Source organism: Lysinibacillus sp. UBA6686, assembly GCF_002455205.1.
Taxonomy (GTDB): domain Bacteria; phylum Bacillota; class Bacilli; order Bacillales_A; family Planococcaceae; genus Lysinibacillus; species Lysinibacillus pakistanensis.
The window spans coordinates 1-57,671 of record NZ_DKJS01000007.1; the positions used below are offsets into that span (position 1 = coordinate 1).

54 protein-coding genes, 1 riboswitch and 1 other annotated feature (1 of these 56 running past the window's edge) are annotated in these 57,671 nt (G+C 37.0%); of the genes, 37 read left to right on the forward strand and 17 right to left on the reverse strand.

The window, feature by feature from the left end:
* Window positions 1–50 precede the first annotated feature (50 nt).
* Window positions 51–1,619, reverse strand: a complete 1,569-nt coding sequence (locus B2R82_RS01795; RefSeq protein ID WP_286923238.1) for a PucR family transcriptional regulator — start codon at window positions 1,617–1,619, stop codon at window positions 51–53.
* A gap of 193 nt (window positions 1,620–1,812) precedes the next feature.
* Between B2R82_RS01795 and B2R82_RS01800 the strand changes: the two genes are divergently transcribed.
* Genes B2R82_RS01800 through B2R82_RS01810 form a run of 3 tightly spaced genes read left to right on the forward strand, consistent with a single transcriptional unit; the run spans window position 1,813 to window position 6,152 of the window.
* Window positions 1,813–3,222: an amino acid permease gene (locus B2R82_RS01800; RefSeq protein ID WP_286923239.1), complete on the forward strand. Its 1,410-nt coding sequence runs from the start codon at window positions 1,813–1,815 to the stop codon at window positions 3,220–3,222.
* Window positions 3,223–3,239: 17 nt separating this feature from the next.
* Window positions 3,240–4,769 carry a CoA-acylating methylmalonate-semialdehyde dehydrogenase gene (locus B2R82_RS01805; protein ID WP_286923240.1) on the forward strand — a complete coding sequence of 510 codons (1,530 nt, stop codon included), beginning with the start codon at window positions 3,240–3,242 and terminating at the stop codon, window positions 4,767–4,769.
* 30 nt (window positions 4,770–4,799) lie between these two features.
* A complete protein-coding gene (locus B2R82_RS01810) occupies window positions 4,800–6,152 on the forward strand; it encodes an aspartate aminotransferase family protein (RefSeq protein WP_286923241.1) in 1,353 nt (450 codons plus the stop codon).
* 217 nt (window positions 6,153–6,369) lie between these two features.
* On the opposite strand, the gene B2R82_RS01815 is transcribed toward B2R82_RS01810, so the two are convergent.
* Entirely contained in the window at window positions 6,370–7,536 is a 1,167-nt protein-coding gene (locus B2R82_RS01815) for an FtsW/RodA/SpoVE family cell cycle protein (protein ID WP_286923242.1), read from the reverse strand.
* A 240-nt stretch (window positions 7,537–7,776) separates the two neighbouring features.
* Here B2R82_RS01815 and B2R82_RS01820 point away from each other — a divergent pair, with 240 nt between their 5' ends.
* The 3 genes from B2R82_RS01820 to B2R82_RS01830 all read left to right on the forward strand — a co-directional run bounded on the left by B2R82_RS01820 (window position 7,777) and on the right by B2R82_RS01830 (window position 12,588).
* On the forward strand, window positions 7,777–9,447 hold the full coding sequence (locus tag B2R82_RS01820) for a HAMP domain-containing methyl-accepting chemotaxis protein (RefSeq protein WP_286923243.1): 1,671 nt from the start codon (window positions 7,777–7,779) through the stop codon (window positions 9,445–9,447).
* A 325-nt stretch (window positions 9,448–9,772) separates the two neighbouring features.
* A complete protein-coding gene (locus B2R82_RS01825) occupies window positions 9,773–10,726 on the forward strand; it encodes an L-threonine 3-dehydrogenase (RefSeq protein WP_286923244.1) in 954 nt (317 codons plus the stop codon).
* Window positions 10,727–10,962: 236 nt separating this feature from the next.
* The gene (locus tag B2R82_RS01830) at window positions 10,963–12,588 is read left to right on the forward strand and encodes a long-chain fatty acid--CoA ligase (RefSeq protein ID WP_286923286.1); all 1,626 of its coding nucleotides are present in this window, start codon (window positions 10,963–10,965) and stop codon (window positions 12,586–12,588) included.
* A gap of 44 nt (window positions 12,589–12,632) precedes the next feature.
* Here B2R82_RS01830 and trpB read toward each other — a convergent pair whose 3' ends face one another.
* Complete coding sequence (trpB, locus tag B2R82_RS01835; RefSeq protein WP_286923245.1) at window positions 12,633–13,796, reverse strand: tryptophan synthase subunit beta; 1,164 nt, start codon at window positions 13,794–13,796, stop codon at window positions 12,633–12,635.
* A 57-nt stretch (window positions 13,797–13,853) separates the two neighbouring features.
* Window positions 13,854–14,055, reverse strand: a binding site (T-box leader).
* 77 nt (window positions 14,056–14,132) lie between these two features.
* Window positions 14,133–14,615: a QueT transporter family protein gene (locus B2R82_RS01840; protein WP_286923246.1), complete on the reverse strand. Its 483-nt coding sequence runs from the start codon at window positions 14,613–14,615 to the stop codon at window positions 14,133–14,135.
* 6 nt (window positions 14,616–14,621) lie between these two features.
* Window positions 14,622–14,666, reverse strand: a riboswitch (PreQ1 riboswitch).
* 147 nt (window positions 14,667–14,813) lie between these two features.
* On the opposite strand from B2R82_RS01840, the gene B2R82_RS01845 reads away from it, so the two are divergent.
* The 8 genes from B2R82_RS01845 (at window position 14,814) to B2R82_RS01880 (ending at window position 22,631) form a co-directional block, all read left to right on the forward strand.
* Window positions 14,814–15,506 (forward strand): ABC transporter ATP-binding protein, encoded by a 693-nt coding sequence (locus B2R82_RS01845; protein WP_286923247.1) that lies wholly within the window; start codon window positions 14,814–14,816, stop codon window positions 15,504–15,506.
* Between the two features lie 16 nt (window positions 15,507–15,522).
* Window positions 15,523–17,727: an ABC transporter permease gene (locus tag B2R82_RS01850; protein ID WP_286923248.1), complete on the forward strand. Its 2,205-nt coding sequence runs from the start codon at window positions 15,523–15,525 to the stop codon at window positions 17,725–17,727.
* Entirely contained in the window at window positions 17,724–18,302 is a 579-nt protein-coding gene (locus tag B2R82_RS01855) for a TetR/AcrR family transcriptional regulator (RefSeq protein ID WP_286923249.1), read from the forward strand. Before B2R82_RS01850 ends, B2R82_RS01855 begins: the two co-directional genes overlap by 4 nt.
* 362 nt (window positions 18,303–18,664) lie before the next feature.
* Window positions 18,665–19,687: an ABC transporter substrate-binding protein gene (locus tag B2R82_RS01860; protein WP_286923250.1), complete on the forward strand. Its 1,023-nt coding sequence runs from the start codon at window positions 18,665–18,667 to the stop codon at window positions 19,685–19,687.
* A 93-nt stretch (window positions 19,688–19,780) separates the two neighbouring features.
* Window positions 19,781–20,809, forward strand: a complete 1,029-nt coding sequence (locus B2R82_RS01865) for an ABC transporter permease (RefSeq protein WP_286923251.1) — start codon at window positions 19,781–19,783, stop codon at window positions 20,807–20,809.
* Window positions 20,802–21,596: an ABC transporter ATP-binding protein gene (locus B2R82_RS01870; protein ID WP_283870668.1), complete on the forward strand. Its 795-nt coding sequence runs from the start codon at window positions 20,802–20,804 to the stop codon at window positions 21,594–21,596. Before B2R82_RS01865 ends, B2R82_RS01870 begins: the two co-directional genes overlap by 8 nt.
* A 92-nt stretch (window positions 21,597–21,688) precedes the next feature.
* A complete protein-coding gene (locus B2R82_RS01875) occupies window positions 21,689–21,919 on the forward strand; it encodes a hypothetical protein (protein WP_286923252.1) in 231 nt (76 codons plus the stop codon).
* Window positions 21,885–22,631: a nuclease-related domain-containing protein gene (locus B2R82_RS01880; RefSeq protein WP_286923253.1), complete on the forward strand. Its 747-nt coding sequence runs from the start codon at window positions 21,885–21,887 to the stop codon at window positions 22,629–22,631. The genes B2R82_RS01875 and B2R82_RS01880 overlap by 35 nt, the downstream gene beginning before the upstream one ends.
* Before the next feature lie 198 nt (window positions 22,632–22,829).
* Here B2R82_RS01880 and ilvA read toward each other — a convergent pair whose 3' ends face one another.
* Entirely contained in the window at window positions 22,830–24,092 is a 1,263-nt protein-coding gene (gene ilvA / locus B2R82_RS01885) for a threonine ammonia-lyase IlvA (protein ID WP_286923254.1), read from the reverse strand.
* Between the two features lie 253 nt (window positions 24,093–24,345).
* Between ilvA and B2R82_RS01890 the strand changes: the two genes are divergently transcribed.
* Window positions 24,346–25,089: a TerC family protein gene (locus B2R82_RS01890; protein WP_286923255.1), complete on the forward strand. Its 744-nt coding sequence runs from the start codon at window positions 24,346–24,348 to the stop codon at window positions 25,087–25,089.
* A 44-nt stretch (window positions 25,090–25,133) separates the two neighbouring features.
* Here B2R82_RS01890 and bshB2 read toward each other — a convergent pair whose 3' ends face one another.
* The 3 genes from bshB2 to B2R82_RS01905 form a co-directional block, all read right to left on the reverse strand.
* Window positions 25,134–25,823 carry a bacillithiol biosynthesis deacetylase BshB2 gene (bshB2, locus tag B2R82_RS01895; RefSeq protein ID WP_286923256.1) on the reverse strand — a complete coding sequence of 230 codons (690 nt, stop codon included), beginning with the start codon at window positions 25,821–25,823 and terminating at the stop codon, window positions 25,134–25,136.
* A 13-nt stretch (window positions 25,824–25,836) separates the two neighbouring features.
* Entirely contained in the window at window positions 25,837–26,187 is a 351-nt protein-coding gene (locus B2R82_RS01900) for a YojF family protein (RefSeq protein ID WP_283870673.1), read from the reverse strand.
* Window positions 26,188–26,685: 498 nt separating this feature from the next.
* Window positions 26,686–26,967, reverse strand: coding sequence for a hypothetical protein (locus tag B2R82_RS01905; protein ID WP_286923257.1), 282 nt, complete (start codon window positions 26,965–26,967; stop codon window positions 26,686–26,688).
* A gap of 186 nt (window positions 26,968–27,153) precedes the next feature.
* Here B2R82_RS01905 and B2R82_RS01910 point away from each other — a divergent pair, with 186 nt between their 5' ends.
* On the forward strand, window positions 27,154–27,705 hold the full coding sequence (locus B2R82_RS01910; protein ID WP_054770280.1) for an acyl-CoA thioesterase: 552 nt from the start codon (window positions 27,154–27,156) through the stop codon (window positions 27,703–27,705).
* A 45-nt stretch (window positions 27,706–27,750) separates the two neighbouring features.
* On the opposite strand, the gene thiD is transcribed toward B2R82_RS01910, so the two are convergent.
* Entirely contained in the window at window positions 27,751–28,581 is an 831-nt protein-coding gene (gene thiD, locus B2R82_RS01915) for a bifunctional hydroxymethylpyrimidine kinase/phosphomethylpyrimidine kinase (protein WP_286923258.1), read from the reverse strand.
* Between the two features lie 173 nt (window positions 28,582–28,754).
* Here thiD and B2R82_RS01920 point away from each other — a divergent pair, with 173 nt between their 5' ends.
* From B2R82_RS01920 to B2R82_RS01940, 5 genes are all read left to right on the forward strand, one after another.
* Window positions 28,755–29,432, forward strand: a complete 678-nt coding sequence (locus B2R82_RS01920; protein ID WP_286923259.1) for a uracil-DNA glycosylase — start codon at window positions 28,755–28,757, stop codon at window positions 29,430–29,432.
* Window positions 29,433–29,499: 67 nt separating this feature from the next.
* Window positions 29,500–29,679, forward strand: coding sequence for a uracil-DNA glycosylase (locus B2R82_RS01925; RefSeq protein WP_286923260.1), 180 nt, complete (start codon window positions 29,500–29,502; stop codon window positions 29,677–29,679).
* Complete coding sequence (locus B2R82_RS01930; protein ID WP_286923261.1) at window positions 29,676–29,942, forward strand: YwdI family protein; 267 nt, start codon at window positions 29,676–29,678, stop codon at window positions 29,940–29,942. Before B2R82_RS01925 ends, B2R82_RS01930 begins: the two co-directional genes overlap by 4 nt.
* A 26-nt stretch (window positions 29,943–29,968) precedes the next feature.
* Window positions 29,969–30,349: a DUF423 domain-containing protein gene (locus tag B2R82_RS01935; RefSeq protein ID WP_283870678.1), complete on the forward strand. Its 381-nt coding sequence runs from the start codon at window positions 29,969–29,971 to the stop codon at window positions 30,347–30,349.
* A gap of 220 nt (window positions 30,350–30,569) precedes the next feature.
* Window positions 30,570–31,748, forward strand: a complete 1,179-nt coding sequence (locus B2R82_RS01940; protein WP_286923262.1) for an amidohydrolase — start codon at window positions 30,570–30,572, stop codon at window positions 31,746–31,748.
* A 92-nt stretch (window positions 31,749–31,840) separates the two neighbouring features.
* On the opposite strand, the gene gerQ is transcribed toward B2R82_RS01940, so the two are convergent.
* Window positions 31,841–32,173 (reverse strand): spore coat protein GerQ, encoded by a 333-nt coding sequence (gene gerQ / locus B2R82_RS01945; protein ID WP_054770276.1) that lies wholly within the window; start codon window positions 32,171–32,173, stop codon window positions 31,841–31,843.
* 21 nt (window positions 32,174–32,194) lie between these two features.
* Entirely contained in the window at window positions 32,195–32,578 is a 384-nt protein-coding gene (locus B2R82_RS01950) for a cell wall hydrolase (protein WP_376781208.1), read from the reverse strand.
* Between the two features lie 413 nt (window positions 32,579–32,991).
* Here B2R82_RS01950 and B2R82_RS01955 point away from each other — a divergent pair, with 413 nt between their 5' ends.
* A complete protein-coding gene (locus B2R82_RS01955) occupies window positions 32,992–33,162 on the forward strand; it encodes a hypothetical protein (RefSeq protein ID WP_286923263.1) in 171 nt (56 codons plus the stop codon).
* Window positions 33,163–33,331: 169 nt separating this feature from the next.
* On the forward strand, window positions 33,332–33,514 hold the full coding sequence (locus tag B2R82_RS01960; protein WP_286923264.1) for a hypothetical protein: 183 nt from the start codon (window positions 33,332–33,334) through the stop codon (window positions 33,512–33,514).
* Window positions 33,515–33,555: 41 nt separating this feature from the next.
* Here the strand turns inward: B2R82_RS01960 and hemQ are convergent, their stop codons facing one another.
* Window positions 33,556–34,305, reverse strand: a complete 750-nt coding sequence (gene hemQ / locus B2R82_RS01965) for a hydrogen peroxide-dependent heme synthase (RefSeq protein WP_283870682.1) — start codon at window positions 34,303–34,305, stop codon at window positions 33,556–33,558.
* 157 nt (window positions 34,306–34,462) lie between these two features.
* On the opposite strand from hemQ, the gene B2R82_RS01970 reads away from it, so the two are divergent.
* Window positions 34,463–35,296 carry a lipoate--protein ligase family protein gene (locus B2R82_RS01970; RefSeq protein ID WP_286923265.1) on the forward strand — a complete coding sequence of 278 codons (834 nt, stop codon included), beginning with the start codon at window positions 34,463–34,465 and terminating at the stop codon, window positions 35,294–35,296.
* A gap of 28 nt (window positions 35,297–35,324) precedes the next feature.
* Here the strand turns inward: B2R82_RS01970 and B2R82_RS01975 are convergent, their stop codons facing one another.
* Complete coding sequence (locus B2R82_RS01975) at window positions 35,325–35,975, reverse strand: RsfA family transcriptional regulator (protein ID WP_286923266.1); 651 nt, start codon at window positions 35,973–35,975, stop codon at window positions 35,325–35,327.
* Between the two features lie 238 nt (window positions 35,976–36,213).
* On the opposite strand from B2R82_RS01975, the gene B2R82_RS01980 reads away from it, so the two are divergent.
* The 3 genes from B2R82_RS01980 (at window position 36,214) to B2R82_RS01990 (ending at window position 44,037) form a co-directional block, all read left to right on the forward strand.
* On the forward strand, window positions 36,214–36,438 hold the full coding sequence (locus B2R82_RS01980; protein ID WP_049667962.1) for a DUF1450 domain-containing protein: 225 nt from the start codon (window positions 36,214–36,216) through the stop codon (window positions 36,436–36,438).
* 229 nt (window positions 36,439–36,667) lie between these two features.
* Window positions 36,668–37,981 (forward strand): HD domain-containing protein, encoded by a 1,314-nt coding sequence (locus B2R82_RS01985; protein ID WP_286923267.1) that lies wholly within the window; start codon window positions 36,668–36,670, stop codon window positions 37,979–37,981.
* Between the two features lie 485 nt (window positions 37,982–38,466).
* Window positions 38,467–44,037 carry a collagen binding domain-containing protein gene (locus B2R82_RS01990; RefSeq protein WP_286923268.1) on the forward strand — a complete coding sequence of 1,857 codons (5,571 nt, stop codon included), beginning with the start codon at window positions 38,467–38,469 and terminating at the stop codon, window positions 44,035–44,037.
* Between the two features lie 50 nt (window positions 44,038–44,087).
* On the opposite strand, the gene B2R82_RS01995 is transcribed toward B2R82_RS01990, so the two are convergent.
* Window positions 44,088–44,756 carry a class A sortase gene (locus tag B2R82_RS01995; protein ID WP_286923269.1) on the reverse strand — a complete coding sequence of 223 codons (669 nt, stop codon included), beginning with the start codon at window positions 44,754–44,756 and terminating at the stop codon, window positions 44,088–44,090.
* A 98-nt stretch (window positions 44,757–44,854) separates the two neighbouring features.
* Window positions 44,855–45,040: a 2-hydroxymuconate tautomerase gene (locus B2R82_RS02000; protein WP_004231516.1), complete on the reverse strand. Its 186-nt coding sequence runs from the start codon at window positions 45,038–45,040 to the stop codon at window positions 44,855–44,857.
* Between the two features lie 463 nt (window positions 45,041–45,503).
* Here B2R82_RS02000 and B2R82_RS02005 point away from each other — a divergent pair, with 463 nt between their 5' ends.
* On the forward strand, window positions 45,504–46,019 hold the full coding sequence (locus B2R82_RS02005; RefSeq protein ID WP_286923271.1) for a YwhD family protein: 516 nt from the start codon (window positions 45,504–45,506) through the stop codon (window positions 46,017–46,019).
* Window positions 46,020–46,374: 355 nt separating this feature from the next.
* Here B2R82_RS02005 and B2R82_RS02010 read toward each other — a convergent pair whose 3' ends face one another.
* Complete coding sequence (locus B2R82_RS02010) at window positions 46,375–48,429, reverse strand: transglycosylase domain-containing protein (RefSeq protein WP_286923272.1); 2,055 nt, start codon at window positions 48,427–48,429, stop codon at window positions 46,375–46,377.
* A 481-nt stretch (window positions 48,430–48,910) separates the two neighbouring features.
* Here B2R82_RS02010 and speB point away from each other — a divergent pair, with 481 nt between their 5' ends.
* The 3 genes from speB to B2R82_RS02025 all read left to right on the forward strand — a co-directional run bounded on the left by speB (window position 48,911) and on the right by B2R82_RS02025 (window position 51,498).
* Entirely contained in the window at window positions 48,911–49,783 is an 873-nt protein-coding gene (gene speB / locus B2R82_RS02015; protein WP_286923273.1) for an agmatinase, read from the forward strand.
* Window positions 49,784–50,129: 346 nt separating this feature from the next.
* The gene (locus B2R82_RS02020) at window positions 50,130–50,279 is read left to right on the forward strand and encodes a hypothetical protein (RefSeq protein WP_286923275.1); all 150 of its coding nucleotides are present in this window, start codon (window positions 50,130–50,132) and stop codon (window positions 50,277–50,279) included.
* A 637-nt stretch (window positions 50,280–50,916) separates the two neighbouring features.
* A complete protein-coding gene (locus tag B2R82_RS02025; protein ID WP_286923276.1) occupies window positions 50,917–51,498 on the forward strand; it encodes a DUF4879 domain-containing protein in 582 nt (193 codons plus the stop codon).
* Window positions 51,499–51,858: 360 nt separating this feature from the next.
* Here B2R82_RS02025 and B2R82_RS02030 read toward each other — a convergent pair whose 3' ends face one another.
* Complete coding sequence (locus B2R82_RS02030) at window positions 51,859–52,575, reverse strand: 3-ketoacyl-ACP reductase (protein WP_286923277.1); 717 nt, start codon at window positions 52,573–52,575, stop codon at window positions 51,859–51,861.
* Window positions 52,576–52,740: 165 nt separating this feature from the next.
* Here B2R82_RS02030 and B2R82_RS02035 point away from each other — a divergent pair, with 165 nt between their 5' ends.
* The 6 genes from B2R82_RS02035 to argS form a co-directional block, all read left to right on the forward strand.
* A complete protein-coding gene (locus tag B2R82_RS02035; RefSeq protein ID WP_286923278.1) occupies window positions 52,741–53,124 on the forward strand; it encodes a winged helix-turn-helix transcriptional regulator in 384 nt (127 codons plus the stop codon).
* A 591-nt stretch (window positions 53,125–53,715) separates the two neighbouring features.
* On the forward strand, window positions 53,716–54,285 hold the full coding sequence (locus B2R82_RS02040; protein WP_286923279.1) for a TetR/AcrR family transcriptional regulator: 570 nt from the start codon (window positions 53,716–53,718) through the stop codon (window positions 54,283–54,285).
* Between the two features lie 43 nt (window positions 54,286–54,328).
* A complete protein-coding gene (locus B2R82_RS02045; protein ID WP_283870692.1) occupies window positions 54,329–54,811 on the forward strand; it encodes a CcdC family protein in 483 nt (160 codons plus the stop codon).
* Between the two features lie 202 nt (window positions 54,812–55,013).
* Window positions 55,014–55,430 (forward strand): hypothetical protein, encoded by a 417-nt coding sequence (locus tag B2R82_RS02050; protein WP_286923280.1) that lies wholly within the window; start codon window positions 55,014–55,016, stop codon window positions 55,428–55,430.
* Window positions 55,431–55,811: 381 nt separating this feature from the next.
* On the forward strand, window positions 55,812–56,243 hold the full coding sequence (locus tag B2R82_RS02055; protein WP_286923281.1) for a DUF1934 domain-containing protein: 432 nt from the start codon (window positions 55,812–55,814) through the stop codon (window positions 56,241–56,243).
* Window positions 56,243–57,671 carry the 5' portion of an arginine--tRNA ligase gene (gene argS, locus B2R82_RS02060; protein WP_286923282.1) on the forward strand. 239 nt of this gene lie beyond the right edge of the window, so only the first 1,429 of its 1,668 coding nucleotides appear in the window; it begins with the start codon at window positions 56,243–56,245; the stop codon falls past the right edge of the window. The genes B2R82_RS02055 and argS overlap by 1 nt, the downstream gene beginning before the upstream one ends.

Here is a 57,671-nt window from a genome sequence, read left to right on the forward strand (position 1 = left end):
GCGAAACAGCGGAGCCCCCGAGTGAAATGCGTGACTCCAAAACTAGGAATTTAATTATTATCCTCAATCAAAGAATTTGCAAGTAGCATAAATTCAAGCGTAATACGATTATGCCCCTTCATAAAATTTTCCCCTAATAGACTTTCCAGTTTTTTTAAGCGATGGTAGAGTGTCTGCCGTACAATAAACAATTGTTTGGCTGTCTGCTGCTTGGAGCCATTTGTTTGTAAATAGACCTGCAACGTTTCTAGTAGCTTACTATTATATTTCCGATCGTATTCAATAACGGGCTGTAAATAATCATGAATCACTTCCTGTAAATTCACCTGCATCTGAAGCTTGTAAATAAGATGATATAAATGTAAATCATCATAAAAATAAGAAGTTGTTGGCACCTTACTGCAAATATATAATGTATCAAGCGCAGTTTGATAGCTTTTAGGAATTTCTACAACATCTGAAACTACCTTTCCGATGGCTACTTGATATCCCTGAGATATTTGTTTTTTGTAAAACTCTGCCTTCTGAAGTGAAGAGCATAACGAATTCAATAATTCACGACTCGATTTACTATCTTTGGTATGAAGAAGAATAAAGATAATATAGCTCTTTCTCTCGAATAAAAAGGGAATAAATCCATGTTGTTCAAAGAGGTTTCGGTAATATAGCTTACTGTAGACAATATCCTCCTGTACTTTAGGAACAGTATGTGGAGACGCTAAAATAAAGACAGCCCCACTAGATATTTTGAAGTTTGAATGATGAGTGACAATAAATTTGTAAATTTCCTCTTTCGATAATTTTTGATCTATCCAATCTACTAGAATAGTGGCATCCTCCATATTCTTTTTTTCCTCTATATAAAACTCTCTCATTAAAAGCTGTGCTAACGCTGTAGCTGTACGATCTAAAATGAGTAGTTCGAATTCTGAAAATTGACCATCTGCCCTAAAAAGAGTCAAATCAGCATAGTGCTGATCAAAAATAAAGATAGGTTCATGTTTAAATTCGGAGGCTTTTTCCTTCATCGCAAGTAATTGCTGCCGCTTATGAGGTACTGCATTTGGGAAAAAGATAGGCTCTCGACTTTTAATAGAAAAAACAATTTGTGTTTTTAATTCATTATACATATTTTGTAAAATATCCTCGGTTGTTTGTCCTAATAGGGCGTTTTTATTTAATGTTTGAGAGTAAGATTCTAACGTGGAAATCATTAAATATTGTTGATTTAATATTTGACTATGTAAATCCTGGGTAATGCGAACGAAGGGAACAGTTTCATGAAAAACGATGATAGGGAAGCTATGACGGTTGGCAAGGGATACAATGATTGCTGGAATGGTTTGTAGATAATCACCATACTCAATGCATAATGCAGCGCAATTTTTGTGAATTAAAGACTCTACAAAAAAGATAAAATCGTCTATGCTATGCTGCAGGCTTATGCCAGTTGTCAATACCAATTCATCACCAGCCAAGAAATTATCTATTTGGACAATTTCTATGACATGCGCCCATTTGACAATCCGTAATAATCCATCTTCTCCAGCTACTACTTCTGCACTTTTAAAATGTTTATTCTCTAATACATCCTTCACCTTTAATTTAAATTGATTCATCTGTAAGCCCCTTTCATTTTTCTCTTACTACTGTTTCAGAAAATAAAAATTTTATTTTAAGAATATTTAGTCTATTTTACATTATGTTTAAAACAAAAGTATAGAATTTTACAGTTTGTCTATTACTTCCAAAGTGTGGAACATGTAAGATTTTTTTAAGCGATAATCCAATCTAAAAAAAGAGGTGACAGATATGGAGCAACAAACGCATTTACAGAGAGGGTTAAAGAAAAGGCACATGACAATGATTGCGATTGCAGGAGTTATAGGGGCAGGTCTGTTTATGGGAAGTGGCTCGGTTATTAACCTAGCCGGCCCTGGTGCTATACTATCTTATATTTTTGCTGGTATCATCGTCATTCTTGTCATGCGAATGCTTGGGGAAATGGCAGCGGTCAATCCAACAAGTGGATCTTTTGCGCATTATGCACATGAATCAATTGGTCCTTGGGCTGGTTTTATGATTGGTTGGTTATATTGGTTTTTCTGGGTCATAGCCATAGCCTTAGAAGCAACGGCTGCGGCTGCGATTATTCAATATTGGTATGATGGTATTCCTTTATGGTTGCTTAGTCTTTTACTGACAGTAGCGCTAACTTTAACAAATGTACTTTCCGTAAAAGCTTTTGGTGAATTTGAATATTGGTTCTCTCTTATTAAGGTTGCAAGTATTGTAGTTTTCTTAGGACTTGGTGCATTTATTATATTTGGCATTGCACCGAATTTTAATGCGATTGGGACTGCTAATTTAATTGGGCAGGGCGGTTTTTTACCAAATGGTTTTGGAGCAGTTCTAGTGGGTGTAGTTATTGTTATTTTTTCCTTTATGGGAACAGAAATTGTAGCGATTGCGGCAGGGGAATCCGATGAACCTTTAGCAGCAGTAACGAAGGCTACAAATTCTATCACATGGAGAATTTTAATCTTCTATGTTGGATCCATTACAGTGGTTGTTACATTATTGCCATGGCATTCCTCGGATATTCTAACAAGCCCATATGTTGCGGTACTGGATCATATCGGTATTCCTGCTGCTGCACAAATTATGAACTTTGTGGTCTTAACGGCTGTGTTATCATGCTTAAATTCCGCACTTTACGCGACATCAAGAATGGTATTTTCTTTAGCAGAGAAGGGAGAGGCCCCAAAAGCCTTTTTGAAATTAAATAAAAAGGGTGCACCTGTGAATGCCATCCTAGCTGCGACATTTTTCTCCTATATTGCTGTTATTATGAACTATGTTTCACCAGATAAAGTCTTTATGTTTTTACTTAGCTCATGTAGTGCAATCACCTTAATTCTTTATTTGATTATTGCCTTTTCACAATTAAGAATGAGAAGAAAAATTGAACAGGAAAATCCGGAACTCTTAAAAGTGAAAATGTGGTTATTTCCATATTTAACGTATTTTACTATATTGGCTACAACTGCATTGCTTGTCTCTATGTTCTTTATTGACTCCATGCGTTCTCAAATATTTTTTACATGTATTATAGTGGCAATCGTCATGATATTCTACATGGTCACTCAAAAGAAAAAGCTCTCTAATCCTGAACATGAAGTGATTTTCCAAAAGGAAGAGTTAGATTTTGAACAACAATAACAAGGAGTGGTGAAAAGATGACAGTTCAGCAAAAAATGAAAACGCTAACACATTTTATTAACGGGGTGGAGGTAGCTGGCACAAGTGGACGATTTTCAGAAGTTTATAATCCATCTACAGGAGAGGTCATTGCACAGGTTCCATTAGCAACTAAAGAAGAGGTTAAGCAGGCGATCCAGCTAGCAAAGGCAGCATTCCCTGGATGGAAAAAAACAGCGATTGGTAAACGAGTAGAGGTATTACATCACTTCCGTCAATTATTGATTGAAAAACAGGATGAATTGATTGCCTTGATCTGTGAGGAAAGTGGAAAAACTATAGAAGATGCAAAGGGAGAAATTGTACGTGGTATTGAGTCTGTAGATATGGCGATAAGTGCTCCGCAAATGCTTAAGGGGGAATACTCGGTCAATGTAGGTGGTAATATTAATGCATTTTCCGCAAAGAGTCCGCTTGGGGTTGTTGCAACAATTGCTCCATTTAATTTCCCTGTAATGGTTCCACTTGCTATTACAAGTATGGCAGTTGCAGTAGGGAATGCCGTTATTTTAAAGCCATCGGAGAGGGTACCGATTTCAGCACTGTTTATAAGCAAGTTGTGGAAAGAGGCAGGCCTTCCAGATGGAATTTGGACAGTCGTCAATGGCGACAAGGAAGCGGTAAATGAACTTCTTGAAAATAAGGAGATACAAGCAATTTCATTTGTTGGTTCAACACCTGTTGCTGAATATATTTACCAAACAGGTACTAAGCATAATAAACGTGTAGCTGCATTTGGTGGCGGGAAGAACTTTATGATTGTAATGCCAGATGCCAACCTAGAACAAACAGCGAATGCATTTTTAGGGGCAGCCTATGGAGCAGCTTCTCAGCGCTGTATGGCTATTTCAGGCGCACTTGTTGTTGGAAAAGATACAGAGCAACGTTTTACTGATATCTTAAAAGAAAAAATTGCACAATTGAAAATAGGGCCATATACAGATCATGAGGTGGATTTTGGTCCAGTAATTACACAGCAATCAAAAGATGTCATTATTCGCTATATTGATGGTGCCATTGCTGAAGGTGCAAATCTAGTGATAGATGGTCGAAATCCCAAAATATGCGAAACATCAAAAGGCTTTTATCTTGGACCAACACTACTAAATAATGTAACACCAGATATGACAATCTTTAAGGAAGAGGTTTTTGGTCCTGCACGTATTGTAGTAGGTGTTCAAACATTACAGGAAGCCATTGATGTAATTAATAATCATGAACTGGGGAATGGAGTCACAATGTTTACGAATAATGGCTCAGCAGCCCGTAAATTCCAAGAAGAAATTGAGGTAGGGATGGTAGGGGTTAATGTCCCAATTCCAATTCCAGTAGGCTATCATAATTTCGGTGGATGGAAGCGTTCAAAATTTGGTGAAGGGCATATGTTTGGACCTGATCAAGCTCGTTTCTTTACAAAGGCAAAAACAATTTCTGAACGCTGGCCAGACGAAACGGAGAATACAACAAGTTCCTTTGCGTTTCCTAGTAATAACGATGTGAAGAGCTAAGCAAGTCACAATCATAGAAGGGGTGTTAATATGGCTGAGGTAAATCTTAAAAGTGATGTTTTAAAAAAGGATGAACAATATGTTTGGCATTCTATGAAACCCTATAATCCACAGGCTACTTATATAGTGGAAAAATCAGACGGTGCAAGAATCAAGGATACAGATGGTGTTGAATATATTGATGCGATGGCAGGGCTTTGGTGTGTGAATGTTGGCTACGGGCGAAAGGAATTAGCGGATGTTGCACATGAGCAGATGATGAAAAATCCATATGCACCTTTATCGCAAGGCCATTTACCAGCAGTGGAGCTAGCTGAAAAGATTAATGAATTACTGGGCGGAGATTATGTCATCTTCTTCTCCAACAGTGGCTCAGAGGCAAATGAAACTGCTTTTAAAATTGCACGCCAGTATCATCAGCAAAAGGGGCAAAGCTCTCGTTATAAAATTATTTCTCGCTATCGTGCCTATCATGGCAATTCCTTTGGCGCATTAGCTGCAACTGGGCAAGCAGAGCGAAAATATAAATATGAGCCATTATCACCTGGATTTGTACATGTAGCTCCCCCAGATCAATATCGTGAGTATGAATGCGACACTGTTGCCCCAACAGATTTGGCAAGTGTTAGGGCTGTTGATAAAACAATGACATGGGAGCTTAGTGATACGATTGCTGCCATGATTTTAGAGCCAATCATTACAGGGGGCGGGGTTATTATGCCTCCAGAAAATTATTTAATAGGCATTGAGGAAATTTGTAAAAAGCATGGAGCTTTAATGATTGTAGATGAAGTAATCTGTGGTTTTGGCCGAACAGGAAAGCCATTTGGATTTATGAATTATGGAGTCAAACCAGATATCATTACAATGGCAAAAGGAATAACAAGTGCTTATTTGCCCTTATCAGCAACAGCAGTAAAACGGGAAATTTATGAGGCATTTTCCGGTTCTAACGCATATGATTATTTCCGTCACGTTAATACATTTGGCGGTTCACCTGTAGCCTGTGCTGTAGCATTAAAGAATATTGAAATTTTTCAGCGGGAAATGTTGTTTGAGAGATCTAGTAAGATAGGAGCGGCAACCCTCCAAGCACTTCAACAGGCATTAAATAATCATCCAAATATTGGGGATATTCGCGGCAAAGGTCTATTAATTGGAATCGAATTAGTGGCAGATAAAGCAACTAAGGAGCCATTACCAGTGAGTCAAGTAAATGCAGTGATAGCTGCATGTAAAGAGCAGGGTGTTATTATTGGTAAAAATGGAGCCACTGTTGCTGGGTTTAATAATGTTTTAACGTTATCCCCGCCACTGAATATTGCTCAAGAAGATTTAACGAAAATAATTGAAGTGGTCATAGAAAATATTCATAAAATTTAACTTTATTCGGCAAATGTTTTTTGTATCGAAAGCGTAGCGGCAGATACAGATCTATAGGTGGTGAGCTGTCTTTTAAGTCTTTACTAAACTTAAAAGACAGCTCATTAATAAAGCATCAGAAAGGCAAGACGAATGATTAGTATGAACAAAAAGATTCCAGTCAAAACTAGTAAAAGTATAATTCTCTTTTTTAAAGTAGTATTCATAAAGTCATCACCTACTCCTCTGCTTTAAACATGTAACCGCTATAAGATTTATAGATAATCATTACAATACCCATTAGCATGAAATTTGATAGGAGTGAGCTTCCTCCATAGCTTAAAAATGGCAACGTCATACCTGTTACGGGTAAAAGTCCAATTGTCATACCAATGTTTTGCGTAATTTGGAAGGCCAATAAACTAGCAATGCCCGCTCCCATTAGCGTCATAAAAGGATCCTTTGCCTCTACTGTAACGAGGACAATGCGATAAATCACAAAGAATAAAAGAGCAATGATGAATGAAGCTCCAAGGAAACCTATTTCCTCAGCGATATTTGCAAAAATGAAATCTGTATGCTTTTCTACGACATAGACATTATTTTGCAAGTACCCCTTTCCTGTAAATCCTCCTGAGCCTATTGCTAAAAAGCCCTGTCTAGTTTGAAAAGATGAATCTGGATATTCATAAGGTTGCAGCCAGCCATAGATGCGTGAAATCTGATGTCCAGATAATTTACTTAGGACCGTTTCTGTAAAAAAATCATTAAATTTTACATAAAGAATAACCACAACGCTCATAATCGATACTGGTATAGCAGCAAAGATTATGAGCAGTTTTTTTTGAATACCTGAAAAGAAAAGCATTGGTATAATCATCGCCATATAAAGCATTGTCATGCCTGTGTCAGGCTCCTTATAAACAGCAAGTGTAGGCGGAATTGTAATGATAGCAATTATAAATAGGAGCCGCATATCTGTTAAAAAGGAAGGATTCTTATATTTTTCCTGATGCGCGACAATAACTTTGCTGACAACAATTAAAAACGCAAACTTTAAAAACTCTGATGGCTGGAATGAACCTAATATTGGAATCTGATACCAGCGTTTTGCCTCGTTAACCGTTCTAGCTATACTCTCCGGTGCTATAAATAATCCGAATGTCAATAACACCATGATGATATAAAAGGGCCAGCCAATCTTCTTTAGTTGTTCTATATCAAGTGTAGCTACCACAAACATCGTTACAAATCCGATAAGGTAGTAGAGTGATTGCTTGATGATAAAAGAGCTAGAATATTGTTCAAATACCGAACTGCTAGAGTGGACGAAGAGACAACTAATCATACCAAGTAACAGCAAGCAAATGACTAAACTTCTATCTAGTTTTTTGAACTGTAACACGCAAACACCTCCTATTTCCAAAACGCTACTATTAATACCAAACGTTAGGAAGGGATAGAAGGTTGCAAATGGAAATACAAGGAGCATTAAATACGATGTCTTTAATAAAATAATTTAATATTTTTTTTACAAATTATAGATACTTCACAACTCTTCGAACAATATTTACAAAAACATAACACTAGCTTTATATCTGGATACTATGATTATTGGTAAGAGCTGGAGAAGGAGCCAAGGATCATGCAATTTTTTCGTTACATAATGGTGAAGGACAAGCTACTTGTACTAATGATCGTTTGTGTGCTTTCAAATGTACTGCTAGGAATTTTTAGTGTGGATTATCTAAGGAAAATGTCCTGGCAAGCAAGTGAGAGCTATACACAAGGACTAGTACCTATTGGTTGGTTAAACGAGCTAGAGGAATCACAACGACAATTAGATTATTTAGTAGATGCAGCAGAACCGTATCAAGAAATGATTACCATACTCAATAGCATGGAGCAGCCTTTAGATCATTTAGTGAGACTAGAAGTCGATAAAAAGATGGATCATCAAATGAAGAAATACAAGACCTTACTTGCACAGCAGATGGAATTGATTGAAAGCTATAAGCAATTGAACCCAAAGGAACAACAGCAGTTTTATACATTGTCCTTTTTATCTGTAAGCCAGCAAAGCCATACACTACTAGAAGAAACTCAAAGCTATTTGGTGCAACGTGCTAAGGAACAGCAATTGGCCTACCAAAAGGATGTGCAATTTGGGTACTGGCTGCTTGGCGGGGTATGTTTATTTGTTGTATTGTTAGTTATTTTTATTGGCTTTATAGCTACAAAGGCTGTAAATGTACCAACTCGTCAATTGAAATCTTTATTAAAGCGTGCAGAGCAAGGCGATTTCACAGCAAATGCTAGCTATGTCGCACATGATGAACTAGGTGAGGTAGTGTTATCTTACAACCAAATGGTAAATGAGGTAAAAACGCTGCTTCATACCGTAACAAATAGCGCACATGAGGTGGAAGAAATGACTGGAAAACTCCAAGAATCGTCGGAACAGTCATCTACTACAACACATAAAATAGCAAAGGATGTACAGTCTATTTCAGCTTCAACAGCTGCCTCAACTACAAAATTGGCTTCCAATACAGCATCACTCGAGGAAGTACTGAATGGTGTACAAATTATTTTAGAAAAAGTACAGGTGGTAGAAAATTTTGCTCATAAAACTGCACGTGATGCAGAAAGCGGCACAGAAATTGTACAAGCAAATTTAACGCAAATACAGAACATTAAGCAGGCGGTCGAAAAATCAAATACAGCCATCTTTAATTTAGTTGAAAGAGCCTCTACTATTGACCAAATGGTGGAAGTAATTGAAAGGATTACTGCACAAACAAATCTTCTAGCTTTAAATGCATCAATAGAAGCTGCACGAGCAGGAGAGCATGGCAAAGGGTTTGCAGTAGTGGCAAATGAAGTTCGTAAGCTTGCAGAGCAGACGGTTCAATCAACACAAACGATTACATCCATTGTGCAGAATATCCATCTAGATTCAAGCTACGCCGTGCAAATGATGGAGGGTGTATTAGCCGCAACAGAGAAGGGTGTTCATGTAACGGGAAAAACAGCTACAAGCTTCGATCAAATCTTAGAAAAAGTACATACTATTAAGCCATATATTATGGAAGTATCGGCTACCGTTCAAGAGATTGCTAATCATACGAAAAAGGTTAGTGAGGATGCTGTTATGCTAACAACGTTTTCTGATACAAATGCTGCCTCGACCAAGCATGTAGCTACACTAACTTCAGATCAATTATCTGCTCAGCAGCAATTTCATAATTATATAAAAGAGTTGCGGAAAGTATCAAAAGTTTTACAAATTGCCGTGAAGCGATTTTCAATATAATAAGCAAGTGAACCTTTCTTTATTTAAATACAAAGTGAGGTTCTTTTTTTATGGCTCAATTTAATTATGAAATAAATGGATAAATGTCCTCTTCAAATATACATATGTATTTTATATATTTTTTCAGCACTATATTTTTAAGGGCTCATATACTGAAAATAAGAACTCGTTCGTAGTGTTTTGTAAAAATGGAAATATAAATGTTGTGTTTTTTATATGAACACATTATAATGAAATTCATTGAAAGTGTTATTAAATCAATGTTTATACACATTTAAATGTACTTTCCATAAGTACAATTGTTCATAGGTGGAGGTTTGGAGAAATGAAAAAGATAATTGTTACTGGAGCACTTGGCCAAATAGGTTCTGAGCTTGTAGAAAAACTTCGAAGTATTTATGGAGAGGACAATATCCTTGCTACAGATATTAGAAAGCTAGAACATACTAGGGGCCCATTTGAAATATTGGACGTGACAGATGGACAAAGAATGCATGATTTAGCAAAAGATTTTGGTGCAGACACAATGATGCATTTAGCAGCATTATTATCTGCAACTGCTGAAAGAAATCCATTGCTAGCATGGAATTTAAATATGGGTGGCTTAATGAATGCATTAGAGGTTTCACGCGAATTAAATCTACAATTTTTTACACCGAGCTCAATAGGTGCATTTGGTCCATCAACACCGAAGGACAATACGCCACAGGATACGTTACAGCGACCTACAACAATGTATGGTGTGAACAAAGTAGCTGGTGAACTTCTATGTGATTATTATTACAATCGCTTTGGCGTAGATACACGTGGTGTGCGATTCCCGGGATTAATTTCGTATGTAACGCCTCCAGGAGGTGGTACAACAGACTATGCTGTTGAGATTTTCTATGAAGCGATTGAACAAGGCAAGTACACTTCCTATATTCAAAAAGGCACCTATATGGATATGATGTATATGCCAGATGCTTTACAGGCAATAATTGATTTAATGGAAGCTGATAGCAAAAGCTTGATTCATCGCAATGCCTTTAATATTACAGCAATGAGCTTTGAGCCAGCCCAACTTGCAGCTGAAATTAAGAAGCATTTACCGCATTTCCGTATGGATTATAATGTAGATCCAGTACGTCAAGCGATTGCAGATAGCTGGCCAAATTCTTTAAATATAGAAGCTGCACAGAAAGAATGGAGCTTTAAAGCGGAGTATGACTTAGCAAAAATGACAGTTGATATGCTAGAAAAATTAAAAATCAAGTTGCAAACAAAAGCAATCTCATAAATAAATACAGCCCAAATGAAACAGATGACGATAATTTCGTTATCTGTTTTTAATATGCCTCAATATACCTGTTTTTTAGAAAAAGTTAACAATAAAAAGAAAATTATTGGAATATATAGCGTAATTTATAAATTTAAAATATAATAAAATTCAGAATATTAATAGTATTCGATTAAATATGACTAATAATATTCTATAGGGGGAAAAGTTTACGAGATGAAGGGATGGATGGTTTTATGATGCAAACGCCATTAGTGTTAACCAATTTTTTTAAGCGAGCAGAAAGTTATTTTGCTAGAAAGATGATAGTTTCTCGGACAGGTCCAGAAAAAATTCACCGCTTAACATATGGAGAGTGGGCTAAAAGAACACGCCGTTTAGCAGATGCACTAACAAAGCTGGGAATGAAAAGAGGAATGAAAATTGGCTCCTTTGCGTGGAATCAGCATCGCCATTTAGAGGCATATTTTGCAGTACCATGTTCAGGTGCAGTTTTACATATGGTGAATATTCGACTCTCAGAAGAGCATTTAATATATATTATTAATCATGCAGAAGATGAGATTTTAATGATTGATCAGGATCTTGTACCAATCATTGAAAACATTGCGCCAGAGCTTAAGACAGTGAAACATTTTATTATTATGACAGATGAGGATGTTTTACCTGAAACGACATTACCAAATGCATTATCCTATGAAGAGCTATTAGCAGCCGCCGATGAAAATTACCAATTCCCAGAGGATTTAGCTGAGGATTCACCTGCTGGTATGTGCTATACAAGTGCGACAACTGGAAATCCAAAGGGGGTTGTTTATTCCCATAGAGGTTTAGTATTACACAGTATAATGTTGAGTATGTCTGATTCCATGGGGATTGCTGAGCGAGATGTTGTAATGCCTATAGTACCGATGTTTCATGCAAATGCATGGGGTTTACCATTTGCAAGTGTTAATGTCGGCGCAACACAAGTATTACCAGGTCCGCATTTTACATCAGCCTTAATTTTAGATTTAGTGGAGCAGGAAAAAGTCACACTAACAGCTGGTGTTCCAACCATTTGGATTGGAGCATTACAGGAGCAGGAGAAGCGAGAACGGGATATTCGTTCATTACGTGCAATCTGTTGTGGTGGCTCAGCCTCACCAACTCGACTAATTCGTACATTTGAAGAAATCTATGGTATACCATATATTGTTGTGTATGGCATGACAGAAACAACACCAATCGTAGCATTATCGAATTATATGTCTTGGATGGAAGAGTGGCCAATTGACAAGCGAATTGAATCACGAGCTATGCAAGGAATGACAATGGCGGGCATTGAATCCAGTATTGTGAATGACAATGGAGAGGTACCATGGGACGGAGAGACGATGGGTGAGCTCCGCTTACGTGGTCCATGGATTTCTCATGAATATTATCGGGATGAACGTACGGCTGATGCGTATCGAGACGGCTGGCTATATACAGGAGACATTGCAGTACGAACAGAAGATGGCTTTATCAAAATAACGGATCGTACAAAGGATTTAATCAAGTCGGGTGGGGAATGGATTTCCTCAGTGGATTTAGAAAACGCGTTAATGACTCATGATGCCATTTTAGAAGCGGCAGTTATTGCGATTCCGCATGCCAAGTGGCAAGAACGACCTTTAGCTTGTGTTGTGTTGAAGGAAGGAAAGTCTGCAACAGAAGAGGAGCTACTGGCATTTTTAGAAAGCCAATTTGCAAAATGGTGGGTTCCAGATGATGTTGTATTTTTAGAGGAAATTCCAAAGACGTCTGTTGGGAAATTCCTAAAAGCCAAACTAAGAGATAATGTAGCAGAAATTTATCCGAAATTAAGTACACTTGTATAATAAGAAGAGCGATTCCGGCATTGGGAGTCGCTCTTTTGCTTACATTATTTATTCAGCATTTGGAATACTTGCTCTACGTCCTTATCGCCACGACCTGAGATATTAATAATAATACTTTCGTCAGGTGATAGAGTTGGTGCTAATTTTAGAGCATGTGCCACAGCATGAGAGCTTTCAAGTGCTGGTATAATCCCCTCAACCTTAGATAGCACCTGGAATGCTTCAAGCACTTCCTCGTTTGTCACAGTAACATATTCACCACGGCCAATTGTTTTTAAGTAGCTATGCTCAGGGCCTACTCCAGGATAATCTAATCCAGCGGCAATCGAATATGTCGGCAGTGGATTACCCTCTGCATCCTGCAATACTAAACATCTAAAACCGTGCAAATCACCTGGAGTCCCTTCATTCAATGTGGCAGCCTTATCGGGCTCAATACCGATGAGACGCACATCCTCATCTGAAATATACTCTGCAAACGCACCAATGGCATTACTACCACCACCTACACAGGCAAGTACAGCTGTTGGAAGCTTTCCTTCTTTTTCTAAAATTTGTTCACGGCTTTCACGACTAATAACTGATTGAAAATGTTTCACCATGGATGGGAATGGATGTGGTCCTACAGCTGAACCTAGTAAGTAGAAGGTAGTTTCATAGTTTTCTACTAAGTCAGCGAATGCCTCATCAACTGCATCTTTTAGTCGTCCTTGTCCCTTATCAACAGCGACTACTTTTGCACCAAGAAGCTCCATACGAAACACATTCAATGCTTGGCGTTTGGTATCCTCTAAGCCCATATAGATTGTGCAATCCATACCAAACATTGCACAAGCAGTCGCTGTTGCTACGCCATGTTGTCCAGCACCAGTTTCAGCAATAACGCGATTAGCACCCATACGTTTTGCTAGTAGAATCTGTCCTAAAACATTATTGATTTTATGTGAACCTGTATGGTTGAGATCCTCGCGCTTTAAATAAATTTTTGCGCCACCTAATTGCTTTGTTAAATTTTCTGCAAAATAAAGTGGAGATTTACGCCCAACATATTCACGGAAATAATAATCTAGCTCATTTTTAAAGTCTTCATCGTCTTTGAATTTCTGGAAGGTTTCATCTAAAATATTCAATACATTTTGAAGCTCATCAGGAACAAAGCTACCGCCAAATTCACCGAAATACCCATTTTTCTCTGCTACTTTACCCATCTCTCTCGACTCCTCTTTCTAATTTTTCCATAAAAAAAGTCACTTCAATCCTTCTGGTAAAAGGACGAGTAACCGTGGTGCCACCTTTATTCGCAAAAACTGCGCGCTTTCGTACTCCGGTAACGGGGAGTAAATTCGACCTCACATTTTAATGAGGCTGCTCCAAAGTCCATTCACAAGTATGTACTACTGATTTGCACCAGCCATCAGCTCTCTTTAAGTACTACTGCTTGCTACTACTCTTTTTCTTTGCAGTTATTATTGAAAAGAATTGTAGAATATTTTCAGAAAACTGTCAAGAGTATAAAAAAAGACGAATCTATTAAGACTCGTCTGTTAAATTAAATGATTAAAGTTTAAACGTTTATTCAATATATACATAATCGGTGCACCAACTGCTAAAACAACAAATTCACCAGCAGCAACAGTTAACCATGTCCAGAAGAACGGTAATTCTAAAGCTAAGTTCAGTTCAAAGGCGATGATGAACATTGTGCATGTAAATAAAAATGTATTGATGATTAAACGTGCCCAAATATTTTTAACAAATTTACAGATTAAAATAAACAGTCCTAGAGTAAGCATCGAGTGCCCTACACCAAATAATAAATCATAAATGCCTAATGGTGAAAAAAGATTGGAGATAAATACCCCAAGAATAATTCCAACGGCAAAGCGTGGATTAAAGGCCACAAGATGATTAAAAATTTCCGATACGCGGAACTGGACCTCTGTAAAGCCGAATGGTGCGACTAATAATGTAACAGCAATATAAAGTGCTGCAATAATACCACTTGCCGCTAAAAACTTTATTTTCATATTCATTTCTCCTTAGTTTTTTTGCGTGGGATGGTTACGAACCACGGTGTTTTTCACACAGTTAAATATTTTAGTATAGAAGGATAAATGAAGTCAAATGTCAGAAATATCTATTCTGTTATTGACAAATTAATTAATCAATAATATTGTTTTATTAATTGATTAATTAATCAATTAATAAAATTTTGGAGGTTATGCATGTTAAGAGTAGAGAATTTGGTTAAATGTTATCAAAATGGGGATGAATTGCTTTATGCGCTAAATTCAGTTTCGTTAGCTATTGAGGAGGGCGAATTCGTAGTAATTTTAGGCCCCTCTGGATCCGGTAAATCTACACTTCTAAATGTAATTTCAGGGCTGGAGACACCTGATTCAGGAAGCGTAATATATGGTGATTACGAGATTTGTGGATTAAATCAAAAGGAACTGACCATGTTTAGGCGAGACAAGACAGCTTTTATTTTTCAAGCATATCACTTACTCCCATTTTTAAATGTGGAAGCTAACATAAAGATGGGTGCGGATTTAAAAGGAAATCAAAATATCACTGAAATAATTGATGGTGTAGGACTACGTGGATTAGAACACCGTCTTCCTTATGAACTTTCAGGAGGACAACAGCAAAGAGTATCAATCGCACGTGCATTAGCAAAGAATCCTGATTTTTTATTCTGTGATGAACCAACCGGAGCATTGGATGAAGAAACAAGCAAACAAATCTTAACTTACTTAAAAGAGCTTCAAAACCAACTGAAATTTACAATTATTATGGTAACCCACAATGTTAGTATTGCTCAAATTGCATCGAAAGTAATTAAGATGACTAGTGGAAGAATAGTGGAAATAATTAACAATGTTCATCCGCGTAATGTGAACGAGATAAAATGGTAAAAGGGTGGGTGCACTAATGAAATTGAACAAACAATATCCGTTAGTATTAGTTGTTGTCTTTTCTATGTTTATTTGTTCATTACTAGTTTTTTATCTTCAAAACTTAAGTTCTGTAAAAAATGTTCTAGCAGGGCAAAATCAACAGGATTTTACGCTTATTCTACAGAAAGAAGGAATAATAGAAGATCTTTCAAGAGAATATTCTTTTACATATGAACCGCTAGCATACAAAGTTATTTATGAAGAAAATAATATATTTCGTGTAATGAAAAATACACGTAGCATAGATATTCCAATGTATTCTGAAGGTGTTGCACCTAACGAAATGAGTGAAATTGCGATAGATCAAAACTTTTCTAAGCAGAATGGTCTGACAGTAGGCGATTCAGTTGATATCGGCAATACCTCCTATTTCATTAGTGGCGTTTTTACTTTACCAGATGCAGTCACACCAGTAGTAGCGGATAATGGAATAACTTATAAATCAACTAATCAGGCATTTATATTATGTAGTGAAGATCTGTACTCAACATGGGATGAACAAGAAAGAATAAGTTATTCTGGTCGATTTTCTGAGCATTTGTCAGAGAAGCAAAAGCAAATTTTTCTAGAAAAAATGCTTATGAACACAAGTGTAAAGTCAATAGTTAATAAAGAGGATAACCCTCAAATACTTTCTTCATTAATTGCAAAAGAAAAAATGTTTAAAGTCTGTCTTATAAGCGCCCTATGCTTCCTGATATTAACCATAGTAATACTACTTACTACATCCATAATCCAAAATATAAATGAAACAAAATCTGATATGGGTGTTTTTAAAGCACTTGGCTATACTACCGTACAGATTGCTAAAAAATATCTTGTAGTAGGCGTATTTGTATTGATAGGTGGAATAATAGGATATTTAACTTCCTATATAATCAGCCCACTATTTATTAATCGAATCAATTCTACATTCCTTGTACCTAATGTTTTACAAAAATTCGATACTGTACAGTTCATTCTATTTACAATAATCCCAGCGCTGTTTTTCTCTATACTAGCGTTTGGAATTGCCGTATTTACCTTACGGAAGCCACCATTAGAAATGATTCATAATGCAGAGTCAGTAAAATTAAATATTTTTGTTAAGCGAAGGCAAAAAATTAGAAAAACTATACCTTTTAAAAAAATAGTATTTAAATCAATTATTGCTAATAACATTTTATTAGTTTTATTGGCATTGCTCACAGGCTTTATGGCTAGTGCAAATTTACAAATTGCTTTTTCTTTGCAAGCAATGGCTGATAAGGTATCTTCATTAACACTTAAGGGAGTCGAGTATGAAAGTAATGTTCGGTATAATGAGGCTAAGGCAATGGAATCTTTGTACTCAGGAATACCTTATTATACGGTAGATTGTAGATTTGAATTTCCGAACGGTAATGTATTGAACAATGGACAATTTATGACATTATCTAATAGTTCGTCTCTGTTTAAGCTCTATAGTATTCAAAAACAGGACAACATAGATATTTCAAAGCAAGAAGGAATTGTTGTCAATGATTGGATGCGTAAGAAATATGATTTGTCAATTGGGGATACAGTAAAGATATATATAAATAATGATGCTTATCAACTACCTATAGCCGCTATTGAGCAATCAGTGTATGGAGAAATAGTTTATAGTAATATTGAAATTGCGAACAAGTATGGCATCTTAGAAAAAGAAGAATATAATGGTGTATTTACGGATGACAATGTAGAGTTTGACAACAAACAGCATATATTTGTTTCAAAACAAGAAGATATAATCGATTCAAGCTCTCAGCAAAAAGGAACGTATGTGGCTTTATCATTTTTATTTATCATAATTGGCTTAGCTTTAAGCATTTTAACAATTAGTATTGTTGTAAAGGTTATTATTTCCTCTAATCGAAAATATTTTGCATTGATGAAAGCTTTTGGCTATACGGATTCTGAATGCAATCGAATCGTCTTGTCAGGATTTCGTATAATCGCATACATTGGATTTATTATTGGAACAATTTATGCGATTATTTTGTCTAAATTTTTGTTTGATGCACTAGCTAAATCTTCTACAATGGCAATACCGATGACACCAGATGTTAAGGTGATAGTACTCTCCCTTGCAATCTTTGCTGTTTCATACGAGGTCATTATGTTAATCTATAAAAAAGGCTTCAATGCTGTATCAGTGCAGGAGGTTATGATGAAATGAATAAACGCCGCGAACAGAAGGAAGTTAGACGAGAGCAAATTCTAAACGCGGGCTTGGATTTGTTTATAAGAAATGGTTACCATGGAACTACAACGAAAGAGATCGCAGACATATTTGGAATTAGCCAAGGATTGCTGTTTCATTATTTCGGCTCTAAAGAAGAGGTATACCTTGAACTATTAGAACGAGCTAAAACAAGTATGTCTGATATTCATATTTCAGAAGAGGAATTAGAGCATCCTTTAGAGCATTTAAATACGATGATTACGATGATACTGGATTCTTTTAAAACTTATCCGTTATCAGCAAAATTATTTATGTTAGTTGGACAAGCACAGATAGCAAGTAACTTACCAGAGGCAGTTCAACAAGTATCAAAGGATATCGCTGCCTCTAAGGAATTTGAAAATTTAGTTAATGTAGGCCAAGCTAAAGGGGTAATACGAGAGGGAGATCCTAAAGCGCTCGCAGGTTGTTTTTATTCTGCAATTCAAGGTGTTGCGCAAACTTATGTTTGTTTCCCTGATATCCCTTTACCACAAAGTAGCTGGTTAGTAGATATTTTGAAAAAGTAAAACGATAAAATAAGCCTGACATTTCTTTTGAAAATGTCAGGTTTTTTGATGTATAATTTAAAATCAAATGTCAGAAAAATAAAAGTTTTTTTACTTTAGTGATGTTCATTAAATAACTTCGCAAAATTGTCATAAAAAATTTTATTATGTTAGAAAAAGAAATCACTTTAGGAAAACAGCGTAGTTTAGCGGTTTAAAGCGACAAATTAAATGAAAAACTAAAATATTTCGTCAAATCTAAAAGTCAGAACATTCATAATGTTGTTGACGTACCCTAATAATCACGATAATATAGCGATACGTTCACACTTTGTTTGAGTGAAGTGTGATAGATATCTGAAAAATAGTCGGGGGGATTATTTGTGAAGGGCAATTTAAAAAAGCTTTCGTTCCTATTATTTGGGTTAGTATTGTTACTTGCTGCTTGTGGTAGCGGTGGTTCTAGTTCATCTGATTCAAAGGGAGACGAGAAAAATAATGCAAGTGAGAGCAGCAAGGAAGCAGAAAAAACATATAAAATTGGGATTACTCAAATAGTGGAGCATCCATCTTTAAATGCTGCAACTGACGGCTTTAAAAAAGCAATTGATGACGCGGGCTTAAAAGTGGAATATGATTCACAAATCGCACAAGGTGATAACAGCCTAAACACAACAATAGCTAACAATCTAGTGAGCGCAAACGTAGATTTAATCTTCGCTAACTCAACACCGTCTGCACAAGCTGCAGCAACAGCAACTAGCGATATTCCTATTATCTTTACTTCTGTTACAGACGCAATCGGTGCCCAATTAATCGAATCAATGGAGAAACCGGGGAAAAATATTACAGGTACGATCGATTTACATCCTGAAACGATTTCTAAAACTGTAGCATTCTTAAAAGAGCTTGGAGCTAAAAACGTTGGTATGGTCTACAATGCTGGTGAGCAAAACTCAGTAGCACAAGTAAAAGAAGTGAAAAAAGTTATGGGCGAGCAAGGTCTAACAGTTGTTGAAGCATCTGCGGCAACTTCTGCAGAGGTAAAACAAGCAACGGAATCATTAATTGGTAAAGCAGATGCTTTCTATATTATTACTGATAATACAGTAGTTTCTGCATTAGAATCTGTCATTGACGTAGCGAATGCAAATAAATTACCACTTGTTGTAGGAGAGCTTGATTCTGTTGCTCGTGGCGGCTTAGCAGCATACGGATTTGAGTATTTCGATATTGGCTATGAGGCAGGGCAAATGGCTGTAAAAATTCTAAAAGGCGAAGCAACACCAGCAGATACACCAGCACAATACCCACAAAACTTAAAACTATTAATCAATAAAAAAGTGGCAGATGATTTAGGAATCGACATTAAGGATTCTTGGGGAGCAGAACTTTTAGAAAAGTAATGTCCAAAGTGGCATTATATTGGGGTTAAGCGGGGGAGGATTGTCCCCGCTTTCTCTTCATTTTATACGATAATTTTAGGAGATGATTCGACGATGTTTACAGCATTATTTGGCTCAGTGGAGCAAGGAATCATCTATGCAATTATGGCACTTGGTGTGTACTTAACATTCCGTGTGTTAGATTTTCCGGATTTAACGGTTGATGGAAGCTTTGTAACAGGGGCGGCTACAGCAGCAACGATGATACTGCTTGGTTATCACCCAATCTTAGCGACTGTAGTGGCAATTGTTGCTGGATTTATTGCAGGATGTATGACTGGAATTCTTCACACAAAGGGGAAAATTAACCCGTTATTATCGGGTATTTTGATGATGATTGCTTTATATTCTATTAACCTACGTATTATGGGGTTAACTGCAGAAAATACGATAGGTCGTCCGAATATTCCATTATTGAACTCAGAAACGTTATTTTCAAAGTTTCAGACATTTTGGAGTAACTTAGGCATCGATGCTGCATTAAATAACCTATTAAAAGGCATGGGCATTCAGCAAGTTCCAGCAACATGGGGCACGCTAATTGTCGTTTTAATCATCACGATTTTAATTAAGTTAATTGCAGACTGGTTCTTAAAGACAGAAGTCGGACTGGCTATCCGAGCAACTGGTGATAATAAGCGAATGATTCGCAGCTTCTCAGCAAATACAGATACACTTATTATTCTAGGGCTAGGGCTTTCTAATGCACTTGTCGCATTTTCTGGAGCTTTAATCGCACAGTATTCGAAGTTCTCAGATGTAAGTATGGGAATTGGTATGATTGTGATTGGTCTAGCATCCGTTATTATTGGTGAGGCCATCTTTGGTACTAAAACAATTATGCGTACGACATTTGCTGTTATCGCAGGGGCAATTATTTATCGTATTATTTTAGCTCTAGCATTACGTGTAGATTTCTTAGATTCAGGAGATATGAAATTAATCACAGCCATTATCGTTATTCTAGCGCTAATCTTACCTCAATTTATCAATAAGAGGAAGGAGCGCAAGCGTAAGGTTAAACGGGCAGCAGAGCGTTCACAAGTAAAGACTGTTGAGCAGGGAGGGAAAGGTCTTGCTTAAGCTAAACGGTATCAATAAAATTTTTAATGAAGGTACACCTGATGAAAAAATTGCGCTTGCTGAAATTAATTTGCATTTAAAGCCAGGTGATTTCGTGACAATTATCGGTAGTAACGGTGCTGGTAAATCTACGATGATGAATATGATTTCAGGTGCTTTAACGCCTGATTTTGGCTCGGTGTTAATTGATGGAAATGAGGTGACGACATTACCTGAATATAAACGCTCTCACTATATCGGCCGCGTATTCCAGGATCCAATGGCAGGTACAGCGCCAACGATGACGATTGAAGAAAACTTAGCATTAGCTTATTCACGAAATAAAGGTAGAGGGATACGCATCGGTGTTGATAAAAAGCGTCGAGAGTTTTTTAAAGAATCATTAGAGATGCTTGGATTAAATCTTGAAAATCGTCTATCAGCGAAGGTTGGCTTATTGTCAGGCGGGGAACGTCAAGCTTTGTCACTTTTAATGGCAACATTTACAAAGCCATCTATTCTATTGCTTGATGAGCATACGGCAGCACTTGACCCTTCTCGTGCAGAGTTAATCACTCGCATTACAAAGTATTTAGTTGAAAAGGATAACTTAACAACATTAATGGTTACTCACAATATGCAGCAAGCATTAGATTTAGGAAACCGTCTAATTATGATGGATAAGGGCCAAATTATTTTAGAGGTTGGCGAGGATCGCAAGCACGAATTGACGATTCCAGATTTAATGGCAGAATTCGAACGTATCCGCGGAGAGAAAATGAATTCAGATCGTGCTTTATTAGGGTAATCCAAACGCTCATACATAGGTATGGGCGTTTTTTAAGTTGGGAGATAAATTTCAGAAGGTTTACATTATAATCTAGCTAAGGAGGTGAAAAAATGCTATTGAAAATGAGAGAAGTATCATCGAAGCAACAGATGTTAGAGATGATCAATCGAAGGTTATCGAAATCTCACGCTAAGTATGATTATTTTCAAGAAATGCTAAGAAGAACTAAGGCAGGGTATGCAGGTGAAAAAAGAGTTGATCAGGAATGGAAGGAGATCTATTTACAGCAAGCGTATTATTTATTACATGATGTGGAGTTTAAAGCGAAGGGTGGATCATGATACATTATTAATGACACAGTATTTTATCTTAGTATTGGAGATCAAAAATATTTCCGGTCGTGTTGATTTCATGGCTGAAAACCACCAGTTCATAAGAGTTACTTCTGATGGAAGAGTAGATGGGTTTCGCAATCCGTTAGATCAGGTAAAGCGACATGTTAGATTTATGTCTAGAATGCTTCACATGAGAGGGCATCATATACCAATAGCGTGTTTTGTTATTTCTGCAAATCCAAATATGATTATGTCTCCTCGTTTTGCGACTCAGCCAATTCTCCATGTAAGTGGCTTGGCTGAGAGGGTTGAGCAATTATACAGGAAGCATCGACAAGTTTGTATAAGTGAAGCTGATTTAATTGAGCTCTCAGAACATCTGCTGCAAATGCATAAGCCAACCCGATGGATTCCAGATATTCAGCTAGATGAACTAAAGAAAGGGGCCTTGTGTTCACAATGTAATCATACTTTATGCTATATACATGGGAAATGGCGCTGTAGTAATTGCAATATAATCGATAATCAATCGATGCTTGTTGCATTGCATGATTTTCGATTAATGATGGGTAACCATATTTCAAATGCTCAATTTCGTGATTTTTTTGATATTAACTCAGAGAAAGCAGTTTATTATTTATTGAAAAAATTAAAATTTGAAGCATTTGGTGAAAATAAGAGTAGAAAATATATCATTCCATCAACATTGTTAGATTAAAATGTTAGCGACAAAACTATCGAGCGGTCAGATAGTGTCGTTTAAGTTGGGGGATAATGCGCTGAAAAGTCTCGATAAACACCAGAAAAGTTTCGATAAACCTCAAACTTGTTTCGATAAAGCCCTAACTTATTTCTATTAACCTTCTTTTGTCCCTACAAAAAAGCCACACTTTCATAAGAAGTGTGACTCATTGTTTTAGACGAGTAAGCCGAAGAGCTGAATGTCGTTATTTACCTCTTTATATTTAAAGCCAAACTCATTCATACGTGCTAATAAACCTTCATATTCGTCACGATTGCCAAGTTCGATACCGACTAAGGCAGGACCACTCTCTTTGTTGTTTTTCTTTGTATATTCAAATGTCGTAATATCATCATTTGGCCCTAATACACTTGTAAGGAACTGGCGAAGTGCCCCTGCACGTTGAGGGAAGCTTACAATGAAGTAATAAAGTAAGCCCTCGTGAATTAAAGATTTTTCTTTAATCTCCTGCATGCGTCCAATGTCATTGTTGCCACCGCTAATGATGACAACCACTGATTTCCCTTTAATTTCTTCCTTATAAGAATCGAGTGCAGCAACAGATAATGCACCAGCAGGCTCTGCAATAATGGCATGCTTATTATAAAGGTCTAGAATTGTTGTACATACTTTTCCTTCAGGTACTAGAACAATGTCATCTAAATAGCGGCGACAAACATCATAGGTATGATGACCGACGCATTTGACTGCAGCACCATCAACAAACTTATCAATCCAGTCAAGTGACACTGCACCGCCCTCTGCAAATGCAGCTTTCATACTGCCCGCACCAGCAGGCTCTACACCGATGATTTTACTTGTTGGGGAAAGGTTTTTAATATAGGCAGAAACACCAGACATTAATCCTCCGCCACCAACACTACCAAACACGTAGTCAATAGGTTCCTCTATATCATTCATAATTTCAACAGCAACAGTTCCTTGACCAGCGATTACATCAAAATCATCAAATGGGTGAATGAAAATTTTACCATGTTCTTCACAGTAGTCTAATGCACTTTCAGCAGAATCATCAAAAGTATCACCAGCTAAAATAATTTCCACATATTCTCGACCAAACATACGCACTTGGTCAATCTTTTGCTTAGGAGTAGTTTGAGGCATAAAGATACTTGCATGAATTTTTAATTGCGCACAGGCATAAGCGACACCTTGTGCATGATTACCTGCACTTGCACAAACAACTCCAGCTGAGCGAGCCTCTTCTTCAATCTTTTTAATTTTATAATAGGCACCACGAAGCTTAAATGAGCGTACATGCTGTAAATCTTCGCGTTTGAAATAAATATTAGCTCCGTATTTCTCGGATAAATAGTCGTTTTTCTGTAGCGGTGTGTGCACGACTACATCTTTTAAAAAATGATGTGCAATTAAGACATTTTCAACTTGCACGGTTCTAGTATCAGCAACTTCCATAGTCTTCATCCTCCGTTTTACGTATAAAACATTTATCTATGATAGCATATTTTATTAGAAATTTGCTATTAATTTTTAGTAAATTCTAAATTTTCGGTGTCTATTTTGTGTTTATAAGAATAATGAAACATATTCGAGAAAAAACAATGCTTATCGAGCTTCAAGTAACCGCCAATATTCAAAAAAATTTCCTCATAACCAAAATGGTCAAGCATATACTAGACTAGCTTAGGACTAGTAGGAGGGTATGTAATTGGAAATCATTCAAGGGATTCTATCTACATACATTCAATTTTTCGATTGGGACATGTGGAGGGAAGTTTTAACAGACCCAGTGTCTTGGGGATTAATATCAACACTAATTGTTATCGAGGGTTTACTATCAGCAGATAATGCACTTGTATTGGCAGTACTAGTAAAGCATTTACCAACCAAGCAACGAAAACGAGCGCTAATGTATGGTATGTTGGGTGCCTACTTTTTTCGCTTCCTGTTTATAGGCATCGGTGTATACTTAGTAGAATTTTGGTTTATAAAATTACTAGGTGCCTTGTATTTAGGATGGCTGTGTGTCGCGCATTTCTTACAAATAGGGGAAGAGGATAGTGTCAAGGAAGTAAAAAAAACAGGCTTGATGGTTCGACTGTTTGGGACGTTTTGGGCAACCGTTATCTCAGTAGAATTAATGGATATTGCTTTTTCGGTTGATGCCATATTTGCTGCATTTGCGATATCCAATCAAATATGGATATTACTGGTCGGTGGAATGCTAGGTATTTTAATGATGAGAACCATTGCAGGCCTATTTCTAATCATTATTGAAAAGATACCTGAACTTGAGACGACAGCCTTTATCATCATTGGCATTATTGCGCTGAAAATGCTAGTAAGTATTGTTGGTGTTCATGTTCCGCATTATATGTTTTTTGTAGTTCTCATTATTGTGTTTACATTTACTTTCATTATTCATTTTTTGAAAAAATTAAGAGTTGCTTAACAAAAAGGTTCTGCTCTCAAAAAGAGAGCAGAACCTTTGTTTAATCACTTAGCATAATGATCAGGATTTACAATATAGAATTTTTCAATATTTAGCCAGCTTTCGCTCATTGGCTCCCCGTCATCAATGCGTTTTTCCGTTTCCTGCATCATCCAAGCAGTTTGCGAGGCATGTGCCTGTAAAGCTTTCACTTTGTCCATCTTCATTTCACGAATATCATAGACAACATGGGGCTCTCCATTTTTCTCAATTGTATCATTCGCAAATGCACAGCCAAACACTTGGGGACGCTCAGCTTTAGGCATACGGCGAACAGCCTCAACTACTGCACGAGCAGTGGCCTCATGATCAGGATGCACAGCAAAGCCAGGTAGGAAAGTAATGATGAGCGAAGGCGTTAACTCTTCGATTAACCCTTCCACCAGCTTTACCATTTTTTCATCGTCTTCAAACTCAATTGTTTTATCACGGAAACCAAGCATACGTAGATCCTGAATACCCATAGCTTCAGCAGCAGCAATAAGCTCCTTACGGCGAATTTCAGGTAAGGATTCACGTGTAGCAAAAGGTGGATTTCCTAAATTACGCCCCATTTCACCTAATGTTAGACATGCATATGTAACAGGTGTATTCATCTTCTTTGTATAGTAGGCGATAGTCCCAGCAACTGAAAAAGCCTCATCATCTGGGTGAGGGTAAACAATTAAAATATGACGTTGTGGTTGTAAATTCAAATAGTCGTCCCCCTTAATAAGAAAATGGCGTTTCACTAATTTCAAGCGCAATCGCCAATTTTCCAGAGTAGTCTAATCCAGCCATTAATAAACGGCCTAAATCATCTAATTCATAATGTGTGATGCCTTGTGCATAGACCCAGCCATGTGCCATTTTTAAGCCGACACGATGGGGTGAATCATCTACTACTTTCGCTAGCTCGTAATTAATCCTTGCATTGCGAATAAAGGCGCCTGCATTAAAAAATTTTTCATCAAAGTGTGCTGCATAAGAACCGTTCGTTGTCTCAAGATGAATATAAACGTCTTTGTTGGCGAAAGAATTCAATAATTCTTGTAACGTCTCTACATGTACTTCTTGCATCTTAACACTCCTCTCGATTATTTCTAATTTAAGTATAGTAAAAAAAATTCACAAAGGGAAATTGAATGCCCTTTAGATGATAAATTAATCATTTGGTTAAAATAAACAGATATCTATAAATCTATGACACATCCATAAGCAATATTCTTGAAAAAATTATAGTAATGTATCAATATAAGAGTGTGAAAGCAATTTTGTACAAAATGTGTCGTTTTGTATAGTAAATGATTTCACAGCTAATAAGATATTGCAACCATGGCTCTTTCTGTTATGGAGTATAGATAACCATTTGTGTTGAAGGGAGAAATTACTAGGAACTATAACGAATTCTATCTTGGTACAATAGATGACGTTCCTTCAATGTGGACTGGTTACGGACTTGAAAAGGAAAGAAGACTGAAAGCTAATTATCATAGTATAGTAAAAAAGCCGCAATTCTCATTTTAATAGAGAATCGCGGCTTTTTAAAAGTAGCTGAAGAATTCGAAATATGTATCTTTAATATCTGTTAAGCTTTCGTTCAATCGAATCTAAGCGATTGTTAACATTCTGTAATTGTTTACACATTTGCCTAAACTGTAAATTTTGATCCTGTGCCTTTGATGTATTTTCTTGTGCTAATTTTTCTTCCTCCTGCAATGCTAATATATCTGCGAGGGTTGATAATGAATAACCAAGTGTTAATACAATGGAAGCAATTACTTCAACTTTAGAGGAGGTTATTTCTCCAGCTAATAAACCAGATTGATCATTCGTTCCATCATGTTTATGCTTTTTCATTTTTCTCCCTCCCGTATACAGCTAATATATGGTGAAGAAAGAAGTAGCGTATCTTGTCCATCACTTTTCACATTGAGAGCAAAAAGTCCCTTATTAAGAATTTGTAATTTTCTAATAATTATATTGATTTTTCTAGAAGAATAGAGCATTATAGTAGGAATAAACCTGTTTTAAGGGGGAATTGTTGTGAATAAGGGCTATAAATATTGTAAAGAATCTAGAGTTATGCGTACAAGTCGAGTGTTTCCAAACGACGTTAACAATCATAATACTCTATTTGGTGGTCGTTTAATGAGTGATATTGACCAAGTGGCCTCCATTTCTGCTGCAAAGCATAGTCGTAGAGACTGTGTAACAGCCTCAACGGATTCGGTTGACTTCCTTCATCCAATTCGCCCAACGGATTCTGTCTATTTTGAATCCTATGTAACATGGACAGGAACGTCTTCTATGGAGGTTTTCGTAAAGGTTATTTCTGAAAATTTAAAAACGGGTGAACGGAAGGTTGCAGCGACAGCATTATTAACATTTGTAGCGTTAGATGAAAATAATAAGCCTGCACCGGTGCCTCGCGTTATTCCTGAAACGGTTGAGGAGACAAAGCTACATGAAACAGCCGCAGAACGAGCAAAGGCACGCGCAGAGCGGAAAAAGGAAAGTAAGGCGTTGGCTCAGTTTATTTCAATGAATGACCCATGGGATTATCGTCTCGAAATGATGGAAAACTATTATATGTGAAAAAAGGCATCCGAGTAGTAATGCTAATCGGATGCTTTTTCATTTTTATAGCTCTGTCACTGTTACTTCAGGTGCACCAAAACGTGATTTTGCACCGTGCATTACTGGTCCAACGTAATCATTTAAAGCCCATCCATGAGCAATTGCAGCAGATACAAACTCTTTTGCTTCTATAACTGCTTCTTTCACAGAAAGACCGTTTGCAAGATTTGCGGTTACTGAGGCTGCAAATGTACAGCCTGCGCCATGGTTATAAGTAGAAGCTACTTTTTCAGATTCTAGTAAATAGAACTTCTCACCATCAAAGAATAAATCTGTTGCTTTTTCTGTTGCTAGCGCTTTTCCACCTTTTATGACAACAGCCTTAGCACCAAGCTCATGAATTTTACGAGCTGCTGTTTTCATTTCTTCTATCGTTTTTGGTGTACCTGTTCTAGCTAATTGTCCTGCCTCAAATAGGTTTGGTGTTGTGACGGCAGCTAGTGGCAATAGATATTGAATCATAGCGTCTGTGTTGCCAGGGTTCAATACCTCATCTTCGCCTTTACAGACCATGACAGGATCAATGACAACATTGGATGTACCCGATTTTGCGATAGCATCTCCTGCAACCCGAATAATTTCCTCAGTTGAAAGCATCCCTGTTTTGATGGCATCAATGCCTGTTGAAAGGGCTGTATCAATTTGTTTTTGCAGAAGCTCTGTTGGCAATGGTGTGACATTATGTGTCCAACCATTTGGATCCATCGTAACAATTACCGTTAGTGCCACCATCCCATATGTTCCATGTTCCTGAAATGTTTTCAAGTCAGCTTGCATTCCTGCGCCACCTGAAGTATCTGAACCAGCAATGGTTAAAGTTTTTTTTAGAGTCATGTGAAAGATCTCCTTTATAATTGAGAGTATTAAAATTACCATCTAGTATAGTCTGATTCTGATTCTATAAAAATAGCCAGAATGCTATATTTTTACAAGGTCAGTTTGAATTGATACTTGAATTCAACATTATTTTTTTGTACCGTGAAAGAAGAGAAAGGGGCTTTTAGACGATGAAACAAGTATTCCCGAATGATTGGCAAGCAATACTAGCAGAAGAAATGGAAAAAGCATACTATAAAAAGTTACGACAATTTGTAGCACATGAATATTCAACACAAACCATTTATCCACCTATGAATGATGTCATGAATGCCTTTACTACAACAGCTTATTGTGATGTGAAGGTCGTCATATTAGGTCAAGATCCTTATCATGGTCCGAATCAAGCACATGGGTTGAGTTTCTCAGTAAAGCCAGGAGTTCCGCACCCACCAAGTCTACGTAATATGCTACAAGAATTACAGGATGATGTGGGTTGTCCGATTCCCCAACATGGCACATTAACGAAATGGGCTCAACAGGGGGTCATGCTATTGAACACAGTTTTAACTGTGCGTGCAGGTCAAGCAAACTCCCATAAAGAACAAGGGTGGGAGCAATTTACCGATGCTGTAATTGATAAATTGGCAGCAAGAAATGAGCCTATTATTTTTGTTTTATGGGGCAAGCCAGCACAACGGAAAAAACCATTAATCCGTAAATATTCAACACCACATGTCATTTTGGAGGCACCTCATCCAAGTCCACTTAGTGCCTATAGAGGCTTTTTTGGTAGTAAACCATATTCTAAAATTAATGCACAGTTACTAGAATGGGGAGAGCAGCCTATTGATTGGTGTCTAGAATAGATTCGTTTACTTTATACACTATTAGTTTCGTGATACAGTTATTAATGGAAGAAAGTGAGGGGCAACGATGAAGGTTAATTGTTTCAAATGTCAACATTTTAAAGTAACATGGGACCCGCAGACGCCACGTGCATGTTCAGCATATGGCTTTAAAACAAAGCAAATACCATCCGTTGTCGTAAAACAATCCTCTGGTATGGACTGTTTAAAATTCGTACCGAAAGCAGAAAGTGGGAGAATGCAATGATTTCTTATCAAGCCGTTATTCAACAACTTGAAAAACAATTATCAGGTGTGAAGAATGCTGGAAATGAACAACAAATTCGCGAAGCCTTAACTGCGATTCGGGCATTATGTGATGTAGTTTTAGACTCGCCGGATGGAATATCAAAAGCACAGTCGAAGCATATACCACAAATGCTAGTTTCAGAGCCAAAGCCAACAAGTTTATACACAGCAAAAATTGAAGAAGAAGACGGAGCAAATGGTGATTCAATTTTTGACTTTTAACCATTATTAAAGGTAGGGAGAATGACATGAAAAAATTTATCGTAACAGGTGCACTTCATGGCTTTTTAGCGGTAGCATTTGGTGCATTTGGTGCACATGCGTTAAAGGACGTTTTAGATGATTATGGTCGTGGTATTTGGGAAACAGCCGTACAATATCAAATGTTTCATGCGACAGGCTTGCTTGTTATTGGTCTATTAATGAGCTCCAAATTATTAGGAGAAGTAAAGCAATTAAATTTAGCTGGTATTTTCTTTAACCTCGGTATTGTCTTCTTTTCAGGTAGTTTATATATATTAGCCATCAGCGGCATTAAAGTATTAGGTGCCATTACTCCAATTGGCGGTGTATTATTTTTAGCAGGCTGGGTGCTAATTATCCTATCTGCTCTTAAGCATGCTCGATAAAGGCAATAATTAATAACTTCACAATTATAAACTAAATATTTTACTCCTTCGCATTTTTTGTGAGGGGGTTTTTATCTTTAAGTAAGTTATAGTAACTATTGAAAGCTCAAAAAATTATTCTATCAATCTTCACTTTAATTCCTATTGTTTTTGTAAGGATTTATAGTACACTGTTATTACCAAAAGAGTTCGAGCTTGAGAAAGTGAGGTTTTGTAAAATATGGAGAAACTATTTACTTTACTAGATCATAATTTTGATGAAATGGTGGCCATTCGTCGACATTTACATGAATACCCGGAATTATCCTTTGAAGAGGTGGAAACACCAGCATATATAGCAGCCTTTCATCGTGCATTAGGGCATGATGTTCGGGAGCAGGTAGGAGAACGCGGTGTGGTTGCAACATTACGTGGGGGAAAGCCTGGTAAGACGGTGGCATTACGAGCTGATTTCGATGCATTGGCTATCCAAGAAGAAAATGAGATTCCTTATAGATCGAAAATAGATGGTAAAATGCATGCCTGTGGTCATGATGGTCATACAGCAACATTATTAGGTCTTGCTAAGGCACTAAATGCAATTAAAGGTGAGATTACAGGGAGTGTAGTCTTTATTCATCAGCATGCAGAAGAGATTGCCCCAGGTGGAGCAAAGCCTATGATAGAGGATGGCTGCTTAGATGGAGTAGATGTTATTTTCGGTACACATTTATGGGCACCCACACCAATAGGAGATTTGTTGGTAAGAGATGGAGCAATTATGGCAGCGGCTGATAAAGTGGAAATTACGATTCAAGGTAAAGGTGGTCATGGGGCAGAACCACATCATTCGATTGATGCAGTTGTGCTTGGGTCACAATTTGTTGTAAATGCGCAGCAGCTTATTTCCCGTCGAATAGATCCATTAAAATCGGCTGTGTTAACGCTTGGCCATTTTGAGGCAATAAATCCTTTCAATGTGATTGCTGATCGAGTGGTACTAGCAGGAACAGTCCGTACATTTGATGAGCAGGTGCGTCAGCAGATGGAGGATGAGCTTGAGTCTGTATTAAAGGCAACTTGCCAACCTTTTGGGGCGAGCTATAACTATCGTTATACAAGAGGTTATCCACCTGTGTATAATCATGTAGAGGACACAGCATTTATTGCACAGCTTGCGGATGATGTACCAGGTGTAGAAAATGTTATAACATGTCCACCGTTTATGATTGGTGAAGATTTTGGCTATTATCTAGAAAAGGTGCCAGGTACATTTTTCTTTACAGGTGCTAAAAAGCCCGAGTGGGAAGAAGCATATCCACATCATCATGCACGCTTTGATTTTGATGAACGTGCGATGCTAATTGCTGCAAAAACTTTAGGAAAAGCAACTCTACAATACTTACAGAAAAATAAATAGTCAAATGGCATGATAGGAATGTTCCTACCATGCCATTTTTAATAAGTATCAATAATAACAACTGACAATTACTAGCTACATAAGCAAATGAATTATGGATTTTGATTGAAATAGGACATCTCTTCATCATATTCAGCAAAATCAAAGTAAATCATAGGGAAGAGGAAGCGATGATTGGATTTAAGTTCACGTATAATAACATGATCTCGACCAGCAGCTTCTACCACACCACGTACAGTTTTAGTGTTTTTTCCTGCCTCGACTGCATGCTCAAAAGAGAAATGGAATGTAGCAGGTTTACCACGATTCAAACGCAAAATATTTTCAATATAGGACTCTTCACGTCCAGGTGGTCGTCCGCTACTTGGAATTGTTACTTGTGGGGGCATTTGTTGCGTTGTCGGTGTCCAATAATAGGGCATCATTGATTATCAACCTTCTTTCTTTTAGATTTGAGGACAGTCTTCCTCAGATGGTGAGAAAAAGCAATGAGATTTATATCTTCCTGTGTTCCATTGACCATACCATTGTGCTGGACAATCTCCTTCAGGTCTAAAAAACCAGAGGGAGCGGGTTGCAGGATGGAACCGTTCACCTTGAATCACTCGTTTTGCTAAACGAATATCTTGATCACGTGCTCGTTGATAAAAGTAACCCTTTTGTGTCGCCTCGAAACCTCCTGGACGTTGAAAAACCATTTGTTCAATTGTTCGAATATTCCCGAAATCTAGGCAATCTCCTCGTACGCGATTGACGCCTACGTTGCCAACCATCAGCATACCTAATTCTCCTTCACCTTCTGCCTCGGCTCGCATTAGCCTTGCGAGCATTGCTGTTTGTGCATCATTGGTCTTTATAACAGCGATTTACATTCCTCCTCGCAGACAGTATATGCATGAAGGCATTGTAGACATGTTTATTTTCATGACAAAGATCATCACATTTTAAAATTAGTAAGCATATATTAGTTATAACGAGTAGTCTGTAAAAATAGTTAAAAGTTCGATATTTTTTTAACAAATTGGGTAAAAAGAGAATAGCTACTATTTTGGGGAACATGAGATTATTTACGCCCCAGCGTAATTGCATCCGAATTTTTGGGGGCTTAATCTTGATTCAGTAGGGGTTGTACGCCACCGCGAGGGAGAAAATCACATTATCCAAACACCTATAGAGGTGGCAGTCTTGTGGTAAATCAAGATACAGGTTGCATGTGTATTGAATACATGTGAGGTGACAGGAAATGGAGATCGGTGTTTGGTTTGGTATTTTATTGAGTGCTGTACTGGCATTTTTATTAGGTGATTTTTACGGACAGCCACTCCATTGGTATCTATTTATTTTAATGATCGTTATTGGTTTTTTTATCAATACGATCATTTTAATATTAAGGGTGAAGGATGAAAACTCCTGAGAGGTGAAAGTAATATGAAAACAAGAAAGTGTCATCGTAAGTTAAGGTGATACTTTCTTATTTTTGTTATTGAAAGGATAAAAACTTTTTGTCTTGCAAGTATATTGAAAATAAACAGTGACATACTAATGTGGAAAAATATTTTTTGCTTTCATGAAGGAGTGTTACAATGCGTATTTTTGGTATGTTTGTAGCAATTATCGTAAGTGCATTGACAGCTGTAGGTATAGCAGAACTCTACCATCAACCATATAACTGGTATTTGGTTTTCCTAATGATTCTAACTGGCTTTTTTATTCATACCATTATTTTAATATTGGAATCAGAAGCAAGTGAAGAAAATGAATTTTAAAAAATGCGAGTCCATTTTTGGGGCTCGCATTTTTTATAGGATTAGACTGTTAAGAATTTCACTAGTTTTTCGTTATCAAGAAGGTTACCAACGAAGAATGCACCGAATTCCCCGTAACGAGCAGAAACTTCATCGAAGCGCATTTCATATACTAATTTTTTAAATTGTAATACGTCATCTGCGAACAATGTTACGCCCCATTCATGATCATCAAAGCCAACAGAACCAGTAATAATTTGTTTTACTTTACCAGCATAGCCACGACCAATCATACCATGAGAACGCATTAATGTTTTACGCTCATCCATTGAAAGCATGTACCAATTATCATTGCCCTGACGGCGTTTATCCATTGGATAGAAGCATACATATTTAGAGCGTGGAAGCTCAGGATAAAGACGTGCACGTACATGTGGATTTTGGTACGGATCTTCGTTTGATTCACCAGCTAAATAGTTGGAAAGCTCTACAACAGATACATAAGAATATGTAGGAATTGTAAAATCAGCAATTGCTAATTTATTAAAATCAGCTTCAAGCTCTTGTAGCTCATCCATTGTTTCACGCAATGTCATAATCATAAAATCAGCTTTTTGGCCAACAATTGCATAAAAGGCATGAGCACCAGTTTTAGCGATATCTGCTTCGTTTAATTTTTCTAAATACGCGACGAATTCTTCTACTGCCGCTTGGCGTTCTTCAGCAGAAACGAGTTTCCATGAAGCCCAATCGATTGAGCGAAAATCATGTAGAGCATACCAACCATCTAAAGTAATAGCTGCTTCATTCATTATTGAAAACACTCCTTTATAAGTGAATAACATTCAAAATTTAGTTTATCATAGTTTGTACGAAATCCCTAAATTCATGATTGTATTTCACGAATTTGACACCTTCCGCAGATTATGTATGCTTAAGAGAAGAGATGTAAATAGAGGAGCTCTAAGCATGAATAGTATTTTACAACAGCCAATATGGCGTTTTTACGATCAATCCATTAGTGCGAAACAAAGATCGCCACTGGAATCCTTTGCAACAGATGATACTTTATGTCAGTTAGTGGGACAATTAGCCTCTCCGCCAACTATTCGTACATGGGTTCATGATGCATCTGTTGTCCTTGGTATTCAGGATCATCGCTTACCTTATGTACAGCAAGGGATGGAGTTACTCCAAGCACGAGCCTATCAACCTATCGTCCGTAATTCGGGAGGTTTAGCAGTGGTACTAGATGCAGGAGTATTAAATATTTCAATTGTTTTATCTGAACAAACAGAAGCATTAAGCATTAATGATGGCTATGATGTAATGGTTGCTCTAATCAAAGGATTATTTCCTGAGGTGGCAGATAGAATTGAAGCCTATGAAATTGTAGGTTCCTATTGTCCGGGTTCCTATGATTTAAGTATTGATGGGAAGAAATTTGCAGGTATTTCACAAAGGCGTTTACGTCAAGGAGTGGCCGTGCAAATTTATCTATGTATTGAGGGAAGCGGTTCCGAACGAGCAGCGCTTATTCGAGACTTTTATGAGGTAAGTTTACAGGGAGAGGCAACAAAATTTAAGTATCCAAGCATTGACCCTAGTGTAATGGCTTCACTGTCAGAGCTTGTTGATGCAACTTTAACCGTGGAAGCAGTGATCATTCGATTACAGTGTCTTATTCATAAAATGGCTGAAGAAATACGATTTGAATCTTTTCATGATGAGGAGCTTATGTTGTATGCTTTCTATTTAAAGCGTATATTAGAGCGCAATAAGAAAATGCTTGCACCTAAATAATAGTAACAAAAAGGGAAAAGCGATGCTGCTAACTAAGCGCATCGCCATTTTCTGGTTGATAGGTAGAGCTACTTACAACAAGATTTCCGTTTTTCTCCATTTTGAAAACAGGTGCAATTCGTTCTTCCTCTTCATCTAGTGTTACAAGTCGTCTAGCACGGTTCATAATTTGTACAAATTGCTCGTAATCTTTACGAATTGCTCTATTCTCTTCCTCTAGCTGAGTAATGGTTTTTTCTAGTTTTTTATTTTTCTCGGATGTTACGTGTACTAGCTGTCTCCATTTTGTAGACTCATTACCTAGCTCACCAGAATGCTGTAAACGTAGTAAGTAGGCTATGACAATATCAAGAGATAACGCAGATAACGGAATGGATTTACCCTCGGCGGCGCTACTATTGACTGTAAACATACTAGAGGCACGTCGTCTAGCTGGTGCACCCAACACTCGCATTCTCTCTTTTCTTTCCTTTTTCGCTTCAGCTAATTGCTCCTCATATTCCTTACGAACAACAGCATTCCAACGAAAACCACAGGCAGCAGCTGTACGATTTAACGCATCACCAGCTTCTTCAAAGGCATTCAACTGTGTACTACCCTCTGTTACATGGCGAATAACCGCCTCTGCTAATAATTCATCATTTTCTTGTAACCAAGCATCTTGTCTTACTTTACTCATATAAAATCCTCCCACCTTTATTTGGAACTTCTTTATTTAAGACTAGCATGACCAATCTTTTAACCTTTTATTCACCTATGTGAAAGGAATTATGCTTGAATACAAGGTGAAAAGTGCGATACAATACCCGATGTAGGTTTGTACGCATGCTGCATACTTAAATATGCGAAGGTCGTGCGTTCAATAAAAGTGATGTTTTTGAATGAAAAAATACTATATAGAAAGGGTTGTTGACAAAATGGCAAACGAATTTAAAGTTTGCGATGAATGTCAGGCCGTTAACTTAAAAACGTTAATTCCAAAATTAAAGGAAATTGATCCTGATGCAACCATCGAAATCGGCTGTCATTCCTATTGTGGCCCAGGACGTAAAAAAACATTTACATTTGTAAATAGCCGCCCTGTTGCAGCCTTAACGGAAGAAGAGCTTATGGAAAAAGTGTTAGCAAAATTAAAGAAATAAGAAAAACGATCATGCTATCTTCACTCGCTGAGGATAGTTTTTGTTTTCTTTAAGATGTTTAGGTATTTACAATCTTAAAAGAGCGTTTTTATTTGGTCCATAGAAATCTAATTTTGGTGAATATCCAATCATTTAGGCTGATAGTCTCTATAATGGAAGAGAAAATGTATGCTAGCCCAATATTTATCGCATATAATAGAACAAATAGCGAAACGGGGGTGCTAAACAAATGACACATTATGCAAAAGCTAAATTACAGGAGGAGAAAGTATTTAAGGACCCAGTGCATCGCTATGTGCATGTACGGGATCAGGTAATTTGGGACTTAGTGGGGACGAAAGAATTTCAACGATTACGTAGAATTCGTCAGCTCGGTACAACATTTTTGGTATTTCATGGGGCGGAGCACAGCCGTTTTAGTCATTCACTTGGCGTTTATGAGATTGTACGCCGTATAGTAGATGATATATTTGCTGGCCGTCCAGAATGGGACGAAGATGAACGACTACTTGTGCTTTGTGCAGCCCTATTACATGATTTAGGACATGGTCCATTTTCACATGCTTTCGAAAATGTCTTTGAGCTGGACCATGAATTTTATACAACACAAATTTTACTTGGTAATACGGAAGTTAATGCAGTCTTAAAGAAAGTTGCTGTTGATTTTCCAGAGAAGGTATCTCAAGTCATTGAAAAAACCTATCCAAATAAGCAAGTAGTCAGCTTAATATCCAGTCAAATCGACGCTGACCGTATGGATTACCTACAACGTGATGCCTATTTTACAGGGGTCAGCTACGGTCATTTTGATATGGAACGAATCTTAAGAGTGATGCGTCCGCGAAAAAATCAAGTGGTGATTAAGGCAACTGGCATGCATGCAGTGGAAGATTATATTATGAGCCGCTACCAAATGTATCTGCAAATTTATTTTCATCCAGTTTCTCGTAGTGCAGAGGTTATTTTAAATAATATTTTAAAACGAGCAAAGCAATTAAGCTTAGAAGGCTATCATTTTAAGCATGAGCCTACACATTTTAAAGCATTTTTCCGTAACTCTATTACGCTTGAGGATTATCTTGCATTAGATGAAAGCATTCTTTTTACATATTTTCAACTTTGGATGCAAGAAGAAGATGCTATCTTAAGCGATTTAAGTCGCCGATTTGTGAATCGTAAGCTATTCCAGTACATCGATTTAGATCCAGGGGTAGAGCTAGACAAATATCAAAAACTTCAATTACTTTTCAAGCAAGCGGAGTTAAATCCAGAATATTACCTTGTCCACGATACAACTGCAGATTTACCATACGATTTTTATCGACCGGGTGAGGAAGAAGTACGGGTTCCGATTTTTTTAGAAATGAAAAACGGAGAGTTGCGGGAGCTGTCACGGGAATCAATTATTGTTGATTCCATTTCTGGTCGCATGAAACGAGATCACAAAGTATATTTCCCTTTAGATTTTTTAGAGGATGATCAAACACATGCTATGGTAAAGAAAGAAATCTTAACGTTGTTAAAAGGAAAAGGGAAAAAATAAATCCTAGAATAAATTTAAAATGTATAAATTTTGTATATCGATTTTCCCTTTTACCGGTATTTGTAAGTAGAGCAGTAAACAAACTCAACTCGAGTAATTGTTTGCTGTTTTTATTTTTGCATAAAAATCAATGTAATTGGGAAAATATAGACTTTTTTGGAATTTTGTTAATGAAAAATGTGGAATTGTTTAGAATTTGTTCAGTAGCGCTTTTTATAATGAGACTAAAACCCTAAAGGGGGTGAGGCCCATTTTAAAAGGCGTCACAGTGTTAGTAAAATAGATACAAGTATCAGTACAACACACCACAATCAGTCAGCATGATTACTAACGTGTAGGATGTATTCACCTTTGACGACAAGTTAAATGAAGGAAAGAGAGACCAGCCTAATGTTTGTGGCATTCCTTTCCGACATAATGAAAGGATGCAACGTCGTCAGCAAACACCAACAGGTATCTCTCTGAACTTAGAAAAGGAGAGAAACATGAAGAAATTAAATTTAGCAATAATTATATTGCTGCTAGTCTTTCAAACAGTGCTTTCACCAATTTCAGTGCTTGCAAACGAGGGGGAGCCTCCTGTGACACCTCCAACTGAATCTAGCGAAGATGCTGGAACTGGTTCTGATGGCGAGGGAGATGACCCAAATGTAACAAGTGGAGATACCGCTGAGGTGACGGTTCCAGAGGATGAACCTACTGCAGCTCCACCGAATGTTACACCTTTAAATGCTTGTGTAGGCCCACAGGAACTAGCAAGTGTGACATTAACTCAGTTTGATATGAATATTGGGGGAAATGCAATTACTGAAGGTGTTTATACAACGCCATTACCGAAAGATCAAAAGGCTAACTTTGATGTCAAATTTAATGTATTATTAGATGATTTATACTGTGCAGGGAGTTATTTTGAATTTGATTTACCAGCTTCTTTAATAGACTTTAATAGTGCTTTCCATGGGAGCAAACAAGTTGGTAATATTGCTTATTCCTATACGACTGTAGGTAATAAAGTCAGAGTTGAACTGACAAATAATGTAGAAATTGACGATGTTAGTACTACAACTCCAGCCGAATTGACTATGAACTTTCAAGCAGGATTTAATCTTATTTCTAATGATATCGAACAAGAATTAGAGATTCCAAAGGTTGGTGGTGGAGAAGCTAAAACGAAATTTACATTTTTACCGTCGACATCTAATGAAAAGGCTACAAAGACAGCTACTGACGGTATTCCTCCAGTAGTGGATGGTAATCATCAGATGGAATGGACCATTTGGCTCAACCAGGCAGGTAAGAATTTTGACAACCCAAGTTTAGTTGATAATCCAACTGGTGGGCATGCTGTTGTATCAGGTTCGGTTAATGTGTATGAATATGAAGTAGATTTAATGGGCGTGAAGATGGGGACTGAAACCCAAGTTGTATGGGATGGTGATTTCAGTAATATTGTTTTTCAAGATAAACATGCCTATAAAATTGTTTACAAAACAGAAGTGAATTTACCTGTTGAGCAAAGAGAAGGGAAAAAAACGTTTTACAATAGCGTAACCTTCACTAATGGTGGTATACCTGAGTCTGTAAATAATGTTCCAAAGGATATCACATATGGAAAAGAGTTAGAGAAAGCGAAAATAGACGCAGGAACTAACAACTATACGTCAAAATGGGAAATTCGCTACAATTACAATCAAGCAAGTATTCCACAAGCGAGTGCGATAATCACGGATACACTTCCAGGAATTCATGAAATCGACACGAATACTATTGAAGTACGAGTAATGACAATAGATGATCAGGGTAATGGTACTGGAGCAGGAACAATAGTTGACCCCAGCAACTACCATGTTACAACAGTTCCAAATGGATTTGAGCTCCAGTTTAATAACGCCATAGATAAAGCCTATAAAGTCACATATGATGCTAAGTACAATGGAACTGGTCTTGGTTACTATGTGGGAACAAACCCTACAACGGTAACAAATATGGTGGTTAGTGGCACGAAAAATGATTCAAAAACACATACAATTAAAGAAGGCGTGTTAACAAAAACACACGTAGTAAATTTTGATACAAAAGAAATTACTTGGACTATCGACATTAAAGCAGATAATCCGAACGAAGCGATTAATAATTTAACATTGACAGACGTATTTAAAATTACTGGAAGCAAAGAGGGGACTCATACACTTGTAGGGGATGAAAGTAATATTACAATTACAGGAACAACAGGTGCAGCGCCAGTTAAAACAGTTACTGGTCCTACAGATGGCTTCACAATTACTGGTATTAATATAGCAGCAGGTGGAAAAGCAACTGTTACGTATAAAACATCATTTGCTATTGGTAATGATGGTGAAGTACAGAGTGGTTATGGTAATACGGCAACAGTAAATTGGGATAGTTATACTGTACAAAAAGAAGATCATTATACACCTGCTACTACAACGGTAAACAATGGTAGTAAAGCTGGGGCATTTAATTATCTTGATCAATTATTCACATGGAAAGTAAAGGTGAATATTAACAAAAAGGATATTCAAGGAGCTATTTTAACAGATACAATTGGTGCAGGGCATGAATTCGTAGCAAATTCATTAAAGGTATATGAATATACATTAACTACTGGTGATGATACGAGCGGTACACCAGCTACTACGCCTATCGATGCATCAAACTACACATTAGATGTTGCATCTGATAAAAAGAGTTATACATTAACATTTAATAATTCATTAGATAGTACAATAAACGGAAAAGCCTATTTAGTGGAATATCATACAAAAGATTCTGATGAAATTTTAGGAATTGGTATTGATGAGGCTGGATATACAACAGGGAATGTTTATAGCAATACAGCAACATTCCAAACATTAGGCTCTAAAAATTATACTCTAGAAGCCACGCCAGTGACGCTTCCAACATATGTAGCAAATAACTTGATTAAAAAGACAGCTACTCAAGATAATTCTAAGCAAACTGTTTCTTGGACATTGGATGTGAATCAATCTCATTCAAAGTTAGGAGCAAATGTGACATTGGAAGACACACCATCTGGCAATTTAATGCTAATTGAAGGTTCAATCAAGGTGAGAAAATACAATGTTACCGCAACAAGTATTTCTCAAAACGGTACGGGTGCATATGTAGACCCAAGTACTTATGGAATAACTGTTGATAAGAAAGCGGATGGTGGCTTTATTCTTCACTTTGCTAATCTAAACGAAGGCTATCAGGTGCAATATCAAACAATTGGTTTAGGTAAAATAGGCCAAAGCTTCAGCAATGATGCAAAATTAACATTTGGTGTTGAAAATGCTAGCAATCAAAAAGATGATGCAAAGGTTAACGCTAATTTTACATTTAGTAGTTCAGATACGTCATTTTCTATGGTAAAAGGTGATGCACAGTTTAAAAAAGTTGGAGTTAACTCAGAAACTGGTGCTGAAGAGCCTCTATCAGGTGTACAATTCCAATTATACAAAGTTATTGGCACAAATAATTACTTGATTCAAACTGCAACATCAGGTGCTGATGGCTTGTTTAGCTTTACAAACATCAACTATGGAAATTATAAAATTGAAGAGGTAGCAGCGAAGGTTCCTTATCAAAAAATGGTAGCTCAATTATTTACACTTGATGCAGCAAAAGATACAAAAGTAGGTTCTAATGTAGTAACGAAACTAGTAAATGTTACACCGCTTCCAGGTGGTTCTTGCTCAACGTTTAACTTAACAGTGAAAAATATTGATGGAGCACCTGTAGCTAATAAGCAAATTGAATTAATAGACAGTAATGGTGCAGTAAAATCAACAGTGACTACAGGTATTGATGGTAAAGTAGCAATTCCATCAACAGTTCAAGCTGGAGAATACAAGGTAAAAGATAGTGATGGTATTGACTATGGTAAGGTTATTGTGAAATTTGGTGCTGGGGGATGCCAGGGAGAGGTACAACCAACAAATTCATGTCCAATATTCACAATTACGGTAAATGATGAACAAAATAATCCACGTCCGAATGTAACAGTAACATTAAAAAATGCAAGTAATACAGTTATTACGACTGCAACAACAGATGGCAACGGTAAAATTACTATTCCATCTACAACACCGTCAGGAACGTATAAACTTTATGAAGGTACTGTTTTCTTAGGAAATGTAGAGGTAAGCTATCAAAATGGTAAGTGTGAGGCTACAATCACACAGGCACCTACCTGCGAGGTATTTACATTAACTGTCAATGATGTGGACGGTAAACCACGTCAAGGTGTCACGGTAGAAATTAAGGATAAAAACAATCCAAATGCTATAGTTCCACAACCTTCAAGTGCAACTGATGCTAATGGTAAGGTGACTATTCAAAACATTAAGCCAGGTGAATATGAAGTATATGAAAATGGTACAAAAATAGGAGAATTTACAGTTGATACTGACTGTAAAGAAACTATTCAACCATTACCAGCATGTCCAGTATTCACGCTTACAGTGAAAGATGAGGATGGTATTTTAGCAGAGGGTACAGAAGTAACAATTACAAACACAGCTACGAAAGATTCGTTTACAGCCATAGTTGGCAAAAACGGTAAGGTAACATTCCAAACAGCAACAACGCCTTCTGGCAAATATGAAGTGAGTATTACAGCATCAGGGAAAGTACTTGATGAATTTGATGTAACGTATTCAGGTAACTGTGAGGATACTGCTGAAAAACCTCGTGCATGTGATATTTTCACAATTACAGTAAAAGATACAGATGGTAGCTTGAAAGGAAATACAAAGGTTGTCATTGAAGATAGCAATGGCAATGTAGTGACAACTGGTCAAACAGATGCTAACGGTGAAATTCAGTTACCACAAAACCAATCACCAGGTTTGTACACAGTGTATGAGGAAACAGATAGCGGTGCAAAAGGTGATGAAATTGGAAAAGTAAAAGTCACTTATACAGACGGCTGTAAAGGTGTAGTTCAGAAAAACGCTTGTCCAGTATTTACACTAACAGTTAATGATAAAAACCTTAAGCCTGTTGGTGCAAATGTTTTAATCGTCATTAAAAATCAAGCTGGAGATGTAGTGACATCTGGTAAAACGGATGCATCTGGTAAAATTGTATTTGAAGATAAGACAAAGCTACAGCAAGGACAGAATTACGTCGTATTTAATGAAGCTGGTATTAAATTGGGTGATATTACCGTAAGCTATGCGGATAATATTTGTGGAGCTACCGTGCAAGTTCCAAATAATGCGTGTCCAATTTTCACATTAACAGTTCAAGATTTATATGGGTATGGTCGTCCAAATGTAGCATTCACAATTAAAGATTTATATCAAAATACAATTGCTTCTGGTAAGACGAATGAACAAGGTGTAGGAACAATCCCTTATACAGTTCAACCGGGAATTTACAATGTTTACGAAGGCAATGTGTTATTAGGTACAATTACAGTAACTGATGGATGTTCAGGATTGGTAAAACCATCTTATACGGGTGGTGGTGGTTGGATACCGCCAAATCCAGATCCAGGCAAGCCAGTTGATCCAAAACCGAACCCAGGCAAACCGGGTGAACCAACGGATCCAACAACAAATCCAGGAAAACCGGGTAAACCAACAGATCCAACAACAAACCCAGGCAAACCGGGTGAACCAACAGATCCAACAACAAATCCAGGCAAACCAGGTGAACCAACGGATCCAACAACAAACCCAGGAAAAACAGAAGCATCTAAACCTTCTGTTCAAAATGTCATTGATCAAGGTAAAAAGTTACCGCCATATAATCCAACTAAAGCAACAAAAGACACGCTAGATGCGTATAATGATTTCCTCAATAAATATAGTTTGTTAACAAAAGAGGAACAGAAAGATGTTGCGGAATCTCTTGATATTGACAAAATTAAAATGGATGCAAAACGACTAGAAAATCAGTTAAAAGCACAAGGTAAACTACCACAGACAGATGGTGCAGATCAAACAGCACTTACACTGATTGGTGTAGCACTTGTACTTGGTGCATTATTCTTCTTACGTCGACGTAAAGCTGAAATCAAATAATGAATTTTAAAGAAGCCCCCAAGACTATTTAATCTTGGGGGCTTCTCCTATTAAAAAGCTTGTGATAGCTTTTCAGGTGCTTCATCAAATGGATATTGCTGAATAAAATCGGCTTGAATAGCAAGGCGCTTTGTTCCATTATCAGCGCATGTAATAAGTGTTAAAACAGTTTTATTTGGAATATCATCAATTACATAAACATCTGTCGCAGCAATAACCTTCTTTGTTGTTAAATGATATTCATAAATATTGGTTAAATCTGTTATATAGACTGAATCACCTATGCTTGCTTTATATAGAGGGCTAAATAAAATATCCTTTTCCTCAAAATAATGTCCTGCTAAAGCATAATTTCCTTGTCCAAGGCTTTGATTTGGCTTCATGGTACCTGCTCCAACAGCAAGCGCAGCATTTCCAACTCCTTTGACGATAGGAAGCTGCATATCAACACTTGGTACAGCAATACTACCGATTACAGGCATTTTATTTGCCTTTGTTTGAGCCTTTAACACCTCCGCTATGGATAGCGATTGTACGTCCTCAAATATATAGTCGGCATCAGCCTGATTGTTCTTTTCAATCTTTTCTGCACTGATTTCGGTAGTATTTAATTGATGGCTTAAATGAGCAATAATTGCATTTTGAATGGGGTTGATAAAAATAAGTAAAAAGCCAACGATGAGTATAGAGATGATTAATGGTAGTTTCAGTTTATTCATTTCATATATCACATCCTTGTCTTGAAGATGAAGGTATTGTTCTAGCTAAGGTTTTAAAAACTGGGTAGAGCACTAGATTGCTCTACCCATTCTATTTTTTATTTATCACTAAAACGAACACCTGCAACGCCGTAATGGTTTTTAGACATTTCTTCAATAAAAACAGTTACGTTTTCTGCGGGTGCATTTACTGTACGGGAAACAGCTTCAGTTACTTCTTTCACTAGGGCACGCTTTTGCTCCTCTGTACGACCTTCTAGCATTTTCACTGTTACGTATGGCATAATATTGCCTCCTTTATAGAATAATGTTGTATAGTTAGGTTATCTCCATTCAGTAGAAGACTTCAACGTCTGAAAGGTGGTAAGATGAATGCGGGCATGGTTCCCTTTTTCATGAGTCCCCAAACGCCTACTGAAATAGAGGAACTCAGTCTAAGAACGCCACGTCCTGTGGCAAAGACTGAGTGACCAACGTCATGTTGCTGCCGCTACGTTAGCACTACGCTTTCGCACAAAAACATCTGTTGGTCCAAAGCCTCGGCGGATGTCACGGATTTTGAAAGGAATGAATTGTGAGGGCACAATTCAAAATCCGGACGCAATTTTGCCAAGACAAAATTGATAAGAAAGTTATAACTTCTTACTTAAATTTAGGCATTTGCGCTGTACCAATGTTGCTTTCACTAAGACATCTATGCGCATAATATGCTTTACTTTATAATAGCAGAATGGAGGGTATTAAAGTATGGCAAATGAAGAAAAAGCAAAACAAAAAATGGGCTTTACCATTATCAAAAATGATCCAACAGATGGACATAAAGGATTTGGCATTGGCTCGCTTTCGCTAGAAAACGTATCGCCTGTCATTCTTGACATAGAAGAGGGGACAGCATCCGTTGAAATCGGGGCTATGCATGCACGTAGTGATGTGGAGCGAGGTATCAAATTTACAACAGATCGTGCGGATTCCGAAGGTGGTAAACCGTATTGGCTAGTATGGGTGACGATTGATCATAAAGAAGACGGACCGTATTATGCAGGTGTAACTGCATGTGAAATGGTGATTAACCGTGAAAAACGCCGTGGCTATAAAATTTTAGCTGATCATGTTAATAAAATGGATAAATCAATGAAGCGCCATATTATTGTGAATCATATGGATGCACCTTCCAAAAAAGTGTTAGCTTCCTTCCTAGAAGGACTTAATCCGGACCTTTGGGCACGTAGTGAGGAGCAACTGCGTCAAGACTTATTTGCATAATAGACCAACAATGATTGAACAATCTGTGACATTTTGCAATCGCTTTCGATATAAGGTTGAAAGTGGGTTTGAAACAAAGTAAACTTGATGCAGAGCTTACATTTTAGTAAGCTAGGACACTTGGTTCCGCGAATAGTGATGAGCGCTATGCGGCATTTGAACAACCCAAACCCAAGCCAAATGCCCCATGATGCTCATCCATTTCGCGAACCATAAAAATAAGAAAAGCTTTCTGTTCCCACGGACACGTCTCCGGGGAAGAGAAAGCTTTTCTTTTTCGTATATGTCTAAATTACTTTGTCGAGAGCCTTCATTGATTAGAACGTTTAGGAACATAGAAGGTTCCCGATGTCCGCTAATTTTTAAAAATGGAGAACGGGAGCATATTCCAGAATTCTCCCCATGTATTAGTATCGAGAATATCGAAATTTGTGCATTTTTCAGTAGGTACATCCTTTGCATCTAAATATACGAGCCGTTGTTTAGGACATGCATCAGTAGCAAGCTTACCAGTTTCAATATCGACTACTACACCTTTCACATTTTTAGGTTTTACGAAATCTTCGTTCTTTGTGCCTTTATTAACACTCTCCATAAAATCAATCCATATTTTCTTTGTAGCAGCAGTATCTTCTTTTGTTGTTAGGTTTTTACCTTGATCATAGCCATTCCAGACACCAGCAGTTAAGCTAGGTGTAAATCCAATAAGCCATTGATCGCTATTTGTAGAGCCTGATTTTGCAGCATACGTATGTGTCATACGAGAGCGAATACTTATTCCAGTAGCAGGAGAGTAGTCGCTAAAGACAGGATCGAATATACCTGTCATCATTTCTGTTAAAATATACGTATTTTCTTTGGAGAGCGCTGTTTCAGACTTAGCATTTACCTCTTTATTTTCATAGATGACGTCACCATGAGCATTTTTAATTGAAATAATAGTAGTTGGTAATGTTTTTTGTCCTTGCGATGCCAGAATATTATAGGCATTTGTCATTTCATATAAAGTGGTTTCCGCTGTTCCGAGTGCAATCGATAAGTTGTCCTTTGCACCGATATTGACGTTGAAGCGGTTAGCCATATCGTGAAATGGTTTAAATCCTATTTCCTCTAATGTTTTCACGGCATAGATATTATCAGAGATTGCGATAGCCTGTGCCATCGACATATCATGAGTTGCAAACTCACCATTAACATTTTTAGGGGAATAGGTTCCTCGCCCATTATCATAAGTAAAGGTTGTTTCACCTACATCCAAAAATGTTAATGGATTATAGCCATTCTCTAAGGCAGCTGCATATAAAATAGGTTTAATAGTTGAACCTGGCTGACGTTTTGCCTGTGTAACCCTATTAAATGAGCTAGCTGCATAATCACGACCTCCAACTAGTGCCGTAACAGCACCAGTTTTGGATTCCATGCTGACAAATGAGGCTTGTAGATCATTTGCTGGCATATTCTTAGCTACAGCTTCCTCTGCGGCCTTTTGATGTCCGGGATCCAAAGTTGTTTGAATCGTCCAACCACCTTCACTAATATCAAGATTTTTGGACTTCAGAATATCGCTAGCCTCTTGCCATGCTACATCAAGAAAATATGGAGCAACGGATTTTGTTGCTACCCAGCTATCATTTTTTAGAACAAGCTGTTCACTTTCTGCACGTGTTTTTTCATCTTGTGTAATAGCGCCTTGATCTGCCATTAGTTTTAAAATAACATGCTGGCGATTTGTTGCTTTTTCTAAATTCGCAATAGGAGAATAGATGCTTGGCCCTTTAGGTACTCCTGTTAGCATTGCTGCCTCTGCTAAAGTTAAATCACTTGCAGATTTACCAAAATAAAAGCGACTAGCTGCTTCCACGCCGTACATACCGTGTCCGTAATAGACAGTATTTAAGTAGCCCTCCAATATTTCATCCTTATCATAAAAAACTTCTAATCTATAAGCATACAGTGCCTCGTTTAATTTTCGCGTCCAAGACTTTTCATGTGAAAGATATAGATTGCGAGCATATTGTTGTGTAATTGTACTAGCTCCTTGAACCTTACTGCCAGCTTTAAGATCGATTAGCACTGCACCAGCGATTCGTGAAAAATCAAAACCGCTATGCTTATAAAAATCTTTATCCTCAACAGAAACGACTGCCTTTTTTAAATACGGTGACATTTCATCAAGACTAACCCAATAGCGTCGTTCATTCGTAAAGTGATCCCCAATTTGGTTCTCATTTTCATCTAAGAAAATAGAGGCCTTTGGTACGGTTAAAGGGGGAGCTCCAGCTACTTGCACATAAACGCGTAGAGCTATGAATGCTACTACAATTGCAGATGTAAAGGCGATAAAAAGGGTCAATGTTTTACGTGTACGCTTCGCACGTTTTTGTTTACGTTGATAGCTTTTTCTCTTCATCCGACTTCACCTCGTTTTCTCACACTTAGCCTTAGTATGTGTCTGAACATTTATCTTTAATCGAAATTCTAGGTAAAAACTATTGCACTTTATTCAAAAACATCTATACTTTTTTTGTACTGTTTGAAATGTTAGCATTCGACAAGAGAAGTACACTTTGTAGATTTTAATCGAATTTTGCTAGACGTTCCAATAAAGTATACGAGGATTGCCGGATAGAGGTTTCATTACAATCCTGTAAGCCCTTTAAGAGCAGTGACAAATCAATTTCTCAATGGCGTAATTGTAGCTGTCACGCAGATAAACAATGTTTTGGATTTTGAAAGGTGTCTAGACCTGTTCAAGGGTTGACACGGTGCTGATCCTAGAGGCTTATCTTCATTCCGTTGATGTGAGACATCCGTGAAAGGGGATCCTTTCTAAATGAAGATAGAAATGAATGAAATTGAGATAATATCTAAAAAAAGTGGAGGGTAAGTAGATGAGATTTGATGAGGCTTATTCAGGAAATGTTTTTATAAAAAGTTATCCTACCTATGAGGATGCACAGGCAGTCATTTATGGGATGCCAATGGATTGGACAGTAAGTTATCGTCCAGGATCACGTTTTGGTCCACAGCGTATTCGCGAAGTATCGATTGGTTTAGAGGAATACAGCCCATATTTAGACCGTGAGTTAGATGAGGTAAAATATTTTGATGCAGGTGATATCCCACTTCCATTCGGCAATGCGCAGCGTTCATTAGATGAAATTGAAAAGTTTATTGAAAAGCTATTAGCAGACGGTAAGATTCCGGTTGGTATGGGTGGAGAGCATTTAGTGTCTTGGCCTGTGATGAAGGCTGTTTCTGCAAAATATGCTGACCTAGCTATTATCCATTTCGATGCACATACAGATTTACGTGTAGAATATGAAGGAGAGCCACTTTCTCACTCAACGCCTATTCGTAAAATTGCTGAGCATATTGGTCCAAAAAATGTCTATTCATTTGGAATTCGTTCCGGTATGAAGGAAGAGTTTGAATGGGCAAAGGAAAACGGCATGCATATTTCAAAATTTGAAGTATTAGAGCCGTTAAAAGAGGTATTACCTTCTTTAGTAGGTCGTAATGTTTACGTAACGATTGATATTGATGTTCTAGATCCTGCACATGCACCAGGCACTGGTACTGTAGATTGTGGAGGAATTACTTCGAAAGAATTATTAGCGTCAATTCATGCGATAGCAGCAAGTGGTGTCAATGTTGTTGGCTTTGACCTAGTTGAAGTTGCACCAATCTATGATTCATCAGAAATGACAGCAAACACAGCTTCTAAATTGCTAAGAGAAATGATTCTAGGCTGGGTAAAATAAGACCAGAAACACTAAATAATACATTCTGCGACGAAAGTGAAACGTCAGTCGCAAACACAGCTTCTAAATTGCTAAGAGAAATGATTCTAGGCTGGGTAAAATAATACGGGCTTTGTATATGTTGATATAAAGCGGTTTGAGTGAGGTTTAGCTTGTGCTAGCCCTACTTTTAGCCCCAATTGCCTTTAAACTCTCGCTAAATACGGATACAGTTTGTGCCTCCATCTCTTATAGAATGTGGCCATAAACTGTATGGATCATCTCTGGAGTATTTCCTAATCGTTCGGCAATCGCCTTGACAGGAATACCGTTATTCATAAGAATGGTGGCATGTGTACCTTAAACCATGTATCGTGTCGCTGGCAGTCCTACAACAACTACAAAGCGGTTAAATATTGCGTTTAACCCTGTGGAAACAAAAGGCTCTGCAGTGAGTGGAGATAGAAAAATAAATGAATCATCTTTTGATATCAATATGCTACTTGCGACCGTGTGAAATTTGTGTGGATATTCTTCTTTTTTCTAATCTGAGTATGTTTGGAATTTCAACAACTGAGTCTTACACGCTCCTAAAGTATCTGGGAACGGAGAACTTTATTGCATAGGCAGTTAAAGACGGTATTATTTGGGAATTACACTTTAAGGATTTACAGAATGATACAATAACGACTGACCGTTTAATTAGTCTGTGCATCCCCATTCAGCAAAGACGTAATAAGTAAACAAAATGAGGACCAGCAAGCTATATTTTTAGCTGAGCTGGTCTTTTATTATTTTGAATATAATACTAGTATTGACAATTTTGTGAAATATATTATTTAACTATAAAATCAAAGTTGAATAAAAATTTCAAGTGTTTTAGTGATAAGTTCACAAAAAACATTACTTTCCTATTAAAAAAAATTGAGTACACAAAAAAAATGGCGGTATACGTGGCGTGATTTGGCGCGTTTTATAAAAAAGTAACTAATATACCGTCGATAAATGGCGTTATAACCGCCATTTATTGGCGTGAAAATCCAATTGAAAATCTATTTTTAGGAATGATAGGATAATAGTAACTCGAGGGTGTTTTTATGCTATAGCAATTAAAATATCAGTAATACAACAGTTAAACAAAAGGAGAATAAACAATGAAAAAATTTCTTTCACTTGCTGCAGGTACAGCACTAGCTCTTTCAATATTTGCGGGAGGAGAAAAAGCTTCAGCATCTTCTGAAGCAGAAAATAATTCAATGCAATCAGACTCATTTGAAGAGTATGTATTAGAATTACTTCGAGTGGACTATCCGAATGCACAAATTATAACTCCCGAGGAAAGTAAACAACAATTAACAAGCTTTTCAGGTGTTATGCCTTTCGCCTCAGCACCACCATTGACTTATTTAGAAGTTTATTCAGCCTGGTCTTCTAACTATGGAAAAGACGAGTATTTTAGTGCAAATCAGTTATCTTCAAATATAGATCACGGTGGAGAAAAAATGTACATAGTGACAAAAGAAATTGGATACGGACATGTTCGAAATGCAAAGTTAGATGGGGAAAAATTAAAGCAAATTGAACAAATAGATTTCGACATTAATGGTGATAGAATTGTTGATGGAGTTTATGCTAAATGGGATGCTAGTGGATACGAGGGTGGAAAATTTACTGTTAGTAATATTTCTTCAAATTATCCTTGGAATACAATGTCTGACACTATAAACATTAAATAAAATTATTACTTATATAAATGGATAGATGATAAACGACGATGACCAAGATAGCTTAATTGCTGTCTTGGTCTTTATCTTTTAATAATTTTATATCAAGTTCCACCTGTCTTGTATCTAACAGTAATGAAATAATCATGATCGTTGATAATTGTAAAAAAAGAGAGATTGCTTAGAAATTTCTTTTTAGATTTTATTGCCCTTATTAAACTTTCTTGTCCATCATTATCTTTGAAAATATACTCTGATAAAATATCTGAAATTCTATATGATAAATAATCATTGCTTATCCAATCATCAGGATGTATACGCCATGTCTACCCTAATAAATTGGACAGCGTTTCGATATTTTGTAAAGTTCTATTAAGGGTTCGTTGACCAAAGCCCAGCATGTTTTAATACAACGCGTGGATGAAGTTTTAGCTGTGCAACCATTAAATCTGCTAAATCTTCTGCTTGCATCACTTTTTCTGGATTACCGTCTGTTAAGTTAAGCCCAACTGCCATATCCGTAGCAACTGTACTTGGCGTCAATGTTGTAACGCGAATATTTTTCTTTCGCACTTCAAGCATTAATGATTCACTTAGTCCGATAACCGCAGCTTTTGAAGCCGAGTATGCGCTTGTAATTGGAGCCCCTTTTTGACCTGCTGTTGATGAGATATTAATGATGTCACCAGTATTGCGCTCTATCATCTCCGGTAAGACAGCGCGTGTTGTGTAGTACACACCTTTTACGTTAACATCAATAATATTTGTCCATTCTTCAGGTGTTAAGTCCATGAAGTTACCGAATTTTGAAATGCCAGCGTTGTTTACTAAAATGTCGATGGCGCCAAGCTCTCCGCGAATAGATTCAACGGCTGCGGTGATAGAGTCTAAATCCGCTACATTGGCCGCGGCGATTGCTACCTTCACTTCATACTGTTTAAGTTCCTCCGCTACTTGTTGTAAATTTTCAAGAGTACGTCCAACAAGACCTACGTGAATACCTTCTTGTGCAAAAGCTACTGCTGTTGCACGTCCGATTCCACGTCCAGCTCCTGTAATTAACGCCACTTTTCCTGCAATTGTTTGCATGTTTTTCTCTCCTTCGGTTGAGATAATTTTATTTAGACGAAAAAATAGATTATGATTTGTCTTTAAGACTATCCTCATTTTACTACGGTTTTATACATTGGGAAGAGTGCACTTTTTGGTGCGGAGGTTACTAAAAGTTACTTATATGAAAAGGGAGTTAGCTCTATGTCAGATAAATTAAGAGAAGAAATAAAAGAAAGAATAGTAAATAACGATTACCATTGTGAAAAAGAACTTACCTTATCGATTATTAGTGGGAAATGGAAAGTTGTTATTTTGTGGCATTTAGGTGTAGAAGGACCTCATCGCTTCAGTGAGCTTCAAAGACTTTTTCCGAAAATATCTCATAAGATATTAACAAACCAATTACGTGAACTGATGGAAGATGGGATTGTTCATCGAGAAGTGTTTCCAGAAGTTCCTCCAAAAGTCGAATATTCCATGACTGAACTAGGGATGACGTTATTACCGATCGTTGAGATTATGTATGAATGGGGAAAAAAGAGAATCGATCAAATTAAACGAGAAAGCAATAATGGGGTCATTTAGGATAATTTAAATTATCAGTGCTGTTCTTAAACAATTTTATTATAGCTGATAGATGGGTGCTTTATTTCTATACACAAACCGATTAAGATGGTAGAACTTTCCGCAACTTTTATCGTCTTTTTGTAAAAGGGGTGAGCTTATGGGAGTTTGGTATTTCTTAATCTTATTTGTAGGGCTGTTTTTCGTATTTAAAGGACTATTTATGAAAAAGCAATCTTTGTTAATAAAGAAAATTAGTATTGTATTTGTAGGATTATTATGCATTTCATTCTCAATATTTATGTTTTCACCAGGAAGTGCAGAAATAATTTCTGATTTGCTAAATTTGGAATAAAGAATTATGTTAATAGAACAAATGTGGGGCTAAAAGTGGGGAAGTGTAGGGAGCTTACTTTTAGCCCCACTTGCTTTTTCATTCCAACCATCCATAGCTATAGGGAGTTTACGGACTTTCTTGGGAAAACAAGGCTCATTTACAAAGTGAGCTTTTTTATTTATTTGGAAATTTTTGAATACCTTATTGACATTGGAAGGAAAATATTGTTACATTATAGGTAACAGACGTTACCTATTGGGAGGGGGCAAATTTTTTTGGCACCAAAAGAACGGTTTACAGAGGGAATTTTATTGGATTGTGCTTTTGAAATGGCTAGAAAAAGTGGCATTGATAGTATTAATGCAAGGGATTTAGCAAAAGAGTTAGGTTGTTCGACAAAGCCTATCTTTCGATTATTCTCGAGTATGGACGATTTGAAGTACGCAATCTATGAAAGGGCTAACAGTCTTTATAATGAAAGAATGTTTCGGGGCTTACAAGAAAGTTCTTTTTTAGGAATGGGGTTAGCCTATATTAATTTTGCTCGCGACGAAAAAAAGCTATTTGAGCTGTTATTCCTATCCAATAAATATAAAATCTCAAGCTTTTCAGAGTTAATAAATGATGTAGAAAACCAAGGGATTGTAGCGCTAATTTCTAAATTAACTGGATTAACTCAAACCTCTGCTAAATCTCTATTTATAGATATATGGTTAACTACGCATGGTATTGCAACTATGTGTGCGACGAATACTTGCGATTTAGATGGCTCGGAAATTGAGGGTATTTTAAAAGAGGTTTTTGAAGGCGTTAAACAAAAATTGTTCGATGGAGAGAATAAATGAAAATGAAAAATTATTTATGCAATAATAATTCAAGGAGGTTTTTATGCAAACCGTAATACCTGCTACATCTATGTTTATAATTATAGGGTTGTTCATTTTAATTCGTAGAATCCGTTCTATGTACAAACCAACCAAAGGGAGAGGAGGGCGAATAATTCTTCCTCTTCTATTTTTAACACCTGGATTATCATTTTTTCTAAACGCTTCTGGGCACGTCACATACCTTCAATTATCTATAGCGATTTTTTTAGGAGTGGGTTTTTCTATTCCTCTTATTTTATGGTCAGATTATGAAATACGAAATGATGGTTTAATTTATGCGAAGAAAAGTCCTGCTTTTATAATTACTTTCGCCATTATGATTGCTTTACGTTATTATTTTCGACAACATATTTCGACTATCGAACCAGGTACACTCAATATGCTAATTTTCTTACTAGTTATTTGTTATTTAATTCCTTGGAGAATAGCTTGCTACATAAAGTATAAAAAGGTTCTTAAACTAAAAAATACAGTCAGTTTGTAGAACTTCGTATATCTCTAACACCCTCCAAAATGAAACAAGAAGTATAAGTTTGTGAATAAATACACTTAAACAAACGGGTGCATTACTTGAAGATCATAGAGTTGCATATGCAGCTCTTTTTTCTTATTGAACTAAATGCGCTGGGTAGCGAAAAAGAAATGTTTTTTACGTAGGTTACTAATTCTAAGGAGGTGGTTTGAAAATGAAACTGAGAATGTTGTTTGGTATTTTTCTTATACTTAGTCTGACAGCTTGTTCATCAACCAAACAAACTGAAATAACAGATGAGGTTATCTTCTATGGCGAGGGAGAACATTGGAAGGTAAAATATATTTACAATCCTGAATTGTATGACGAAAAAAAAGTTAATTGGGTTGAAATCGAATGGAAAGATCTAGAACTATCGCATGGGGATTTACATAATATTGACATTAAGTTTGAAGGTAGAGATGGGTTAATTACAGGGAATATTGGAGATATGGTAACAAAAATTAACGGGAGCGTTATTTCATTTTTAGTTGGTACTGTTAATAATGAAACATATAAAGAGGATGAATATAAAATCAAAATAAAATTCAATGATGAACAAGATGTTATAAGATTGCAGTTATTGAACTAACGAGGACTTTAGTTAAATATTCGATTTACGAAATACCAAACATAAAAACAGAGCTGATTCTACACATTTTGTAGATTAACTTTATTTTTATGTTTTAACAGCAACAATATTTTAGAAAACAGCCTTAACAAAAGAGGAAGGCACCACCTTAGATTATTATTACGAATAACATCAAAAGCGGTTGATCATTAATTTGAGTAGATGCTTTTTAGTTCTCATATAAAGATGAACTACCTTATGTTTTACAGCATGAATTGAATTGTAATAATTTGTGGAGATGGGAATCAGCTTGGATATACTTGACTTCTATCTTGAAAAAACAGGAGGATTCATCCTATAATAAAAAGGTTATAGGAAAAACAATATAAGGGAGCATCCATAATGACGAATGAAGCAAGATCGCAGGTGAACATTAAGCTCATTTCGACGATTCGTCCGATTGATGGAGAATCCGAAAGTCAGGAAATGTTGCTGACAGGACAACTTTTGGAAAAGGCCGGAAGCTTGTATTTAAAATATGAAGAAGTGCTGGATGATAAAATTATCCACACGACAATGAAACTAGGCAATGAACGTGCTCTTATTATGCGAGCGGGAGCAGTAAATATGCGGCTTCCACTTAATATAATGGAACAACAGACTGGTCATTATGATAGTGAATTTGGTTCAATGCCACTTGTCATCCATACAAAAAAAATGACGTTTTCAAAACAGGCAGTAAGCGGAGATTTCCGTGTACAGTACGATTTACTAATGGGTGGGCAATCCGTTGGCAATTATACATTAGATATTACATTTACGGAGGTACAATGATGAACGCTGTAGAACAAGTACAACAGGCCATTAAGACCGCAATTGCGCAGGCTATTGAAAAAGCTGGCTTAGTTGAGGCTGGGACAGATTTAAATATTCACCTTGAAACACCGAAGGATAAGTCAAATGGGGATTATGCAACTAATATTGCAATGCAATTAACGAAATTAGCAAAAAAACCACCCCGTGCAATTGCTGAAGCTATTTTAGAAAATCTTGAAACTGCTGGGACAGATATCGAGAAAATTGATATTGCTGGTCCAGGCTTTATTAATATCACAGTGCGTAAGGATTTCTTAACGGGTGTTGTGAAGGCAGTACTTGAGCAAGGGGCTGATTATGGTCGTTCAAATGCTGGCGCAGGAGAAAAAATCCAGGTTGAGTTTGTATCTGCAAATCCAACAGGTGACCTTCATTTAGGACATGCACGTGGAGCTTCTGTAGGGGACTCTTTATGTAATGTATTAGATATGGCAGGCTATGATGTATCTCGTGAGTATTATATTAATGATGCAGGTAACCAAATTAATAATTTAGCCTATTCACTAGAAGCTCGTTATAAGCAAGCTTTAGGTCTAGATGCAGAGATGCCTGAGGATGGCTACCATGGTGCTGATATCATTGAAATCGCTGGTAAACTTGCTGGTGAGCATAGTAATACTATTTTATCCAAATCAGACGAGGAACGATTTGCTTTCTTCCGCCAGCATGGTTTAGCTTTAGAATTAGATAAACTAAAAACAGACCTTGCCAACTTCCGAGTAAACTTTGATGTTTGGTATTCTGAAACTTCGCTATATGAAAACGGTAAAATTGAAGTTGCATTAGAGAAATTAAAGGCTAATGGTCATGTATTTGAAGAAGATGGCGCTACATGGTTCCGCTCTACTACATTTGGTGACGATAAGGACCGTGTATTGATTAAAAATGACGGCTCGTTCACATATTTAACGCCAGATATTGCCTACCATGAGGACAAAATTGTTCGTGGCTTCGATAAATTAATCAATATTTGGGGAGCTGACCACCACGGCTATATTCCACGTATGAAAGCAGCTATTCAAGCACTTGGCTATGACCGTGATACGCTTGAGGTTGAAGTTATCCAGATGGTACAGCTTTATAAAAATGGCGAAAAATTTAAAATGTCAAAACGTACAGGGAACGCTGTGACTATGCGTGAACTAGTTGAAGAGGTTGGATTAGATGCAGTTCGTTATTTCTTCGTAAAAACTGCAGGCGATTCTCATATGGACTTTGACCTTGACCTAGCTGTTTCTCAATCAAATGAAAACCCAGTGTATTATGCACAATACGCGCATGCACGTATTTCATCGATTTTACGTTCAGCTAATGAGCAAGGCTTTGCTGCAACAAAAGATCATTTAACGCTATTAACGGCTGAAAAAGAGATTGATTTATTGAAAA

What these genes read in the sequence shown, in the direction of transcription:
- B2R82_RS01925 (WP_286923260.1), top strand. Translation starts at nt 29,500, where the DNA reads ATGAAGGTTAATTGTTTCAAATGTCAACATTTTAAAGTAACATGGGAC.
- B2R82_RS01805 (WP_286923240.1), top strand. Translation starts at nt 3,240, where the DNA reads ATGACAGTTCAGCAAAAAATGAAAACGCTAACACATTTTATTAACGGG.
- B2R82_RS01950 (WP_376781208.1), bottom strand. Translation starts at nt 32,578, where the DNA reads ATGCTCGCAAGGCTAATGCGAGCCGAGGCAGAAGGTGAAGGAGAATTA.
- B2R82_RS01970 (WP_286923265.1), top strand. Translation starts at nt 34,463, where the DNA reads ATGAATAGTATTTTACAACAGCCAATATGGCGTTTTTACGATCAATCC.
- B2R82_RS01975 (WP_286923266.1), bottom strand. Translation starts at nt 35,975, where the DNA reads ATGAGTAAAGTAAGACAAGATGCTTGGTTACAAGAAAATGATGAATTA.
- B2R82_RS02050 (WP_286923280.1), top strand. Translation starts at nt 55,014, where the DNA reads ATGAAACTGAGAATGTTGTTTGGTATTTTTCTTATACTTAGTCTGACA.
- B2R82_RS01810 (WP_286923241.1), top strand. Translation starts at nt 4,800, where the DNA reads ATGGCTGAGGTAAATCTTAAAAGTGATGTTTTAAAAAAGGATGAACAA.
- B2R82_RS01795 (WP_286923238.1), bottom strand. Translation starts at nt 1,619, where the DNA reads ATGAATCAATTTAAATTAAAGGTGAAGGATGTATTAGAGAATAAACAT.
- B2R82_RS01850 (WP_286923248.1), top strand. Translation starts at nt 15,523, where the DNA reads ATGAAATTGAACAAACAATATCCGTTAGTATTAGTTGTTGTCTTTTCT.
- B2R82_RS02000 (WP_004231516.1), bottom strand. Translation starts at nt 45,040, where the DNA reads ATGCCATACGTAACAGTGAAAATGCTAGAAGGTCGTACAGAGGAGCAA.
- B2R82_RS01845 (WP_286923247.1), top strand. Translation starts at nt 14,814, where the DNA reads ATGTTAAGAGTAGAGAATTTGGTTAAATGTTATCAAAATGGGGATGAA.
- hemQ (WP_283870682.1), bottom strand. Translation starts at nt 34,305, where the DNA reads ATGAATGAAGCAGCTATTACTTTAGATGGTTGGTATGCTCTACATGAT.
- B2R82_RS01880 (WP_286923253.1), top strand. Translation starts at nt 21,885, where the DNA reads ATGATGTGGAGTTTAAAGCGAAGGGTGGATCATGATACATTATTAATG.
- B2R82_RS02045 (WP_283870692.1), top strand. Translation starts at nt 54,329, where the DNA reads ATGCAAACCGTAATACCTGCTACATCTATGTTTATAATTATAGGGTTG.
- B2R82_RS01930 (WP_286923261.1), top strand. Translation starts at nt 29,676, where the DNA reads ATGATTTCTTATCAAGCCGTTATTCAACAACTTGAAAAACAATTATCA.
- B2R82_RS01875 (WP_286923252.1), top strand. Translation starts at nt 21,689, where the DNA reads ATGCTATTGAAAATGAGAGAAGTATCATCGAAGCAACAGATGTTAGAG.
- thiD (WP_286923258.1), bottom strand. Translation starts at nt 28,581, where the DNA reads ATGACTCTAAAAAAAACTTTAACCATTGCTGGTTCAGATACTTCAGGT.
- B2R82_RS01820 (WP_286923243.1), top strand. Translation starts at nt 7,777, where the DNA reads ATGCAATTTTTTCGTTACATAATGGTGAAGGACAAGCTACTTGTACTA.
- gerQ (WP_054770276.1), bottom strand. Translation starts at nt 32,173, where the DNA reads ATGATGCCCTATTATTGGACACCGACAACGCAACAAATGCCCCCACAA.
- B2R82_RS02010 (WP_286923272.1), bottom strand. Translation starts at nt 48,429, where the DNA reads ATGAAGAGAAAAAGCTATCAACGTAAACAAAAACGTGCGAAGCGTACA.
- B2R82_RS01825 (WP_286923244.1), top strand. Translation starts at nt 9,773, where the DNA reads ATGAAAAAGATAATTGTTACTGGAGCACTTGGCCAAATAGGTTCTGAG.
- B2R82_RS02025 (WP_286923276.1), top strand. Translation starts at nt 50,917, where the DNA reads ATGAAAAAATTTCTTTCACTTGCTGCAGGTACAGCACTAGCTCTTTCA.
- speB (WP_286923273.1), top strand. Translation starts at nt 48,911, where the DNA reads ATGAGATTTGATGAGGCTTATTCAGGAAATGTTTTTATAAAAAGTTAT.
- B2R82_RS01955 (WP_286923263.1), top strand. Translation starts at nt 32,992, where the DNA reads ATGGAGATCGGTGTTTGGTTTGGTATTTTATTGAGTGCTGTACTGGCA.
- B2R82_RS01960 (WP_286923264.1), top strand. Translation starts at nt 33,332, where the DNA reads ATGCGTATTTTTGGTATGTTTGTAGCAATTATCGTAAGTGCATTGACA.
- B2R82_RS01905 (WP_286923257.1), bottom strand. Translation starts at nt 26,967, where the DNA reads ATGAAAAAGCATAAACATGATGGAACGAATGATCAATCTGGTTTATTA.
- B2R82_RS01995 (WP_286923269.1), bottom strand. Translation starts at nt 44,756, where the DNA reads ATGAATAAACTGAAACTACCATTAATCATCTCTATACTCATCGTTGGC.
- B2R82_RS01900 (WP_283870673.1), bottom strand. Translation starts at nt 26,187, where the DNA reads ATGCAAGAAGTACATGTAGAGACGTTACAAGAATTATTGAATTCTTTC.
- B2R82_RS01940 (WP_286923262.1), top strand. Translation starts at nt 30,570, where the DNA reads ATGGAGAAACTATTTACTTTACTAGATCATAATTTTGATGAAATGGTG.
- B2R82_RS01935 (WP_283870678.1), top strand. Translation starts at nt 29,969, where the DNA reads ATGAAAAAATTTATCGTAACAGGTGCACTTCATGGCTTTTTAGCGGTA.
- trpB (WP_286923245.1), bottom strand. Translation starts at nt 13,796, where the DNA reads ATGGGTAAAGTAGCAGAGAAAAATGGGTATTTCGGTGAATTTGGCGGT.
- B2R82_RS01830 (WP_286923286.1), top strand. Translation starts at nt 10,963, where the DNA reads ATGATGCAAACGCCATTAGTGTTAACCAATTTTTTTAAGCGAGCAGAA.
- B2R82_RS01840 (WP_286923246.1), bottom strand. Translation starts at nt 14,615, where the DNA reads ATGAAAATAAAGTTTTTAGCGGCAAGTGGTATTATTGCAGCACTTTAT.
- B2R82_RS02035 (WP_286923278.1), top strand. Translation starts at nt 52,741, where the DNA reads ATGTCAGATAAATTAAGAGAAGAAATAAAAGAAAGAATAGTAAATAAC.
- B2R82_RS02020 (WP_286923275.1), top strand. Translation starts at nt 50,130, where the DNA reads ATGTATCGTGTCGCTGGCAGTCCTACAACAACTACAAAGCGGTTAAAT.
- B2R82_RS01855 (WP_286923249.1), top strand. Translation starts at nt 17,724, where the DNA reads ATGAATAAACGCCGCGAACAGAAGGAAGTTAGACGAGAGCAAATTCTA.
- B2R82_RS01990 (WP_286923268.1), top strand. Translation starts at nt 38,467, where the DNA reads ATGAAGAAATTAAATTTAGCAATAATTATATTGCTGCTAGTCTTTCAA.
- B2R82_RS01920 (WP_286923259.1), top strand. Translation starts at nt 28,755, where the DNA reads ATGAAACAAGTATTCCCGAATGATTGGCAAGCAATACTAGCAGAAGAA.
- B2R82_RS02005 (WP_286923271.1), top strand. Translation starts at nt 45,504, where the DNA reads ATGGCAAATGAAGAAAAAGCAAAACAAAAAATGGGCTTTACCATTATC.
- B2R82_RS02030 (WP_286923277.1), bottom strand. Translation starts at nt 52,575, where the DNA reads ATGCAAACAATTGCAGGAAAAGTGGCGTTAATTACAGGAGCTGGACGT.
- B2R82_RS02055 (WP_286923281.1), top strand. Translation starts at nt 55,812, where the DNA reads ATGACGAATGAAGCAAGATCGCAGGTGAACATTAAGCTCATTTCGACG.
- B2R82_RS01985 (WP_286923267.1), top strand. Translation starts at nt 36,668, where the DNA reads ATGACACATTATGCAAAAGCTAAATTACAGGAGGAGAAAGTATTTAAG.
- B2R82_RS01865 (WP_286923251.1), top strand. Translation starts at nt 19,781, where the DNA reads ATGTTTACAGCATTATTTGGCTCAGTGGAGCAAGGAATCATCTATGCA.
- B2R82_RS01800 (WP_286923239.1), top strand. Translation starts at nt 1,813, where the DNA reads ATGGAGCAACAAACGCATTTACAGAGAGGGTTAAAGAAAAGGCACATG.
- ilvA (WP_286923254.1), bottom strand. Translation starts at nt 24,092, where the DNA reads ATGGAAGTTGCTGATACTAGAACCGTGCAAGTTGAAAATGTCTTAATT.
- B2R82_RS01980 (WP_049667962.1), top strand. Translation starts at nt 36,214, where the DNA reads ATGGCAAACGAATTTAAAGTTTGCGATGAATGTCAGGCCGTTAACTTA.